Here is a 40,725-nt window from a genome sequence, read left to right as displayed (position 1 = left end):
TTTCCCATGACTGGATCCTCTCCCTTATTTTCATTGTAATTCCTTGTTGGGGAGGACTCCAGTTTAATTAGGGGGCCTAGAGGTTATTGCAGGTATTTCTGTGATCCACAGGGATTGGTTCAAATGAGTTCACCTTCTATGCCGACTGGCTCAGCGCTTATATGCTAAAAGCATAAAATGCGGGTGAAGGGGGCTGACGCAAGGCTGGCTGGCGGAAAAGACGTTTAAAACGTTTAAAATCCCAAGGCTGTATAAAACACATCGGGTTCTCAACAGCCTGGAAGTCCGCTAATCTAGCGGACTTCTTTTTTTTGCGAGAATTAGAGGTTCTACCCTCCCCGGTAGGTTCATAGATTGGAGTATAGAGATGTTCAGTGAACCATTCCGGCCTGGAGGAGGACTACAAAATGAAATTCAAGGCTTTGAACTTTGCAAAATGGAGACGAAATCTGATGCAGATGCTGGCGACGGGGCAGGCTTTTTTAATGCTGCTTGTCTTGTCGGTCGTATTTTTTATTCTGCTCGGCATGTTTGGAATCGCGGAAAAAAATCTGAATACCTCGCCGGTGTCTTCGATGAAAGGCCTGGCGGCTTCGCTGTCGAGCCGGTTTTTTATCGATATGGTGGGGATGGAGATGCCGCATACGGCTAAAGAAGACCAAACGCCTGCGGTTTCCGGCAAGCAGGTGGCCACCTTTATGATCCGGCTGCTCACCGATGTCAATCCGGCCGATCCGAAAAGCCTGGTGGCCCGAGAGGTGCCGGGACTTGGCGCGGATAGTCCGATACTGCTGCGGACGGGGTCCGGAAACGGAGCAACGGCGCAGGCGCCGGAGGATTACCGTCCCGATGAAGGACCGGACCACAGCGACCCGCAAACTCCGGATGACGGGGACTCAAGCGGGAATACTCAGCCGGATGGCGAACCGCAGGCGCCGGACGATGCTTCGCCCGGAACTGGGGCGGATAAGCCGGATCAACCCGAAAAGGATAATAACGAGCCTTCCGTTCAACCCGGCTATAAAAATATCGTGATGATTTATCATTCCCACCCTCAGGAATCTTTCAACCCCGTGCTTGGCAGCACTACGGACAACCCGAGCTCGCCGGACGAGAAAAAAAGCGTAGGCCTTGTCGGCGACGCTTTGGCCGGAGAACTGGAGAAAAAGGGCGTAGCCACGCTGCACACCTATGAGAATTATGCGTCCAAGGTTAGCAATTATAACTACAACTACTCATATAAATATTCTCGGGAGACGGTAAAAACGGCGATGGCGGAGAACGGCCAGCTTCAATATTTTATCGATATTCACCGGGATTCGCAGCGTCACGATAAAACCACAACCACGATCGGCGGCCTCTCCTACGCCCAAATCTATTTCATTATCGGACACGGCAATGAAAACTGGCAGAAAAACGAAGCTTTTGCCAACACGATTCATGAACGTCTGGAGCAATCCTATCCGGGTATTTCAAGAGGCATCTGGGGGAAAACCACGGCGCAGGGCAACGGAGAATACAATCAGTCCTTGTCGCCCAACAGCGTGCTCATCGAAATCGGCGGCATCGACAATACGCAGGAAGAGCTTGAACGCACCGCCAGAGTGCTGGCCGATATCATCGCGGACGAATATTGGGAAGGCCAGGATGCGAAGAAAGCGGGCTCGCTTTCAAAAGCGGATCCGAAGAGTAAGCAGCAAGCGAACAAAACGGGGTCTTCCGAAAAGAGCAAAAAGTCATGAGTAAATAAGGAAGGGTCGATTATCCATGGCAAAATCAATGAGAAGAACGCTGCTGTACGGGGGTTTGCTGGTCGCCGGCGTCACGCTGGGGATGCAAATGGCGGAGAGCGGAACGAAGGAGGTCTACGGCTCCGGGATGCAAGCCTCCCCATATGATAACGCCCAGTCGCAGCGTTACGGTTCAACCGAATGGCAAACTTCGAACGGAACGATGCCCGTGACGAACGGAAACGGCTATAACGGCGGGGGTTATGTCATGAACGGGAACGGCGGGTATACCGAAAACGGGTCGGTTCCTCAAACCTATACGGGGACTCCGGGGTGGAACGGGAGCAATCAGCAAGCGGCGGGGGGAGTCCTGCAAACGCCAGCCGATCTTTTGCTGCCGCCTCCGCAGCCGACCGCGGTGGATCGCTTTGCGGACAAGACGGCGCAGCTTCTTCAGCAGGCTTCCCAAAAGAGCATCCATTGGGTGGCCTCCTTGTTTGGTCCGAATTGACCCTTTTATAGAAGGAAACATTTCTTTTGCATGGGGTTCCGGTCTGGCGGATTGATGCCTTTCCCTGCAACTGCTATAATAAATTGATTGTACTTCGAGGATTTGTGGTGGGGGTAAGGATGACAGATATCAGGTCAAGACAAGAAAAGATTCGGAATTTCTGTATTATTGCACATATAGACCATGGCAAATCGACGCTGGCCGACCGGATTCTGGAGTATACGGGGGCGCTGACTTCCCGCGAAATGCAGGAGCAGGTGCTCGATCAGATGGATCTGGAACGCGAACGCGGCATTACGATCAAGCTCCAGGCCGTACGGCTTACCTACCATGCGGACGACGGCGAAGATTATGTGCTGAATTTGATCGATACCCCGGGACATGTCGACTTCACGTACGAAGTATCCCGCAGCCTTGCGGCTTGCGAAGGAGCTCTGCTTGTCGTGGACGCCGCTCAAGGGATCGAGGCCCAGACGTTGGCCAATGTTTATTTAGCATTGGAGAATAATCTGGAGATTTTGCCGGTTATCAATAAAATCGATTTGCCAAGCGCAGACCCCGAGCGGGTGAAGCAGGAGATCGAGGACGTGATCGGGCTGGACGCCAGCGAGGCGGTCCCCGCTTCGGCGAAGGCGGGCATCGGGATCAAGGAAATCCTGGAGCAGGTTGTCCAAAAGGTTCCGGCGCCGTCCGGAGATCCGGATCAGCCGCTTAAGGCGCTTATTTTCGACTCGCATTATGACCCGTATAAGGGTGTTGTCGTATACGTCCGCGTTATTGACGGGCATATCAAAGCGGGCTCCAAGATCAAAATGATGGCCACGGGCAAATCGTTTGAGGTCATTGAGGTTGGCGCGTTCAAGCCGCGTATGACTATTGTCGACGAGTTGAACGTCGGAGACGTAGGTTTTATCGTTGCCGGCATCAAAACCGTAGGAGATACCCGGGTCGGGGATACAGTGACGGACGAAAAGCATCCGACGGCCGAGCCGCTCCACGGCTACCGCAAAATCAACCCGATGGTTTACTGCGGCCTGTATCCGATCGAATCGTCGGAATACAACGATCTGCGGGAAGCGCTGGAAAAGCTGCAGCTGAACGACGCGTCGCTCAGCTTCGAACCGGAGACGTCCAGCGCGCTCGGCTTTGGATTCCGCTGCGGGTTCCTTGGACTGCTGCATATGGACGTCATTCAGGAGCGGATCGAACGGGAGTTCAATATTGAGCTGATTACGACGGCGCCAAGCGTTATCTATAACATCACGCTGACGAACGGCGAGAAGATTTCCATCGATAACCCTTCCAACTATCCGGAAGTGGGCAAAATCGAGTACGTAGAAGAACCGTACGTCAAAGCTTCGATCATCGTGCCCAATGATTATGTCGGCACGGTCATGGAGTTGTGCCAAAACAAACGCGGCGAATTCGTCAACATGGAGTACCTTGACACGACCCGCGTTACGATTACGTACCAGGTTCCGCTGGCGGAAATCGTGTACGACTTCTTCGATCAGCTGAAATCCGGCACAAAGGGATACGCCTCTTTCGATTACGAGCTGTCGGGGTACCGCCAGTCCAATCTCGTTAAGATGGATATTCTGTTGAACGGCGAGCAGGTGGACGCCCTTTCGTTCATCGTGCACCGGGAACGGGCTTACCAGCGCGGCCGGATCATTTGCGAGAAGCTGCGCGAGCTGATTCCGCGCCAGATGTTCGAGGTGCCGATTCAGGCTTCCGTCGGCACGAAGGTCATCGCGCGCGAGACCGTTAAGGCGATGCGCAAGAACGTCCTCGCCAAGTGCTACGGCGGCGATATTTCGCGGAAACGCAAGCTGCTGGAGAAGCAAAAGGAAGGCAAAAAGCGGATGAAACAGGTCGGCAGCGTTGAAGTGCCGCAGGAAGCGTTCATGGCGGTGCTGAAAATCGACGACAAGTAACTCCGGGCGATGCTAGGCCAAGAGTGGACCTTAAGTATTCATTTTTAGCAAGCGAATGAAAAAAACATGAAGGAAAGCCCGCGGGCTTTCCTTATTTAATAGGAGGCATGACCATGGACCAACAAATGAAGCGGCAAGGACAGGGAATGCCGGCCGTTATTTCGCAGCGGCAAGTTCCAAGCAAAGAAGCCGAGGCGAATCTATTGAAGCCAAAACACGCTCCAAGGGCGGTTTATATACACATTCCGTTTTGCTCGAACAAGTGCTACTATTGCGACTTCAATTCTTACGTGCTGAAGGATCAGCCGGTGATGGATTATTTGCGGGCGCTGGACCGGGAGATGGAATTGACGGTACGGCAGAACCCGCCGGAGGAAATCGGCACGATTTTCGTCGGGGGCGGAACCCCGACCGTATTGAACCCGCAGGAGATGGAGTTTTTCCTGGGTTCGGTGCGGAGGCATTTTCCTCGGTGGGCTCCGGATTTGGAGTTTACCATGGAAGCGAACCCAGGAACGACAGACCCGGAGAAGCTGGCCGTCATGAAGGCCGGCGGGGTCAACCGCGTCAGCTTTGGCGTGCAGGCTTTTCAGAACGAACTGCTCAGTGGGATCGGCCGGATTCATAACACCGACGATGTGTATCGCAGCTTGGAAAACGCCCGGGCCGCCGGGCTGAACAATCTTTCCATCGACTTGATGTTCGGTCTGCCGAACCAAACGGTTGAAATGCTCGATTACAGCATCTCGCGGGCGCTCGAGCTAGGGCTGCCCCATTATTCGATTTACAGCCTCAAGGTGGAGGAAAACACGCTGTTCCATACGATGTATCAGAAAAACCAGCTGCCGCTTCCGAGCGAAGAGGATGAGCTGCAAATGTACCTTCTGCTGATGCGGCGGATGAAGGAAGCGGGGTACAAACAATACGAAATCAGCAATTTTGCAAAACCGGGATACGAGAGCCGTCATAACATTACCTATTGGCGCAATGAAGATTATTACGGACTCGGCGCGGGAGCCCACGGATACGTGGCAAGACAGCGGCATGTGAACATCAAGGGAGTCAATCCATACAATGAAGCGGCGCAAAAAGGCTTCCCGCGAATGGACCGGTTCGAGGTATCCAGGGAGGAAGCCATGGAAGACTTCGCGATGGTGGGTCTCAGGGTGCTGGACGGCATCCGCTTAGCCGATTTCGCCGGCCAATTCGGCGCCGATTTCGATGAGGTTTTCGCCGGTCCCTTAAACAAAATGCTGAAGGCCGGACTGCTTGAAGCACACGATGATGGCGACGGATACCGCCTCAGCGAGAAAGGCGTGCTGTTCGGCAACGAGGTATTTGCCGAGTTTATCGGCGTATTGACCGATTAAGGCCTCCAATTCAACTGAAATAACGTGGTTCATTTGCTGGGAGACTGCCATGCTTGGGGCAACCATAAAAATAACGGCACAATATGGTCTTATTTTGCGGATTCCAGCGTGCCTCTGGTGAATAGGGGAACTTTTTGGCCTTATTTTCGAACAAACGGGGCAAAAGCGGCGATTTTCCGGTGATCCTAGAAAATAGCGTCCTTTATGTCCTCTATTTCACGTCAAACGAGGAATATCGCCCCAATAGGGGCATTTTGTTCCCTTATGTGAGCTTCTGAGGTTTAGATTACATTCTCTCTTGAACTTTTATACGCGATCATGTATATTTATTCATATTATTTCGGTTCGAGGGGGAAAGTTATATGCCAGCCGTTGCCGTGTGCAGACCAGCGAAACTTGAGGACGTCGAGCCTCTTTATTTAATGATAGATGATTATGCGCGCCGGGGAATTATGCTGCCTCGCTCCCGTTCCGTGCTTGAGCGGCAAATCGGGGATTTCGTGGTTGCGGAGGTGGACGGCAGGGTTGTAGGCTGCGGCTCGCTGTGCAGACTCGGCGACGAGCTGGTGGAAATCCGTTCGCTTGGCATCGCCGAAGGGCACAAAGGAATGGGGCTCGGCTCCAAGCTGGTGGAACAGCTGATCATGGAAGCCAAGAAGCTGTCGGTTCCGAAAGTGATGGCGCTGACCTACGAGGTATCATTTTTCCTGAAAAACGGGTTTGCGGTCGTGGAGAAAACTATTTTTCCGGAGAAGGTATGGACGGATTGCGTCAACTGCGCCAAGCAGCATTGCTGCGACGAAATCGCGGTTCTCAAGATACTGGACTGACTTGACAATGGTCTAGTCGGTTTGGTATTTTTGTATTAGTGATTAGCACTCAACTGTTGCGAGTGCTAACGAGCTGGATCAAATGACTATTCAGGAGGGATTTCCATGTTGACGGAGCGCCAGAGAATGATTTTGACCGCGATTGTAGATGATTATATTCGTTCGGCGGAGCCGGTGGGATCCCGAAGCATTTCCAAGCGTGGAGATGTGGGCTACAGCCCGGCGACGATCCGCAACGAGATGGCGGACCTTGAAGAGCTTGGCTTTCTGGAGCAGCCGCATACTTCGGCAGGCCGGATTCCATCCCACAAAGGCTACCGTTATTATGTGGACCATTTGTCCCCGCTGAATCTGCTGGCACCTGATGAAGTTACCACGTTAAAAGCCTTTTTTGCCGAAAAGCTGAATGCGACCGAGCAGGTAATCCAGCATGCCGGGACGATTTTATCGAATATGACGAATTATACTTCCATCCTGCTGGGACCGGAAGTTTTTCACACGTCTTTGCGGCATTTTCAGCTGCTTCCGCTCAACGAGACGACGGCTGTAGCCATCGTCGTGACCAACACCGGGCAAGTGGAGAACAAGACGGTATCCCTTCCTCCCGGGTTGTCCGTTTCGGAGATGGAGAAGGTCGTCAATTTGCTGAACCGCAAGTTGACCGGAGTTCCCATCTACAAGTTGAAATCGGCTCTTTACAATGAAATCGGCCAGGAACTGCAGCGTCATCTCGAGCACTTTGAGGATTTAATGAACATGCTGGACGACGCCCTGGACGGGAACACCACGGACGGACAACGCCTGTTCCTCAGCGGCGCGACCAATATGCTGACGCAGCCGGAGTTTAGGGACGTCGACAAAGTCAAAAGCATTTTGGACCTGCTGGAAGAGACACCGACATTGACCAAAATGATGTCTTCCGCCTCGGCGGGGACCGGCATTCAGGTGCGGATCGGCACCGAAAACGATCACGAGGCTTTTGCCAACTGCAGCCTGATTACCGCGACTTACGCCATTGACGGTCAACCCGTGGGAACGATCGGCCTGCTTGGGCCGACCCGGATGGAATACGCGCGGGCGATTCGGATTTTGGAGATCCTATCTAAGGATCTGAGCAAGTTTTTGTCGAGATTGCAATAAGCGAAGAGGAAACAGGGGCAGTCGCAAGTTAAGGAGGTGACATCTTGAAGGAACAACAGCCGAATCAAGACAACATCAATCACAGTGTAGAGGAAGAAGAAACGAAGATGAACGATCAAGCGGGCAAGGAATTCGCATCCGGCCAGGATGAACAGCTTCAAAACGCATCTTTGGAAGCGAACGAAGCGGAAGAGACGACCGGAGAGACCCATTCCGGAGATGAACTGACGAACGAACTAACGAAGCTGCGTGCGGAACTGGAAGAATCCCAGCAAAGGATGCTCCGCGCGCAAGCCGATTTTGATAATTTCCGCCGCCGTACGGTGAAGGAAAAAGAAGAGCTGGGCAAATATGCGTCAGCCAAACTGATTGCCGAATTGCTGCCGGTCTTCGATAATTTCTCGCGGGCGCTTCTAACGGCAAGCGAAAGTGCGGACAGTTCGTCCTACTCCAAAGGAGTAGAGATGATTTTCCGTCAATTTGAAGGCGTTTTGAAAGCGGAGGGCCTGACTCCGATGGAGGTTGTAGGCGAGCCGTTTAATCCGGAATTCCACCAGGCCATTATGCAGGTGGAGTCCGACGAATACGAAGAAGGCACGGTCGTGGAAGAAGTGCAAAAAGGGTATCTGCTCAAAGATAAAGTGCTTCGCCCGGCAATGGTCAAAGTAAGCGGCTAAACACATAGAAAACAAGCATCTAATTTAAGGAGGACATAACCTAATGAGTAAAGTAATCGGTATCGACCTTGGTACGACAAACTCTTGCGTAGCCGTCATGGAGGGCGGCGAAGCTGTTGTTATTCCGAATCCGGAGGGCGCGCGCACGACTCCTTCCGTAGTAGGCTTCAAGAAAGACGGCGAACGGATCGTCGGGGAAACCGCAAAACGCCAAGCCATCACGAACCCGGATCGCACGATCATTTCGATCAAGAGACATATGGGTACGAATCATAAGGAATCCATCGACGGCAAGGATTTTACGCCGCAAGAAATTTCCGCGATCATTCTGCAAAAGCTCAAAGCCGATGCCGAAGCTTACCTGGGCCAAACCGTAACCCAAGCGGTTATTACGGTTCCGGCGTACTTCAACGACAGCCAACGTCAAGCGACGAAAGACGCCGGTAAAATCGCCGGACTCGAAGTGCTGCGGATCGTCAATGAACCGACGGCGGCGGCGCTGGCTTACGGCTTGGAAAAAGCGGAAGATCAAACGATCCTCGTGTATGACCTTGGAGGCGGTACGTTTGACGTATCGATTCTCGAGCTGGGCGACGGTTTCTTCGAAGTAAAAGCGACCAGCGGGGACAACCATCTGGGCGGCGACGACTTCGACCAAAAGATCATTGACTACCTGGTAGCCGAATTCAAGAAAGACCAAGGCATCGACCTTAGCAAAGATAAAGCCGCCGTGCAGCGTTTGAAAGACGCGGCCGAAAAGGCGAAAAAAGAACTGTCCGGCGTGCTGACCACGACGATTTCCCTGCCGTTCATCACGGTGGTCGACGGCGTGCCTCAACACTTGGAAGTGAACCTGACCCGCGCCAAATTCGATGAATTGACCGTGGATCTCGTGGAGCGCACTTTGGGACCAACTCGCCGTGCTCTCAGCGACGCCGGCATGACCCCTGCGGATATCCACAAAATCGTTCTCGTGGGCGGTTCCACCCGGATTCCCGCGGTTCAGGAAGCGATCAAGAAATTGACCGGCAAAGAGCCTCACAAAGGCGTTAACCCTGACGAAGTCGTTGCGCTCGGCGCAGCCGTTCAAGCGGGCGTATTGACCGGGGACGTCAAAGACGTCGTACTGCTCGACGTGACTCCGCTCTCTCTCGGTATCGAAACCGCGGGCGGCGTGTTTACGAAAATGATCGAACGCAATACGACCATTCCGACCAGCAAATCGCAAGTTTTCTCGACTTATGCGGATAATCAGCCAAGCGTTGAAATCCACGTGCTTCAAGGGGAACGCGAAATGGCCGCCGGCAACAAAACACTGGGACGCTTTATGCTGGGCGACATTCCGCTGGCCCCTCGCGGCGTACCGCAAATCGAAGTCACTTTCGATATTGACGCGAACGGGATCGTTAACGTATCAGCTACCGATAAAGGCACAGGCAAGAGCCAAAAAATCACGATCACTTCTTCGAGCGGTCTGAGCGACGACGAAGTGGAACGTATGATGAAAGACGCCGAATTGCATGCCGAAGAAGACAAGAAACGCAAAGAGTTGGTTGAAGCGAAAAACAACGGCGACCAATTGGTCTACAGCGTCGACAAAACGCTGAAAGATTTGGGCGATAAAGTGGACGCTTCGGAAACCGCCAAAGCGAACGATGCCAAAGAAGCATTGAAGAAAGCGCTGGAAAGCGATAATCTGGATGAGATCAAAGCGGCATCCGAGAAATTGACCGAAATCGTACAGCAGCTTTCCGTGAAGCTTTATGAGCAAGCGCAACAAGCTGCTGGCGCGACAGACGGAGCTGAAGGCGCGGCTTCCGGCGGACCAAGCCGGGACAACGTGGTTGACGCCGACTACGAAGTCGTCGACGAAGACAAGAAGCAAGACTAAGCGGTCACGGATCGGCGAAGTCATGAATAGACTTTGGTGATACTTGGAAGGTCAAAGAGCGGAGGCTTTTTCCCGCCCTTTGACTTTCCTTTTGCCGGGTTAAGGGATGCTTCAAGACGCTATATAAGTTGAACTAAGTTAAAGAGTGGAGGCAGGGCAAGAGTGTGAAATGTTCTAAAGAAGCGAAGTGTTCGCCTTTGTGACCGAATTTCTACAATATCTGAATTGGCATAATCAAAGAAATTCGGGAACAACAGCGATCGTAGGAACATTTCACACGGCTGCCTTACCCGCTCGATATGTAGTTAAACTTATATAGATCAACAGTGATAACGGGGGTGGAAGGATGGCAGAGAAACGCGATTACTACGAAGTGCTGGGCGTGGGCAAAACCGCTTCCGACGACGAAATCAAAAAAGCTTATCGCCAACTGGCGCGGCAGTATCACCCGGACGTGAACAAAGCGGCGGACGCGGAAGATAAGTTCAAGGAAGTCAAAGAAGCCTACGACGTGCTTAGCGATGCAGGGAAACGTTCGCGTTACGACCAATACGGCCATGTCGATCCGAATCAGGGAATGGGCGGAGGATTTTCCGGCGGAGATTTCGGCGGCTTTGGCGATATATTCGATATGTTCTTCGGCGGCGGAGGCGGCAGACGCGATCCGAATGCGCCGGCGCGGGGGAACGACCTGCAGTACACCATGACGATTGAGTTTAAGGAAGCCGTATTCGGCAAGGAATCCGATATTACAATTCCGCGCACGGAAAGTTGCGATACCTGCTTCGGCACCGGCGCCAAGCCGGGAACGAAACCGCAGACCTGCTCGGTCTGTCACGGATCAGGGCAGCAGGAAGTGGTTCAGAACACGCCGTTCGGCCGCATGGTTAACCGGCGGGCTTGCAGCAATTGCGGCGGCAAAGGGCAAATCATCAAGGAAAAATGCCCAACCTGCTCCGGCAGCGGCCAAGTAAGAAAACAGCGCAAGATTCATGTCCGCGTGCCTGCGGGCGTTGATGACGGCGCTCAACTGCGCATGTCCGGCGAAGGCGAAGGCGGTTTGCGCGGAGGTCCTGCGGGCGATTTGTATATCGTGATCCGCGTCAAAGCCCATGACTTCTTCGATCGGGAAGGCGACGACATCTACTGCGAAGTGCCTCTGACCTTTGCTCAGGCCGCGCTGGGCGATGAGATCGAAATTCCGACGCTCACTGAAAAAGTGAAGCTTAAGGTACCGGCCGGCACGCAGACGGGGACCTATTTCCGTCTGAAAGGCAAGGGGGTTCCGCGTCTTCGCGGGGTGGGTCAAGGCGATCAGCACATCAAGGTGGTCGTTGTGACGCCAAGCAAGTTGAGCGAGGAGCAAAAAGACCTGATGCGCCAGTTTGCCTCGTTTGACGGCGAGCAAACGCATGAGCATGAGCAATCGTTTTTTGATCGGATGAAACGAGCGTTTCGCGGAGATTAGTCCATACTTCTCATAAAATTGAAAGCACCCCTTTGGCATTTCATAAGGGGTGCTTTTTTATATCCATAATGCGTTTATAATAAAAAATATTCCGGGAAATAGCGTTGCGGGAAACCCGGTAAACCAGCGTTTGTTCTTGATCGTTGAGATCAGCAAAATGTTAGCCGATTGTCCCGCTAAAATAATCAATAGCGCAATCCACCCTGGCGTTACCCCGCCTGATCTTAAACAAAACATGGTAATCGACGAATAATAGATTAAATCGCCCACGCCAATGATCGGCTGAAGTCCTCGCTTTCCGGGGACCGGTAAACAAATCGATAATCGTGTCAGCGTATTTGTCCGATTCACCAGTTTTGCGTTTAACGTATTTTTACCGGCCCCTGTGAAACTGAACAAATCCATGGCCGCAACTCCGATAATAAAGCCGATAAACACGTCTTTTGATCCATCCGCAAAGTAAGCTATGAAATATCCCATGACAACGGCCCACAATAAATTTGCCGCATTATGAGCATATAATACTGCTTTGCTAAGCGGCTTTTTCCATAAAACAAGGGTGACCGTCAAATCCGCAAGAAACGCAACAAGCATAATTACATAAGGAAGCCCGTAAGTCGGAAAAGGAGCAAGACACGAAATAAACGTGGTGCCTAACATAAATGAAAATTCCCACAGGTGCTTTGCGCCTTGTTGTTCAGTCACGTTAACCGATCTCCTCCTCAAGGGAAAGGTTTAAGGGGAGATCAGGCAATTCGCTGCTGATATCCACATCCGTAGTACGAACATGCTTGTCTACAACCTCAAAAACGACATTGTCAACCCATAACTTACCGGTGCCGCACAGGAGCATCCCTATATTAATGATCGCGCTGTTTTCGGGAACATCAAGCACAACGGAATAATGATTCCAGTCCGAATCGCCCTGGATGGGGCGGTTTTGCATATTATCAATTTTAATCATATTGGCCGAGGTACTGTCGATCCGCATCCATAGTCCTCCCCAATCAACCACATCCTTGGATTTGACAAAACCGGAAAAACGAATTCTTTTTCCAATATAATTTTTGGCCTTGAACTGCTGCATCACAGTGCCGTAATCGCCTGGCTCAAGCTCCACTCCGCTGCTTTGCAACACCAGAGATTTTGTCCCTTTAAAAAAGATTTCCCGGTCGAGATGGGCTTCGAAACCTTTTGGAGCGGTACCTGAAATCATCCTCCAGCCAGGAATCGGTTGGTTTTTATCCATTTCTTTTTCCTCCTTATAATGAATCAGGTTGCTCATGACTCTGCGATATTTACCGGGGGGAAGCGAATATTCTTTACGAAAAGCCCTGGTAAAAGCCTCCTGAGATTCAAACCGATAACGCAGGGCAATGTCCATAATGCTAAGCTCCGAAAACAGCAGAAACCTCGCAGCCTGCGATAATCGCCGGTTTTGAATATGTTCCCGCAAGCCTGTCCCCGTCTCTTGCTTGAATATGCGCAAAAAATGGTATTTGGAGAATCCTACCGACTTTGAAAGTTCGTCCAACGTGAGCTCCTCATCGCAAAGATGGCGTTCGATGTATGAAATTGCATGTTGAACATTTGGAGTGTAGTCCATGAGTTCAGCCTCCCCATAATAGCATAGCGGATCTTCGGAGATTTTTCTTGACTTGAATTGCGATGTTTTGGCAAAAACAACGAGGACGATCACCTTGGACGAACATGACGATTTCTGCATAAAGCGCGCTCCAAATCTGCATCCTACATGACAATGGACTGCAACCGTTGCAGCGTCATTTTTAGCTGGAAGGAAAGGCAGGAAATCAAAATGGGCGAAAAAAATATTTTGGCGTATTTCAAAAGTCCCGAGGATGCGGAAGGGGTTGCTCGAAGACTGAACGCTTTGCGGGCGCTTGACGTATCAATCGACCGGTTCAGCCGTTATCCCGGGGAAGGTTATGATCCGCTGAATGCGATAGGAGGCCAAGTATCCAGCTTGGCGGCGATCACGCAGGATGCCCAAATCACCAACGCTTCGGCCGGAATCCTGTCGGCCGCCGACCCGGCCGCCAGCGGCATGAGCCATGGCGGACAGGGCGGGCCGACGGGCCATGACGTTTTGTTGACCGCCGTGGTGGATGAAGGAATCCATCATCAGGCTTTGCGGATTGTGGAAGAAGCCGGCGGGTTAATGTAGGGAATGGCTGCCGGAGTTTTTCGGAATTCAACTTGAAAGGAGCCAAAAGAATAGCATGAGCCAACAGGATCAGGATCGCCGGACGAAGCGGATTCCGGCCAAAACCGCTTCAAAGGAGATCGCCCATAATCTGGATGTGGAATTTTCCGAAGAAGCTGCCGATCAGGAAGATTGGGAAGCCCTCGAGCGAAGCGAACGGGCGGACAAGCGCCAGCAGGGGCAATTGCGGTTATAACAAAAAGCGAAACAAGGCGGACAGCCCATTATTGTCGGGGGTGTCCGCCTTGTTTTGTCTCAGCTATCAATCTATAGTACAATAAGGCTTATGCATGACAGTCAAGGAGGAAATCATACGATGATTTGGAAAGAAATAACTATACATACAACGGAGGAAGCCGTGGAGATGGTGTCCAACTTTCTGCATGAAGCAGGGGCGGGCGGCGTCACCATCGAAGAACACTTCGATAACGATAAGCCTCGTGATACTTCACTTGGGCAATGGTTTGAAATTCCGCCTAACGATATTCCGGAAGGTGAAGCGAAGATCAGCGGTTATTTTCCCGAAGGCCTTGATAGCGATGAGATTCTGGCTCAGGTGAAGGAACGGATCGAAGAGCTTAGAGATTACGAGATCGATCCCGGGAATCCAACCTTTATGATTCGCGAAGTCAGCGAGGATGATTGGGCCAACAACTGGAAGCAGTATTTCAAACCGCTTAAGGTTTCCGAGCGTCTGACCATCAAACCGACCTGGGAAGAATATACGCCGGCTTCGGATGCGGAAAAAATTATCGAACTCGACCCAGGCATGGCTTTTGGCACCGGTACGCACCCTACGACTTCTTTGTGCCTGCGCACGCTGGAGAGCATTGTCCGCGAAGGAGACGAAGTCATTGACGTAGGAACCGGGTCGGGCATTTTGGCTATCGGGGCCTGCCGGCTTGGAGCGGCTCGCGTGCTGGCGCTTGATCTTGATCCGGTGGCCGTGTCCAGCGCTTCCGAAAATACTAGGCTGAATCATTTGGAGAATCGGATTCAAGTTGTGGAAAGCGACCTGTTGTCCGTTTTGAAACAAGAAGAAAAATCAGCGCTTAACGTAACGCTGCCTGTTCGGGTAGTGGTTGCCAATATTTTGGCGGAAATCATCTTACTGTTCATCGAAGATGTGTACCAGGCTCTGCAGCCGGGAGGTTATTATATCGCTTCGGGTATCTACAAAAATAAAGAAGAGGCCGTCGAGCAAGCGCTGCTTGCCGCGGGATTTGAGATTACAAAGACGGCACGGGAAGAAGATTGGATTGCTTTCGTGGCGAGAAAGAGGTAGCTGTTTATGGATTTTTTGAACCAAATTCTTCGTTTTCCTTTAGAAGTACTTCCGTTTTATCTGATATCGCTCGTGATCGCTTTTACGGTGCATGAGTTTTCGCACGCTTATTTCGCCAATAAATTCGGTGACCCAACGGCCAAGCTGCTTGGCCGGGTCACTTTGAATCCTGCGGTGCATTTTGATTTGTTCGGCAGCATTATGCTGCTGATCGCCGGATTCGGCTGGGCGAGACCTGTTCCCGTCAACCGGGACAATTTCGACAAGCCTCGTTTGATGGGGGTGATCGTTTCCGCCGCCGGGCCGCTCAGCAACCTGCTGCTTGGCGCAATCGGGACGTTGATCTACGTGGCGCTGTATAAATTCGGCGTTATGAATTCTATCTCAAACGATGTGCTTTACGACGCGATTCAGAAATTTTTCAGTTGGTTTACGTTAATGAACTTTTTCCTATTTCTATTTAACTTGGTCCCGCTTCCTCCGCTGGACGGTTATCGTATTTTGGAGGACGTCGTGCCCCGCCGCATGCTTGGCAAGCTGCAGGTGTTCGAACAATGGTCGGTGCTTATTTTTCTGCTCATTTTCGTTCTTCCGACCTTAAACCGTTACACCATTGATCCGCTTTATCAGGCGGCAAGCTCCATTTCTTCCGCTTTCGTCGATTTTTTTCAATTGATTTTTGGAATGTGATGTGCCAAGTTGCACTGGAAACCATGATTTAAAAGTTGTATGATGTATTTTGTTAATTTTAGAGGTAGTTCAAATAGTCAACTTTAGATCACGAGGCAACTCGAGAAGCGGATACGACATCGAATCTTGAATTCCGCCGGGCCAAGCTTATGCTTCCGAAGCCGTTTTCTCCGAAAAGGTTTAGCTCTGCTACTCATGCCCTAGCTTCATCCAACTGAAGCGTTTTGAAAAAACGCACATCGAAAGCATACGCTTTGGTGCTCTAAACCTGACTTTTTGAATTTGCACTTTTAGGGCAAGGATTGATGAACATGCAGCGTTATTTTGTGGAGCCCGCATTGTTTGGAGAGCGGACGGTGACGATCAGCGGGGAGGATGCCCGCCATATCGGCCGGGTAATGCGCTCGAAGCCGGGCGATAAGCTTATAGTCAGCGACGGCGTTTCGCGTGAAGCCCTCGCGGAAATTACAACAATCAAGCCCCAGGAAGTTACTGTGACTATTATAGAAGCGTTAGGCTCGTCCGGAGAGCCGTGGTTGCAGGTAACGGTCGCCCAAAGTCTGCCGAAAGGCGACAAGATGGAGACCGTTATTCAAAAGTGCACGGAAATTGGAGCGGCCTCTTTTCTGCCTTTTTTGTCGGAGCGCACCATTGTGCAGTATGACCCAAAAAAGGAAGAGAAGCGGTTGGCCCGCTGGAACAAAATTGCCAAAGAGGCGGCAGAGCAGGCTCACCGCAGCAAAATTCCCGTTGTCGAATCACCCGTGAAATGGGACGGGCTTTTGTCCGCTTTGTCCTCTTTTGATCTGGTATGCTTATGTTACGAGAAGGAGCACGGCCAGCAGCTGCGGGACGTGCTTAAACCTTTTACCGAGAAGCTTGAGCCCGGGCAAGCCTGCAAGATTGCCGTCATCGTCGGTCCCGAAGGCGGATTCACCGAGGAAGAAGTGAGCGAAGCCGAAGCCGCAGGAGCGTCATCCGTCGGTTTGGGCCGGCGTATCCTGCGAACCGAGACGGCCGCTATGGCCGCCCTGACATGCATCATGTATGAATCCGGAGAAATGGGGGGAATTTGAGCTATGCCATCTGTCGCCTTTTACACCTTGGGCTGCAAAGTCAATTTTTACGATACCGAAGCCATTTGGCAGCTATTTAAAAACGAAGGCTACAAACAGGTCGATTTCGAGCAGACCGCCGACGTATATTTAATCAACACTTGCACGGTGACGAACACGGGGGACAAAAAAAGCCGGCAAATTATCCGCCGGGCGGTGCGCCGCAATCCGGACGCCATCATCGCGGTAACGGGCTGCTATGCCCAAACCTCGCCGGCCGAAATTTTGGATATTCCCGGCGTGGACCTCGTTATCGGGACACAGGACCGCGAGAAAATCATTCCGTACGTCAAGCAGATTCAAGAGCAGCGCCAGCCGATCAATGCCGTGCGGAACATCATGAAAACCCGGGAATTCGAGGAGCTTGACGTTCCGAACTTTGCCGACCATACCCGCGCTTTTCTCAAAATCCAGGAGGGCTGCAACAATTTCTGTACCTTCTGCATCATTCCCTGGTCGCGGGGACTATCCCGCAGCCGCGATCCGCAAAGCGTCGTCAATCAGGCGCGTCAGCTTGTGGCCGCCGGGTACAACGAAATCGTGTTGACCGGCATTCACACCGGAGGTTATGGAGACGACCTCGAAAACTACCGGTTGTCGGACCTGCTCTGGGAACTGGATAAAATCGAAGGACTTGGCCGTATTCGCATCAGCTCGATCGAAGCGAGCCAAATCGACGAGCGCATGCTCGAGGTGCTGAAGGGATCCTCGAAAATGTGCCGCCATTTCCATATTCCGCTCCAGGCCGGCAGCAATGAAGTGCTGAAACGGATGAGACGGAAGTACACAATCGAAGAATTCGAGCATAAAATCAAAATGATCCGCGATTTTATGCCGGACGTCGCCATCACGACGGATATCATCGTCGGCTTCCCGGGGGAAACCGACGAGTTGTTCCGAGAAGGCTATGAAGCGATCAAACGCATCGGCTTCTCGGAAATGCACGTCTTCCCTTATTCCAAGCGGACCGGCACGCCGGCCGCACGGATGGAAGAACAAATCGACGAAGACATCAAACATGCCCGCGTCCACGAGCTCATCGAATTATCCGAATCGATGCAGCTCGCCTACGCCGAGAAATTCGTCGGTCAAGTCCTGGATATCATCCCCGAGCGGGATGAAAAAGGCACTTCCGGCGACGGTTACGTCACCGGATTCGCCGACAACTACCTGCAAGTCCGTTTCGAAGGTTCTCAGGACCTGACCGGCAAATTATGCCGCGTCAAACTGACGAAAGCCGACGTCAACACCAGCGGAGGCCATCTGGTCCACGTCTTGGACGAAGCTGCGCAAGCGCTGGCTTAAATACCTCGCCCCTTTTTCGGGGACAACAAGGATTTCACCCCATGGCGGGGCTGAAATCCTTGTTGCTACATTAGGAGAATTTCCAGCAAAATTCCATGCCGCAGAGTGCCGCGTTCGTAAGTCAGCGCATTCCCGAAGGGAACAGCGTCAAGGGGAGCGCTCCAGTCCCTCCCACGTTATCAAGAGGTTTTAGTCAGGTAACCAGGGAGCCAAAAAAGTAAGACGTACCCGAAGGGAGAAAAGCGCGCCATGAGCCAAACAAAGCGCATTCCCGAAGGGAACAGCGTCAAGGGAGCGCCTCAGTCCCTCCCGCGTTATCAAAAAGTTCTAGTCAGGTAACCAGGGAGCCAAAAAAGTAAGACGTGCCCGAAGGGAGAAAAGCGTGCCATGAGCCAAACGAAGAGCACATTCCCGAAGGGAACAGCGTCAAGGGAGCGTTTCAGTCCCTCCCACGTTATCAAAAGGTTTTAGTCAGGTAACCAGGGAGCCAAAAAAGTAAGACGTGCCCGAAGGGAGAAAAGCGCGCCATGAGCCAAACGAAGCGCATTCCCGAAGGGAACAGCGCCTAGGGAGCGCCTCAGTCCGCCGCACGTTATCAAAGGTTTTAGTCAGGTAACCAGGGAGCCAAAAAAGTAAGACGTACCCGAAGGGAGAAAAGCGCGCCATGAGCCAAACGAAGCGCATTCCCGAAGGGAACAGCGCCTAGGGAGCGCCTCAGTCCGCCGCACGTTATCAAAGGTTTTAGTCAGGTAACCAGGGAGCCAAAAAAGTAAGACGTACCCGAAGGGAGAAAAGCGCGCCATGAGCCAAACGAAGCGCATTCCCGAAGGGAACAGCGCCGAGGGAGCGCCTCAGTCCCTCTCACGTTATCAAAAGGTTTTAGTTAGGGAACCAGGGAGCCAAAACAGTAAGCCATGCCCGAAGGGAGAAAAGCGCGCCATGAGCCAAACGAAGCGCATTCCCGAAGGGAACAGCGCCTAGGGAGCGCCTCAGTCCCTCTCACGTTATCAAAAGGTTTTAGTCAGGTAACCAGGGAGTAAAAAAAGTAAGACGTGCCCGAAGGGAGAAAAGCGCGCCATGAGCCAAACGAAGCGCATTCCCGAAGGGAACAGCGCCTAGGGAGCGCCTCAGTCCGCCGCACGTTATCAAAGGTTTTAGTCAGGTAACCAGGGAGCCAAAAAAGTAAGACGTACCCGAAGGGAGAAAAGCGCGCCATGAGCCAAACGAAGCGCATTCCCGAAGGGAACAGCGCCTAGGGAGCGCCTCAGTCCGCCGTACGTTAGTCCAGTTTGCGGGTATCCAAAGGGCTGCAAGCCCTTGGGGCCCTCCCTTACGGTAAGGGAGGGTTTGGGAGGGTTGAGATTAAGGAGGAGAACATCAAACACATGCCAATAGAATTTTCCGCAGGAGGCGTGGTTTACCGCCATCACGAAGGCCAACTGCAGATCCAGCTGATTACGGACCGCTACGGCAAAATTTCCTTTCCAAAAGGGAAAAGAGAAAACGGGGAGACGATTGAAGAAACAGCACTTCGCGAAATTAAAGAGGAAACCGGAGTCACCGGCCGAATTGATAAACGAATCGATATTATCGCATATACTTACCAGCATCCCAAGCACGGCAGTGTAGATAAGGAAGTCCACTATTATCTCGTGCAGTATAAGGGCGGGGAACTGCTTCCGCAGCTTGAGGAAATTCGCGGCGTAGCGTGGTATGAACCCAAGGAAGCTTGGAAGCTCCAGCAGGATTCGGGTTACGATAATAACGACTTTATTTTGGAAAAAGCGTTGAAGCTGCTCGGCCTGGAATTTTAGATCCTCGCACAAAATTCAAGCGGCCGACTGGTCAAGCCGGGACCAAACCGGAAGATAACAGAAGGGCAGGGCCAGCAAAGAGCTTGCAATATTGAAAAAGGTCTGCGTGTGCGCGATCTGCGCCGAAGGGTCGGCGGTCAGCCAGGCTGCGCCCGCTTCAAGCAGCGGCGTGAGCGGAAGAAACAGCATGGCTCCCAGCACATTCAGTGCAATATGCGACAAGGCAACGAACCTGCCGGGCCGGGTACCGCCGATGGAGGCGATCACGGCGGTGACGCAGGTGCCTACGTTGGAGCCGATGACCATGGCGATGCCGAATTCGACCGGAAGCGCGCCGGTACCGGCGAGGCCCATCGTCATCGCGATCACGGCGGCACTGCTGTGGATAATGGCGGTCAGGACGGCTCCGGCTACAGCACCCCATATTAGGCTGTCGGCGGCGTGAGCAAGCAGCCAGTCGATCACGCCGCGCGCCTTCAGTTCCGGGCCGATGGACTGCATCCAGCGGATGGCGATCATGATCAGACTGAACCCGGTCATGGCTAAAGCTCCGAACTGAAGGGAATAGATCCAGGGGCGCTTTCGGGTGACATAAGACGGGAGCATTTCTTCGGCCATCACTGCCGCAGCCCAGAGCAGCAGGGAGCCGATTAGCAAAGGGACGCCAAGCGAAGCGATATTGAGCGCGATAAGCTCGGTGGTCAGGCAAGTGCCGATATTTCCGCCGAGGATAATGCCAAGCGTCCGTGCATAGGTTAACAGGCCTGCGTTGACGAGGCCGATCGTCATTACTGTCATAGCGGTGCTGCTCTGCAAAATCGCGGTGATTACGGTGCTGGACAGAAGCCCTGTCCACGGCGTACGCGTCGACGCGTGAACCAGCTTGATCAGCTTCGGACCGGCCCAGGCTTGCAGGGCCGCTTCCATCAGCTTCATGCCGAACAGAAAGAGGGCCAGTCCGAAAGTAACGGGAAAAAGGATATCGTTAAACACACATGCGCCCTCCTTTACCGATCGTCAAGTTCATGTACAAGTTACATATATGACTCGGCCACAGCTTCCATACCAGTTCTCATGCGATCGTAAAATGAACTGAACCAATCTTCTGACCAGGAGTGAGAAACTTAAAATGGCAATTGCGATATTGCATAAAAGCCGCAAGAAACGGCTGGAACAAGCGCATCCTTGGATTTTCCGGGGTGAAATCGAAAGCGTGGAGGGCGATCCGGAGGCCGGAGGCCTAATCGACATCGTGGATCACCGCCGCAAATATCTGGCGACGGGATACTATAATCCGGCCTCGCAAATTACGATTCGGGTCGTCTCTTACACGCCGATAGCAGAGATGGACAAGACGTTTTTTGTAAGACGATTCGAAGAGTGCCTGAAGCATCGCGAGCGTTTCGTGAAGGAAGAAGCCTACCGCTTTGTCTACGGGGAAGCCGACTTTCTACCCGGACTAATTGTGGACCGTTTCGGCGAGGTGCTCGTCGTCCAGTTGCTTACGCTGGGGATGAATCGCTGCCGGGAAGCCATCGTGGAGGCACTTGTCGCCGTGCTGCAGCCCACTGGCATTTATGAGCGCAGCGACGTGTCTATCCGGGAAATGGAAGGGCTTGAGCAAACCAAAGGTCCTCTTTACGGCAATCCGCCCCGCTATGTCGTTATCTCGGAGAACGGCCTGAAGATCGAGGTAGATATCGAGCAGGGGCAAAAAACGGGTTATTTCTTCGATCAGCGCGAGAACCGCGCTTCGATCCGCCCCTTAATGACGGGATGGGGGGAGCGCAGCGGCATTGAACTGCGCGAGCTGCCTGCCGAGGACGGCAGGACTCGCTTTGCTCCCGTAAACCGGAACGGCAAAGAAGTCACCTTTCCTTACTGGGACGGGGCTTCGGTGCTGGAATGCTTCTCCCATACGGGCAGCTTTACGCTGCACGCCTGCAAATACGGCGCCAAAAAGGTCACGTGTCTCGATATCTCCGAACATGCCATCGAAAGCGCCAAACGGAACATGGAGCTGAACGGCTTTGAAGATCGCGTGGAGTTCGTCGTCGCGGATGCCTTCGCATACCTGCGCAGCCAGGTGAAGGGATTGGACGAGCGTGCCAGCCGGGCAGCCGGAGACGGCAAAACGGACACCTCGGTGCCGATGACGGCCGGAGGCGGGCGAACCTGGGATGTCGTCATTCTCGACCCGCCGGCGTTTGCCAAAACGAAAAGCGCGGTTAAAGGCGCCTGCCGGGGCTATAAGGACATTAACCTGCATGGGATGAAGCTGGTGAATGAGGGCGGTTATCTGGTAACGGCCAGTTGCTCGTACCACATGCGCCCCGAGCTTTTTTTACAAAACATCCAGGAGGCTGCCGAAGATGCGGGCAAGGTGCTGCGGCTCGTTGAATGGCGGGCGGCAGGCAAAGACCATCCGCAAATTCTCGGTTTCGACGAAGGCCATTATTTGAAATTCGCTATATTTGAAGTGCGGAGCAAAGCGCTGATTTAGAAAGGATTCTTGAATATGAGCCGGGAAAAATTGATTTCCATCGTGGAAAAAAGCGAAATGCTGATGTCGGCTTTTAAGAAGGCCGGACAGCTTGAATTGAACAACTACTACATCGGCGCGGGCTGCATCGTGCAAACCGTATGGAACGATCTGACCGGACGCCCGCCGGGCTATGGAATCTCCGACGTGGATATCGTTTACTTTGACGATCGCGATTTATCGTATGAAGCGGAGGACGCCGTTATCCGGAGAAGCAAACCTCTTTTTTCGCCGCTGCCCGTAGAGGTCGATCTGAAAAATCAGGCGAGGGTCCATCTCTGGTACAAAGAGAAATTCGGGAAAGCTATCGAGCCGTACCGGTCGGTGGAGGAAGCGATCAATACTTGGCCGACGACAGCCACTTCCTTAGGCTTGAGACTTGAGCCCGATTACCGTTGGACCTTGTATGCGCCTTTTGGATTGGAAGACTTGTTCCGATTGACGGTTCGGGCCAATAAACGCCAGATTACCGAGGACATTTACTTGGGCAAAGCCCGAAAATGGCTGGCTAAATGGCCTGAACTCCTCGTTGTCGATTGGGAGCAAAGCTGATAATACCTGCGAAGGAATCTGCCGTAAAGTCAAACGCGGTTTTGTCCGATAATACCAATGGATCTTATCCCAATTTATACAACGATCGGATGCAAACGGGACAACCTTCTTTGCCAATGAGGACATCAAGCTTCCTCATTGGCCCACAAAACCGATTTGGTGGAAATCAGCGATGAGGCCCGTCAAATAGCGGCAGACTATTCGAATGATGGCGTGAATGTGAATATTCCTAACAGGCCGGAAGGCGCGCCAAATCCGGGTTGACATTTTGGTCAATTTCGCTAAAAAGATGGTGGATCATCCGGAATGGTTGGATCAATACACAGTCTTGTTTCACGAATCACCGTGATGCAAGACTGTTTTGTTTTCGGGCGGAATCGCAAGTGTCCATATGATATACTGAATTAACGGCTAGCAGAAGGTTCCTGAAATATTTGAGCATGGCGGGGTTGAAAAACGCAGAAGCATCTCAGAAGAATAAATAAGGGAACAAAAGGGCGCTACTGGGGCGATTCCCCTCGTTTTGCGTGAAATAGAGGACAGGAAGGGCGTTATTTTCTCGAAACGCCGGAAAATGGCCGTTTTTTGCACCGTTTGTCCCAAAATAAGGCCCATCCATTCCCCTATTGAGGAGAAACACGCTGGAATCAAGAAAGTAAGACCATAATGTTCCGCTATTTAATGGGGTGCCCTCAGCAAAGGAGGTACCACCTGCAGATGGACCGCGTTATTTCCGGATCGATCGACTAGTTCGGTGGAGACGGTCAAGGTCTTGGAACTTATCGGCTTGAAACGCAGATTTCCCGTTAGGAGGCATATTCATGTCGCTTCAATTTATCATCGGCCGTTCCGGAAGCGGAAAAAGCAGCCTGATTTTAGACTGCGTCACTTCTCGGCTGCGGGAAAATCCCGCCGGGTCACCGCTGATTATCATCGCACCAGAACAAGGAACGTTCCAGATCGAACGGGCGATTGTAGGCGCGCCGGGACTATTGGGGACCGTACGAACCCAGGTGCTCGGTTTCCGCCGACTGGCGCTGCGCGTCATGCAGGAGACAGGAGGCTCCGCGCTGGTACCGATCAACGAGGACGGCAAAAAGATGCTGCTCTATAAAATCATGCGCCGGCACCGGGACGGACTCAAGCTGTTTGGCCGCGGAGGAGAGCAACTGGGTCTCATCGACCAGATCAATGCGCTGTATACCGAAATGAAGAAATATAACGTTGATTTCTCCAATTTGGGAGAGCATCGGCGGCTGCTGGAATCGGCGGTGGGGGAATCCCCGCTTTTACGGGATAAATTTCATGATTTGAGCCTGTTGTTCGCTGAATTTGATGCCGAATTGGCTGAATTTTATATCGATAATGAAGATCATGTCATCAAACTTGCGGAGGGCGCTGCGGAATCCGCCTATTTGAAAGACGCGGAAATTTGGATTGACGGCTTCCATTCGTTTACGCCCCAGGAATATCGGGCGATTGGCGCGATACTGAAAACCGCATCCGCCGTGACGGTTGCTCTCACCTTGGATCGCCCTTACGACGACGGAGTGCCGCCTCATGACTTGAACCTATTCTATACCCCGGCGGTTACATACATGAAGCTGAAGGAATTGGCCGAAGCGGAGGGCGTAGAGGTGAAACCGGCGGAACTGCTGGCGGATCGGCCTTTTCCGCGGTTCCGCGAGAGCTTGACGCTTTCTTTTCTGGAGAAGGCCTATGAACACCGGGAATCCTGGAAAGAATCTCAATTGCCGGAGGACTTGGCGCAGTCGCTGTCCTTGAACCGGGCGGGAAGCCGCCGCGACGAGGTTGAAGGCGCTGCCCGGGAGATGATTCGCCTGGCCAGGGAGGACGGCGCTCGTTGGCGTGATATGGCTTTGTTCGTCCGGAGTCTCGGAGACTACGATCATCTGATCGCTTCGATTTTTGAAGAATATCAAATCCCTTATTTTATGGACCGGAAGAGCAGCATGCTTCACCATCCGCTGATCGAGTTTTTGCGTTCCGCGCTGGACGTCGTGCAGAATTATTGGAAATACGAGGATATTTTCCGCTGCGTCAAAAGCGATTTCCTGCTCCCGATGGACGGAAGCTTGACGCGCGAGAACATGGATGTTTTGGAGAACTATGTGCTGGCCAGCGGGATTCAAGGCTATCGCTGGTATGACGGCCGTCCTTGGAAAAGCGCGCCAAACCTGTCGCTGGAGCAAAATGAAGGGACGGAGGCTCCCCAAGAGAAGGAGGCGCTGCGGCTCCTCGAGCGCTGTCGCGAGGCCGTGGCGACGCCTTTATTCGCTTTTGAGAAGCGGCTGAAGAAAGCGAAAAACGCGGCGGAAATGTGCGCAGCCGTGTATCAACTGCTGGAGGAGGTCCAGGCGCCGCAGCGTCTTGACGCGCTGGCACACCGGGTCCTCCGGGAAGGCCAGCCGCAGCGGGCGATGGAGCACCGCCAGCTGTGGGGAGCCGTGCTCGACCTGCTCGATCAGATCGTGGAGATGATGGGCGAAGAAGAGCTTGACAGCGAGCTGTTTGCGGGCGTACTGCAAACCGGACTTAAAGCTCTGACGCTCTCCATGGTGCCCCCGTCGCTCGATCAGGTGCTGATCGGAACGACGGACCGAACCCGCACCGGTGGAGTAAACCACTTGTTCCTGCTTGGGATCAATGAAGGAATCATGCCGGCCGGACTCAAAGAAGAGGGCTTGCTGAGCGATCAGGAGCGGGAACGTCTAAAAGATCTTGGACTGGAGCTGGCGCCCGGAACGGCCCGCAAGCTGCTTGACGAGCGGTTCCTCATATATGGAGCGTTGACCGGGGCCAGCCGAAAGCTGTGGCTCAGTTATCCGCTCGCGACGGAAGAAGGAGAAGCGCTGCTGCCTTCCGAGGTGATCCGCCATGTTAAAAGACGGATTTTTCCCGGCTTGGAGGAAGGCTATCTTGGCCATGCCCCGCAATCGTCCGGGGAAGCGGACAAACAGCTGGCGTTCATCTCGAGGCCGGCCCCGACCTTGTCGACGCTGATCGGGCAACTGCGCGGCTGGAAAGCGGGCGATCCGGTATCGCCCGTCTGGTGGCATGCGCTGGAGTGGTACGGGAAACAACGGGAGTGGGAAGGCATCACGAACCGGCTGCTCGAATCATTGGATTATCGCAACCGGGTTCAAGGGCTCACTCCGGCCACAAGCCGCAAGCTGTACGGGAAACGTCTGCGAACCAGCGTGTCGCGAATGGAGAAATTTTCGGCATGTCCTTTCTCGCATTTTGCCTCGCACGGGTTGAGGCTGAAAGAGCGTCAGCTATACCGTTTAAAAGCGCCGGATATCGGTCAGTTGTTTCACGCGGCCTTAAGCTCCATGGCGATGACGTTCAAGGAGCAGAATCGGAGCTGGGGAAGCTTGTCGCCGGAGGAATGCCTCCGGGAGGCCGATGCCGCGGTGGACAAGCTCGCGCCGAAGCTGCAGGGCGAAATCCTGCTCAGCTCGAAGCGGTACGGATATATTTCGCGCAAGCTGAAAAATATCGTTGGCCGCGCTTCGCTGATTTTAGGCGAGCAGTCCCGCAGAGGCAGCTTCGAGCCGGTGGGTCTGGAGCTGGATTTTGGCCCGGGACAAGCGCTGCCTCCGCTTACGTTCGAATTGCCGAACGGTTGCGTGATGGAAATCGTCGGCCGGATCGACCGGGTCGACATGGCCGAAGGCGAGCAGGGCCTGCTGCTAAGGGTAATCGACTACAAATCGAGCCAAACCGATCTCAAACTGCACGAGGTGTATTACGGCCTTTCGCTGCAGATGCTCACGTATCTTGATGTTCTGCTATCGTCGGCCGAGGTATGGCTGGGCCGTCCCGCGCTGCCGGCAGGCACGCTGTATTTTCATGTGCATAATCCGCTGCTTCAGAGCAGCAACGGAATGAGCGGCGAGCAGGCGGAACTGGAGCTGCTCAAGCGTTTCAAGATGAAAGGGCTGCTGCTCGCCGACCGCGAGGTGATTGCCAAAATGGACGGCCTGTTGGAGAAAGGCTATTCCGATATTTTACCCGTCGCGCTGAAGGCGGACGGCGGGTTCTACAGCAACGCGTCCGTGGCGACGCCGGAGCAGTGGCGTACACTCCTCGGATCGGTTCGCCATGCGGTAGCGGAGATTGGCACCCGCATCACGGACGGCGACGTGCGCATCGCTCCGTATCGGCTAGGCACGGAGACGGCTTGTGCCTTCTGCGCGTACAAGCCGGTATGCCGATTTGAAGAACAGCTTCCGGGCAGCGCTTATCAGTTGCTTGGCAAGCCGGGCAAAGAGCAGGTCTGGGAGCTGCTAAAAGACCAAGAAGACAAGGAGGCAGGGCGATCATGACAACGGCGATACCGAAACCCGCCGGAAGCTTCTGGAGCGACGATCAGTGGCGGGCGATTTCCCTGTCCGGCGGCGATATGCTGGTCGCGGCCGCGGCCGGGTCCGGGAAAACGGCCGTCCTGGTCGAGCGGATCATCCGCAAGCTGACCGACCCGGACCAGCCGCTCAGCGTCGACCGGCTGCTGGTCGCAACGTTTACGAAAGCGGCGGCATCCGAGATGCGCCAAAGAATCACGGAGGCGCTGGAAAAGGAGTTGGCCCAAGATCCGGGCAACGAATATTTGAACCGCCAGCTGGCTATGCTCGGCAGGGCATCGATAACGACGCTGCACTCTTTTTGCATGGAAGTCATCCAGCGCTATTACACGCTGATTCCGCTTGATCCGGGTTTCCGGATCGCTTCGCAAAGCGAAACCGCGCTGCTGCGCCAGGAGGTGCTGGAGGAGCTGTTCGAAGAAAAATACGCCTCGGAGCAGCCCGATAGCCATTTTTTGAAGCTGGTCGATTGGTTTGGGGGCGAACGGAGCGACGATGCCGTCTTTGCGCTGGTGCTGCGTTTATATGATTTTTCCCGCAGCCACCCTTGGCCGGATGCTTGGCTGCGTCAGGCGGCCGCCGTTTTTCGGGCGCCTGATGCGGCATCGCTCGAAAATACGGCCTGGGTCAAAAGCATTCTCGCCGATACGGCGCTAACGCTAGCAGGCGCGGCTGATCTGCTTCGCCAGGCTCAGACGATCGCTTTATCTCCCGGCGGGCCTCAGCCTTATGGGGATTCGCTGTCGGAGGATTTGGCCCAGATTGAACGATTACGGACGGCGGTTGCATCGGGGCCATGGCTCTGCCTGTTTGACGCCTTTCAAACGGCGGCTTTCGGCAAGCTGAAGCCGGTCAAGAAGGATCAGACCGATCCGCTGCTCCAAGAGCGGGTCAAGGCGCTGCGCGAGGAAGCCAAGAAGACGGTTTCCGATTTGAAATCGCAGCTGTTCGGGCGATCCGCGGACGTTTTTCTGGAGGAGATGCATCAAGCCGCGCCGCTTTTGGAAGAGCTGGCTTCGCTGATCATCGCGTTTGGGGAGCGTTACCGTCAGGAGAAAGTGGCGAAGGGCTGGCTCGACTTTTCCGATATGGAGCATTACTGCCTGCAAATTTTGCGTAATCCGGACTCGGAGCCGGGGATGCTTCAGCCGTCCGATGCCGCGATTGAGTACCGGCTGCAGTTCGATGAGGTGATGCTGGACGAGTATCAGGATACGAATACTGTCCAGGAGAGCATTGTAAAGCTGATTTCGCGCAGCAGCCCGGGCAACCGCTTTATGGTCGGCGACGTGAAACAGAGTATCTACCGCTTTCGTCTGGCCGACCCGGGATTATTCCTGGAGAAATATAAAACCTACGGGGAAGATTTTGACGGACAAGGCCTTCGCATCGACCTGGCCCGCAATTTCCGCAGCCGCCGCGAAGTCGTTAACGCGGTGAATTTGCTGTTCCGGCAAATCATGAACGAAAGCGTAGCGGAGATAACCTATGATTCCCGCGCGGAACTGGTTTACGGGGAAGGCTTCCCCGTAAACGATACGGATGATTACCGGCCTGAACTGCTGCTGATCGACCGAAGCTCCGGCGAGACGGAGGCGGAAGCGGCGGATGCGGAAGGGGCCGGAAATGATTCGGAAGCCGCCGCCGAAGAGGAGGAAGCCATCGTACTTGAAACCGTACGGCTGGAAGCCCGCTCTATCGCCGCGCGAATCCGCGAGATGCTGGGTGAGGACGGCAAACCGCTGCGCATTTACGATAAACAGCTGAAAGCGGTACGACCGGCGGAATACCGGGACATCGTCATTTTGCTGCGCTCGACGTTAACCTGGGCTCCCGCCATGATCGAGGAATTGCGGCTTGAGGGAATCCCGGCATACGGCGAGCTGAGCCAGGGGTATTTTCAGGCCTCAGAGGTCGAAACGATGATGTCCCTGCTGCAGATCATCGATAACCCGCTGCAGGATATTCCGCTTGCGGCGGTGCTGCGCTCCCCGCTTTACGGGTTTACGGAAGAAGACCTGGCCGAAATTCGTCTGGCCGCTTCGGGCGGACGTTTCTACGACGCTGCCTTGGTTCTTGCTTCATGGGAAAGGGCTATGGATAGAGAAACGGCCGAGGAGAAGAACTTTCCGCTCATCGCCAAGATGAACGCCTTTCTGCGGCAGTTGGACGTCTGGCGCTCTATGGCCAGGGAGGGCGACTTAGTCAGCCTGATCCGGGACATTTACCGGGAGACGGGTTATCTGGATTGGGTGGGAGGCCTTCCCGGAGGCGCCCAGCGTCAGGCGAATTTGACGGCTTTGCTAGATCGGGCTAGACAATACGAAGTTTCCGCCGCTTCGCCGGGGCTGTTCCGTTTTTTGCGGCAAGTGACGCGCCTGCGGGAAAACGGCGGCGATCTTGGCGCCGCGCGATCCTCCGGTGAGCAGGGCGATGCGGTCCGGATCATGACCATTCACAGCAGCAAAGGGCTCGAGTTTCCGGTTGTTTTTGTGGCCGGTCTCTCTAAAATGTTCAACCGCCAGGATTTGAATGTTCCGTTTCTGATGCATAAAGAGATGGGCTTTGGGCCCAAATTCGTTGATTTGAACACGCGCGTCAGTTACCCGACCCTGCCGAATCTTGCCATCCGGAGGCGGGCGCAAATGGAGTTGCTTGCCGAGGAAATGCGCGTGCTGTACGTGGCCTTAACCCGTCCGAAGGATAAGCTCGTGCTGGTGTCGGCGGTGAAAAACCTGTCGCGTTCGGTGGAGGCGTGGGGAAAAGCGCTGGAGACCGGAAGCGAACAACTGCCCGATTACCTGCTTGCCCGCGGTCGCTGCTACCTCGATTGGATCGGACCTGCGCTTATACGTCACCGTTCGGCGACCGAGCTGCGCCGATATGCCGGACTGCCGGAAGCTTCGCCGGCGGTGCTGGCGGACAGCGCTTCCGACTGGCGCATCGCCTGGGTGTCCTCGCGTGAAATCGCGCAGCCGACACCGGCGCCTGCCGCTGACGAAGCGGCGGCGACAGGCGGGGCCACGGCCGATTCAGGGGCAGGCTTGCAAGCGTTGCTGTCCCACGGGACGGCGTTTGCGCAGCTTCAGGGCGACCATGACCCTGCTGTCGCCGAGGCGGTGGATTCACGGCTGGCTTGGCGGTATCCGCATGAAGCGGCGAGCCAGGTTTCCGCCAAAACCTCGGTGACCGAGATGAAGGCGCTGCTGATGATGCAAGAGCAGCCGGCCGAGGATCTGTTCGCCAGAGAGGAACTGAGGCGCGAACGGGAACAGGCGGAGGACCGGACGGAGTTTAAGCTGCATTTGCGCCGTCCGCGGTTCATGGAGCAGCGAAAACTGACTCCTACCGAACGGGGGACGGCTTATCATACAGTCATGCAGCATTTGCCTCTGGATTTGGGATCGGATGAGGAGATCGTCAAGACTACGCTTGCGCGCCTTGTAACGCGGAAAATCATGACGGAAGAACAGGCGGGGGAAATGGATACGGTGCGCATTGCCGGCTTCCTGGCTTCTCCTTTAGGCGAACTGCTGCGCCGGGCCGATTGGATCAGACGCGAAATGCCGTTCAGCTACGGCTTGCCTGCCGCCATGGCGGGTCCTCAAATTGCCGATCATGAATTCGCCCGGAAATTGGAAGGCGAAACGGTGCTGATCCAAGGGATCGTCGACTGCCTGTTTTCGGTTGACGGCCGGGTGCATTTACTGGATTATAAAAGCGACCGGGTGCTTGAGCACCAGGGCGGCCTTGAGGCATTGGCCCGAAATTACCGCTTCCAGCTGGAGCTTTACGCCGAAGCCGTCCGGCATATTATGGGGGTCTCGGTTGATCAAAAGTGGCTGTACTTCTTCGATAGCGGGGAAGCCGTCAGCCTTTAGACCTTGACCACAAAGGAGCGCTTATGAAAATACGCGTATTGATAGCGGACGACAATTCATTTATCCGGGAAGGCATGCGGATCATACTGAACAGCTTTGAGGAGTTCGAAGTGCTGGCGACGGTCGGGGACGGACTCGAAGCGGTGGATTTTTGCAAAACGAACGAGGTGGATGTCGCTTTGCTGGATGTGCGGATGCCGAACATGAACGGTGTTGAGGCAACACGGCGGCTTGCGGCGGAAACCCGGGTCAAGCCGCTTATTTTGACGACGTTTGACGATGACGAGTACATCATGGATGCGCTGCGTTTTGGCGCTAAAGGATATTTGCTCAAAAACAACGATCCGGAGCGGATCCGCGATGCCATCAAAAGCGTGTACTACGGACATAATGTGCTGCAGGACGTTGTACTCGATAAATTAAAGTCCACTTTGGGCGAGTCCCGCAGCCAAGCGGAGGCCTGCCCTCAGGCGGCTCCTGAATCGGGGGCCGAATCTCCGCCGATTGACCTCAGCCTGTTTACCGAGCGCGAGCTCGACGTGATGTCCCGAATCGCCAAAGGATTGTCCAACAAGGAAATCGCCAAGGAATTGTTCATTTCCGAAGGAACGGTCGCCAACTACATCACTTCGATTTTGAACAAAACGGCGCTGGAGCACCGGACGCAAATCGCGATTTACTATCTGACGGGGAGGACCCGCTAAAGCCATGGAGCTGTGGAATATCGGCAATAAGCTGTTTCTGCTGTTTTTCGTGATCGCGACCGCTTATTTCACCACTTCCGAACCGTCCCCGTGGCTTGTTCTCTATTTTTTGATCTATCTGGCGCTCAATTTTTCGACCCTTTTGATCAAAAGTCGCCGTTACAGACGGGGCGCGATGATGCTTGGAATACTTTTTCTGCTGTACTGCTGGATCTATGTCCAGCCGGAATTCATCCTGCTCCTTCCGCTCAGCGGGTATGAGTTGTCTTCCGGTTATCCGGGACGGTATAACGGTTACGCGACGTTTCTCGGTTTGCTTCTGCCGCTTTGGTTCATGGACCAAACGCTCCTGGTGCTGTACGTTTTTCTGACCGTGATGAGCTTCTTTAACTTCAGATTGGCCAGGAAGTTTTACGAGAAAATGAATTTGCAGGAGGAGAGAATCGACAAGCTGCGCGCCGATCAGGAAAAGCTGCGACAAGAGCTGAACGATAATCGGGAATTTATTCGGGCCTCGGAATATACGTACAAGCTGGAGGAGCGGAACCGGCTGTCCCAGGAAATTCACGACGGTGTAGGTCACTCCATGACCGGGGCGCTGATTCAGATGGAAGCGGCCAAACGGCTGCTGCACGCCGATCCGGCTCAGGCCGAGACGCTGCTGCAAAATGCGATCGGAATCTCCAAGGAAGCGATCGAGCAAATCCGTCAAACGCTGAAAAATATGAAGCCTCCCGTCCAGCAGCTTGGCATTCATCGGCTGCGTACGATGGTTGATGCCTTCGGCAGCCAATCGGGACTGGCAACTACGCTGGTACATGGCGGAGATTTGGAGAAAATCACGCCGCTGCATTGGAAAATCATTCACGACAACGTGACCGAAGCCCTGACCAATACGGCTAAATACGCCGCGGCTACAGCCGTTCACGTCGAAATCAGGGTGCTGGGCAAGCTGGTTAAGGCCGTGGTTTCGGACAACGGGCGCGGCCAAAGCAAGGTTGTAAAAGGGCTTGGGCTGCTCGGTATGGAGGAGCGGGCCGCGGCGGCAGGCGGCACGGTAATCGCCGACGGCACCCAGGGCTTCAGCGTAACCACGCTTATTCCGTTCGGAGTTGACTAATATAAGTTCAAATATAGAAAGCATATGGCAAGAGTGTGAAGTGTTCTGGCAGAAACGGCAGTGGTCGCTTTTGTGATCGGATTTCAACTCTATCTGAATTTATTAAATCAAGAAATCCGAGAACAACAGCGATCGAAAGAACATTTCACACGGCTGCCTTTTTCGCGCAATATGGAATCAACTATAGAAATGAATAAAAACATGAATATTCTCATGGATGAAGGATGAACTTATGCACTGACATAAGGGCATCCTTTTTTTCTACAATAGCTACATGAAAGAAACGGAAACGGAGAGATGAAGATGAACGTATTGGAAATTCGCGGTCTGACGAAAAAGTTCGGCGACTTCATCGCGGTAGACAACATGTCGCTGGCGGTGCGGGAAGGCGAAATCTTCGGTTTTCTCGGCTCCAATGGAGCGGGAAAAAGCACGACGATCAATCTGGTTGCTTCGCTGCTTAGAGCCACAACCGGCGAAATTCGCATTCTTGATAAAGATATTTCGAAGCACGCACATTTCGCCAAAATGAATCTTGGTATCGTACCGCAGGATTTGGCGATTTATCAGGATATGACCGCCTACGAAAACGTGAAATTTTTTGCCGGGCTGTACGGACTTCGCGGGACGGAACTTAAAGACAGAACCGAGGAAGCACTGAAATTCGTGGGGCTTGAAGACAAGGGGAAAAGCTTCCCCAAAAACTTCTCCGGCGGCATGAAGCGGAGACTGAACATCGCCTGCGCGATCGCGCATCGACCCAAGCTGATTATTATGGATGAACCTACGGTGGGGATCGACCCTCAATCGAGAAATTACATTTTGACCTCCGTACGCAAGCTGAATGAAATGGGCTGTACGATTATCTACACCAGCCATTATATGGAGGAAGTCGAAGAGATTTGCTCGCGCATCGCCATCGTTGATCATGGGAAAATCATTGCCGACGGCACCAAGGAGCAGCTGATCGCAACAATTACCGACGTGAAGGACATTCGTATTGAGCTGAAAAAAGGCGATGAAAGCCTGATTGCTTTGCTGAAAAGCATCCCCGGGGTGAGAAAAGCCGCTTTTGAAGAAAACGTGATACACATTCACAGCGACATGACGATCGATAATTTAAGCCATATGTTAAAAGCGCTGATCGATTCCGGGGCGGTAATACGGTCGGTCGAAGAGCAGGAACCGAATCTGGAGACGGTGTTTCTGACCCTTACGGGCCGAAATTTGCGGGATTAGGGGGGAAAACGATGAATACGCTAGCCATAGCGATCAAAGAGATAAAAAACGACCTTCGGGACCGATGGACGCTTATGTTTATGCTCGCTTTTCCCATCGTGCTGATTCTGATTCTGGGCATCGCGTTAACGAACGCTTTCGACAGCACGGTCCAGGTCGGGGACATCCGAGTCGCTGTCAAGGATACCGACGGAAACGCCGCCTTATCGCAAGCCTTTGAGTCGTTTGGCAAAGAAACGGGGAAGTCGGGCATTACCTTTGTTCCGCTTTCAAGCGGGCTGAACGGCCGGACGGAAGTCGAGGAGAGCCGTTACGACGATTACGTCGAACTCACGAAGGATGGCATTTCTCTGTTTGCCGGCAGCCGCAATGCCATCGAGAGCAATATTGTCCAGGGGATGCTGAGCGCCTTCGCGGATAAGTACAATGTTTCCTATACGCTTGCCAAATTTGCGCCCGACAAAGCCGGGCTGGCTTTTTCAAGCGGAGGAGCCCGCGATTATATCAAGGAGACCTCCATCGTAAAAGACCGGCAGCCGGGAGCCATTGATTACTATGCGCTTGCGATGACCGCCATGATCGCCTTGTGGAGCGCCATTTCATCCAGCAGGCTGATTTCCGGGGAAGTTAAAAGAGGAACGGCGCCGAGATTGGTCGCCGCACCGATCGGCAAAGGCGAAATATTTGCCGGCAAAGTGCTCGGAAATATCGTTATCAATATGCTTTGCGTTCTTTTGGTCATCTTGTGCAGCAAATATGTGTTTAAGGCGTATTGGGGAGCGCACATGCCGGCTGTTCTGCTGGTGCTCTTGTCCGAAGTTGTGATGGCGGTGAGCTTGGGCCTTGCGATCAGCTATCTGCTGAAGGATACGGCTACCCGCGGCGTCATCATGATTATTACGCAGTTAGCCGCTTTTTTCGGCGGCGCCTATTTCCCGATGGGAGCGGACGAAGACTTGGGAACGGTGGGGCATATCGCCGCTTTGTCCCCCGTCCGCTGGGCCAACGTAGCCTTGACGAAAATCGTTTACGGCGGACAAATTTCGGCAATGTGGCCGGTAATCGGTTTAAATATCGCGCTTGCGGTAGGAATGCTGGCCGTGGCTGCTTTAATCATGCGGCGCAAGGAGGGACTTTGATATGATGAAGGATATTTGGTGGCTGGTCGCAACAACGCTGCGCACCACGTTCAGGAAGCGCGGCAATCTGATCATTTACCTGGGGTTGCCGTTAGCGGGGATCCTGCTCTCTACGATGATGTATTCGGGCTCTGGGTCAAACGGCCTTCGGGTTGGCGTCGTCAATAGTGACGGCGCGGAGCCGATTGCCGCGGATACGGTTTCCTTCCTGCAGCAGCTGGATAACATCAAGATTGTAAAATTGCCGGAAAACGAGCTGAAAGAGCGGCTGGCCGCGGGAGAGCTCGACAGTGGTCTTGTGCTTGGCGCGGGATATTCGGAGAGCGTGCTCGCGGGGAAGCCGGATCATATCGGAATCCAGTCGGTAAAAGGTGCACAGGTTACGGCTTATGTGAAATCGATGCTGTATAATTATATCGACAACGTTTCGGCGCTCAGCAAAGCTGCCGACGGGGACGTTTCAAAATTCCAGCGGCTGTATCAGGATTACAAGAATCCTGAGATTCGGTTGACGACGGAATCCGTCAACGATGCATCGATTACGAAGGATATGAGCTACCAATCCGTCGGATTCCTGATCATGTTCATGATGATGTCAGCCGGCAACCTCTCCGAACTGATTCTAAAAAACAGGGAGGACCGCACTTTTTTCAGAATCATCTCGTCGCCGATCAGTTCCCGGACTTACGTGATCTCCAATATTATTGTGAATTTTATTGTGATGCTGATTCAGATCGCGGTTACCCTATTTTTCCTGCGAGTCGTATTCAAGCTGGACCCTGGCGTACCGATGCTGGTGATGGGGGAGATGCTCGCTTTGTTTGCCCTGGTGTCGGTCAGCATCTCGCTCGTCATCGTGGCCTTTTCGAGAAATAGCGGGGTATCCGGAGCCATGCAAAACCTGATTTTGACGCCGACCTGCCTGCTGGCCGGATGTTTCTTCCCGATCTCTATCATGCCTGCCGCGGCACAGCGTATCGCCGACTTTTTGCCGCAGCACTGGGTGCTTCAATCGATCGAAAAACTGCAGCAGGGCGAAAGCCTCAGCGCAATCTGGTTTAACCTTTCCGTACTGCTTGCCTTTGCCGTCGTATTCTTCCTCATCGCGGCTTATAAGTTTGGAAGAAACAACGATACGAGGAATTTTGTGTAAATGGGCTGAATTCGGCCCATAACGTGATGTAGATCACAGATACAGTTTCAACCCCTTGTTATACTACAGTTGCCGACATCATATTAGCAAGCACCCCGACGGACGTATTGGTGACAGAGAAGACATTGCATTTTCGGTCCAATACGTCCGTGCGATCAGCGGACTCATTTTTGAGAAAGCAGGGTGCTTCTTTTTTTTGCCTTTTTTCGGTATGATTGAGTTACATTAGAGCTTGTTCCATAGATAGCTCCAATATCCGAGGAGGTTATTTCGAATGGAAGATTGTTTGTTTTGCAAAATTGCGGAGGGTTCGATTCCGTCAAATAAAGTCTATGAGGACGACCGGTTTCTGGTGTTCCATGATATTCAGCCCGCTGCGCCGACGCATGTGCTGATCATTCCCAAAAAACATATTTCGTCAATGAATGATGCAGGCGACGAGGATTTTGCCCTGATTGGCGAAATGCACCGAATCGCGCAGGAAACCGCCAGAAAGCTGGGGGTCGCTGAGAGCGGATATCGCCTGATCAACAACTGCGGCCCCGATAGCGGCCAAGCGGTCCATCATATCCATTATCACCTGCTTGGCGGCACAAAGCTTGGCGCGTTGGCGGGAATTTCCGATTCGTACGCCTAATATAGGCATTCGCTTGATATTTTGGAAGATAAAAAGCCGGGCATCAGGTTGACACCTTATTTCATCTTCCCCTATAATGAAATTTGATGAACCGTGTTGTGCTCTTGGACGGTCTGGTCGGAGGGAGGGAAAACTGGTGTCTGAAACTAAAGTTCGCAAAAACGAGACAATTGATGCTGCACTTCGTCGCTTTAAACGTTCCATCGCTAAAGATGGGGTATTGGCTGAGGTGAAGAAACGTAAGCATTATGAAAAGCCAAGCGTAAAGCGCAAGAAAAAGTCCGAGGCTGCTCGTAAGAGAAAGTTTTAGGAGGATTTTGTTCACATGAATCTTAGCGAGCGATTGAACGAAGATATGAAGCAAGCGATGAAGAGTCAAGACAAGTTCAAGCTCTCCACCATTCGAATGGTTCGTGCTACGATGAAAAATCTTGAAATAGATTTGAAAAGACCTTTGAACGATAATGAAGTGCTTGATATCCTAAGTCGTGAAATCAAACAGCGCAAAGATGCCCTCCAAGAATTTGAAAAAGCGGGTCGAGATGATCTTGCCTCACAAGTTAAAGCGGAAGCGGAGATCCTTGCTGAGTACCTTCCCGAACAGCTAAGCGAAGAAGAAATTAAAGTCATTGTACAGCAGACCATCCAGGAAACCGGTGCTTCTTCGAAAGCCGAAATCGGGAAAGTGATGAGTGCGCTGATGCCCAAGGTCAAAGGCCGGGCGGACGGCAAGCTTGTAAACCAGACGGTTCAACAACTTTTGCAATAGCTAAACACAGCGAACACCTTCTACCATGTAGAGGGTGTTTTTTCATTTTCCCGAAAGAGTCAGGGATAATGTCCAAATGGCAAAATCTTCTAACCGCCGCGTCTCTCAAATTCGGTACCCTGCCCATTAACCTTTCCCTTCGCAACAGTGCATAAAAAACAGTACTAGTACAGTTTTACTCCAAGCGGTATTTGCCCCCTCTCCCTTTCTCATAAATCGGAAATCCCCCGCATAATTTGTACAGTAGAGGAAGGAGGATTGCCTCATATGAGCCGCTTTGTCCGCAAAATACGCAAATGGACGGTTGGTGCCCTCGATCTGCCGAGTGACCTTGTATACGATTTGCCCAGGCTCACCTTGATTGGAGGTAAGCAGCTATACATAGAAAATCACCGGGGAGTGATCCACTTCTCTCCCGAGGAGCTTCATCTTGAGCTAAGCCAAGGCCGGCTTGAGGTGGAAGGAAGCAATCTTGTCATTAAGACGATTATGCCGGAAGAAGTCATTGTGGAAGGACAAATATCCGGAATCAAATATCGAGGAACGGAGGAATAATCCATGAAATCACCGGCACTATCTTTTTTTCGCGGCGTAGTTACGATTGCGGTTCGCGGCAAGTCGGTTGAACGGCTGATCAACGAGTTATCCAGGCATGGGATTGAAATATGGAATGTCAGAGCTTTGCCGGATGAACAGATGGAACTCAACGTGCAGGTCGCGGATTTTTTTAAGCTGCGCCCGCTTTTGAAGGGGACAGGCTGCCGGATGAGGATAAAAAAACGCTCCGGCTTCCCTTTCATTCTCGCCCGTTTGTGGCGGAGAAAAGGCTTTATCGCCGGCTTCGTTTTGTTTCTTGCTCTTATTTTCTGCCTGTCTTCCCTGGTCTGGGACGTTGAAGTGAAAGGCAATCAGAAAATCGCTTCCGATGATGTTTTAAAGGCGGCGCGACAGGAAGGGATCTATCCGTTTCAGTGGATTTTTCGGCTCCCCGCGCAGGACAAGCTCTCCATGGATTTGACCCGCATGCTGCCGGGGACGTCCTGGGTGGGGGTGACCCGCTCCGGCACGCGGATTACGATACAAGTGGTGGAGGCTACCGATCCCCAAAAACAGGAGCTGCTTAGTCCACGGCATCTGGTCAGCAAGACCGATGCGGTGGTTACCCATATTTATGCGGAAAAAGGCCAGCCGGTGGTGGATCGGAATGATCGGGTCAAAAAAGGCCAAATTCTTATTTCCGGCATTCAGGGCGGCAAGGGCGTCGTATCCAGAGGCGTGGTAAAAGGTATCGTCTGGCATGAGTACAACATCGTGGTGCCTTTAATCCAGAAACAGCAGGTTTACACGGGAAACCGTAAGCAAAAAGGCTATCTCTATTTCGGAAATACGGCGATTCAGATATCCGGATACGGCAAGCTGCCGTATGCCAAAGCCGAAACGCTAACCGAGCTCGATCCGCTTACCTGGCGGGGTTATAAGCTGCCCATCGGCTGGATGACCGAAAACGTGCTGGAGAAGACGCAGCTTGAATGGAAACGGACTCCGGAACAGGCTGAAAACGATGGCATCGAGCGGGCGAAGCGGGATATTTTGGCCAAGAACGGTGCAGACAGCGTGATTTTGAATCAAAAAATTTTGCATGAGAAGACGGACAATGGTAAAGTTTATATGAAAGTGCATTTTGAAGTAGAGCAGAACATAGCGGAAGAACTTCCGATAGTACATTGATCAAGGAGAATGAGGCTATTTGTCAGAACAACTGGTGAGCATCAAAATACCGCTGGCCAACGCGGGAGAGGGACTGGCTTTGTTCGGCCCTCGAGATGTATTTTTGAAATTGATCGAAGAGAATCTGAATGCAGGGATTGTTCTGAGGGAGTCCGAGATATCGATCCGGGGCGAACACCGCGAGGCGGAGAAGGTAGGGCAGTTGTTCGAAGTGCTGCTCCAATTAATCCGGAACGGGTATATTCTAACCGAAAGAGATGTGCTGTATGCCATCGATCTGGCCAAGGAATTCCGGGCCGATCAGCTGCTTGATCTATATAAAGGCGAAATTGCGGTGACTTACCGCGGCAAGCCGATCCGGGTAAAAACGATCGGACAAAAGCATTACGTAACGACGATTAAGAAACGGGACATTGTTTTCGGCATCGGTCCAGCTGGGACGGGCAAAACCTATCTGGCGGTCGTTTTGGCCATAACGGCGCTGAAGGAAGGTTCCGTTAAGCGCATTATTTTGACCCGTCCGGCGGTCGAAGCCGGAGAAAGCTTGGGGTTCCTGCCGGGGGACCTGCAGGAGAAGGTTGACCCTTATTTGCGCCCGTTATACGATGCTTTATATGACGTCATGGGTCCCGAACAGACCGCGAAAGCGCTGGAACGGGGCTTGATTGAAATCGCTCCGCTCGCTTATATGCGCGGCCGGACTTTGGACGATTCGTTCATTATTTTGGACGAAGCGCAAAACACAACGCCGGAACAAATGAAAATGTTCTTGACCCGGCTTGGTTTTGGCTCGAAAATGGTCATTACCGGAGATGTTACGCAGATTGACCTGCCCAAAGGCAAAAAGTCCGGGCTGATCGAAGCGAAAAGTATCCTTGAAAAGATC

Annotated in this window: 34 protein-coding genes (1 of these 34 running past the window's edge); 31 read left to right on the top strand and 3 right to left on the bottom strand. The window is 53.1% G+C overall.

Annotated elements, in window-relative coordinates:
- The first annotated feature begins 407 nt into the window (after positions 1–407).
- The 9 genes from ACI48K_RS05355 (at position 408) to dnaJ (ending at position 11,554) form a co-directional block, all read left to right on the top strand.
- Complete coding sequence (locus ACI48K_RS05355; RefSeq protein ID WP_475026513.1) at positions 408–1,742, top strand: stage II sporulation protein P; 1,335 nt, start codon at positions 408–410, stop codon at positions 1,740–1,742.
- Positions 1,743–1,767: 25 nt separating this feature from the next.
- Positions 1,768–2,241: a hypothetical protein gene (locus ACI48K_RS05350; RefSeq protein WP_475026512.1), complete on the top strand. Its 474-nt coding sequence runs from the start codon at positions 1,768–1,770 to the stop codon at positions 2,239–2,241.
- Positions 2,242–2,360: 119 nt separating this feature from the next.
- Positions 2,361–4,178: a translation elongation factor 4 gene (lepA, locus tag ACI48K_RS05345; protein ID WP_475026510.1), complete on the top strand. Its 1,818-nt coding sequence runs from the start codon at positions 2,361–2,363 to the stop codon at positions 4,176–4,178.
- Positions 4,179–4,291: 113 nt separating this feature from the next.
- Positions 4,292–5,548, top strand: a complete 1,257-nt coding sequence (gene hemW / locus ACI48K_RS05340; RefSeq protein ID WP_475026509.1) for a radical SAM family heme chaperone HemW — start codon at positions 4,292–4,294, stop codon at positions 5,546–5,548.
- 362 nt (positions 5,549–5,910) lie between these two features.
- Positions 5,911–6,378 (top strand): N-acetyltransferase, encoded by a 468-nt coding sequence (locus tag ACI48K_RS05335; RefSeq protein WP_475026508.1) that lies wholly within the window; start codon positions 5,911–5,913, stop codon positions 6,376–6,378.
- Between the two features lie 105 nt (positions 6,379–6,483).
- Entirely contained in the window at positions 6,484–7,518 is a 1,035-nt protein-coding gene (hrcA, locus tag ACI48K_RS05330; RefSeq protein ID WP_475026507.1) for a heat-inducible transcriptional repressor HrcA, read from the top strand.
- Positions 7,519–7,562: 44 nt separating this feature from the next.
- Positions 7,563–8,195: a nucleotide exchange factor GrpE gene (gene grpE / locus ACI48K_RS05325; protein ID WP_475026506.1), complete on the top strand. Its 633-nt coding sequence runs from the start codon at positions 7,563–7,565 to the stop codon at positions 8,193–8,195.
- Between the two features lie 43 nt (positions 8,196–8,238).
- Positions 8,239–10,086, top strand: a complete 1,848-nt coding sequence (gene dnaK / locus ACI48K_RS05320) for a molecular chaperone DnaK (protein ID WP_475026505.1) — start codon at positions 8,239–8,241, stop codon at positions 10,084–10,086.
- Positions 10,087–10,432: 346 nt separating this feature from the next.
- On the top strand, positions 10,433–11,554 hold the full coding sequence (gene dnaJ, locus ACI48K_RS05315; protein WP_475026504.1) for a molecular chaperone DnaJ: 1,122 nt from the start codon (positions 10,433–10,435) through the stop codon (positions 11,552–11,554).
- 57 nt (positions 11,555–11,611) lie between these two features.
- Here the strand turns inward: dnaJ and ACI48K_RS05310 are convergent, their stop codons facing one another.
- The gene (locus ACI48K_RS05310) at positions 11,612–12,259 is read right to left on the bottom strand and encodes a hypothetical protein (protein WP_475026503.1); all 648 of its coding nucleotides are present in this window, start codon (positions 12,257–12,259) and stop codon (positions 11,612–11,614) included.
- Between the two features lies 1 nt (position 12,260).
- Entirely contained in the window at positions 12,261–13,160 is a 900-nt protein-coding gene (locus ACI48K_RS05305) for a helix-turn-helix transcriptional regulator (RefSeq protein ID WP_475026502.1), read from the bottom strand.
- Between the two features lie 210 nt (positions 13,161–13,370).
- Here ACI48K_RS05305 and ACI48K_RS05300 point away from each other — a divergent pair, with 210 nt between their 5' ends.
- The 7 genes from ACI48K_RS05300 (at position 13,371) to ACI48K_RS05270 (ending at position 19,987) form a co-directional block, all read left to right on the top strand.
- Positions 13,371–13,739: a hypothetical protein gene (locus tag ACI48K_RS05300; RefSeq protein ID WP_475026501.1), complete on the top strand. Its 369-nt coding sequence runs from the start codon at positions 13,371–13,373 to the stop codon at positions 13,737–13,739.
- A gap of 55 nt (positions 13,740–13,794) precedes the next feature.
- Positions 13,795–13,974: a YfhD family protein gene (locus ACI48K_RS05295; RefSeq protein ID WP_475026500.1), complete on the top strand. Its 180-nt coding sequence runs from the start codon at positions 13,795–13,797 to the stop codon at positions 13,972–13,974.
- 120 nt (positions 13,975–14,094) lie between these two features.
- Positions 14,095–15,063 (top strand): 50S ribosomal protein L11 methyltransferase, encoded by a 969-nt coding sequence (gene prmA, locus ACI48K_RS05290; protein WP_475026499.1) that lies wholly within the window; start codon positions 14,095–14,097, stop codon positions 15,061–15,063.
- A 6-nt stretch (positions 15,064–15,069) separates the two neighbouring features.
- Entirely contained in the window at positions 15,070–15,753 is a 684-nt protein-coding gene (locus tag ACI48K_RS05285) for a site-2 protease family protein (RefSeq protein ID WP_475026498.1), read from the top strand.
- Between the two features lie 311 nt (positions 15,754–16,064).
- Positions 16,065–16,829 (top strand): 16S rRNA (uracil(1498)-N(3))-methyltransferase, encoded by a 765-nt coding sequence (locus ACI48K_RS05280; RefSeq protein ID WP_475026497.1) that lies wholly within the window; start codon positions 16,065–16,067, stop codon positions 16,827–16,829.
- A gap of 3 nt (positions 16,830–16,832) precedes the next feature.
- Complete coding sequence (gene mtaB, locus ACI48K_RS05275; protein ID WP_475026496.1) at positions 16,833–18,173, top strand: tRNA (N(6)-L-threonylcarbamoyladenosine(37)-C(2))-methylthiotransferase MtaB; 1,341 nt, start codon at positions 16,833–16,835, stop codon at positions 18,171–18,173.
- A gap of 1,385 nt (positions 18,174–19,558) precedes the next feature.
- Positions 19,559–19,987, top strand: coding sequence for an NUDIX hydrolase (locus ACI48K_RS05270; RefSeq protein WP_475026495.1), 429 nt, complete (start codon positions 19,559–19,561; stop codon positions 19,985–19,987).
- Positions 19,988–20,002: 15 nt separating this feature from the next.
- Here the strand turns inward: ACI48K_RS05270 and ACI48K_RS05265 are convergent, their stop codons facing one another.
- Positions 20,003–20,980: a Na/Pi cotransporter family protein gene (locus ACI48K_RS05265; protein ID WP_475026494.1), complete on the bottom strand. Its 978-nt coding sequence runs from the start codon at positions 20,978–20,980 to the stop codon at positions 20,003–20,005.
- 136 nt (positions 20,981–21,116) lie between these two features.
- Here ACI48K_RS05265 and ACI48K_RS05260 point away from each other — a divergent pair, with 136 nt between their 5' ends.
- The 15 genes from ACI48K_RS05260 to ACI48K_RS05190 form a co-directional block, all read left to right on the top strand.
- Complete coding sequence (locus ACI48K_RS05260; RefSeq protein ID WP_475026493.1) at positions 21,117–22,490, top strand: class I SAM-dependent rRNA methyltransferase; 1,374 nt, start codon at positions 21,117–21,119, stop codon at positions 22,488–22,490.
- Positions 22,491–22,505: 15 nt separating this feature from the next.
- Positions 22,506–23,081, top strand: a complete 576-nt coding sequence (locus ACI48K_RS05255) for a nucleotidyltransferase family protein (protein ID WP_475026492.1) — start codon at positions 22,506–22,508, stop codon at positions 23,079–23,081.
- Positions 23,082–23,902: 821 nt separating this feature from the next.
- Positions 23,903–27,433 carry a helicase-exonuclease AddAB subunit AddB gene (addB, locus tag ACI48K_RS05250; protein WP_475026491.1) on the top strand — a complete coding sequence of 1,177 codons (3,531 nt, stop codon included), beginning with the start codon at positions 23,903–23,905 and terminating at the stop codon, positions 27,431–27,433.
- Positions 27,430–31,350: a helicase-exonuclease AddAB subunit AddA gene (gene addA / locus ACI48K_RS05245; RefSeq protein WP_475026490.1), complete on the top strand. Its 3,921-nt coding sequence runs from the start codon at positions 27,430–27,432 to the stop codon at positions 31,348–31,350. The genes addB and addA overlap by 4 nt, the downstream gene beginning before the upstream one ends.
- Before the next feature lie 23 nt (positions 31,351–31,373).
- Positions 31,374–32,054, top strand: coding sequence for a response regulator transcription factor (locus ACI48K_RS05240; RefSeq protein WP_475026489.1), 681 nt, complete (start codon positions 31,374–31,376; stop codon positions 32,052–32,054).
- Between the two features lie 4 nt (positions 32,055–32,058).
- On the top strand, positions 32,059–33,174 hold the full coding sequence (locus ACI48K_RS05235) for a sensor histidine kinase (RefSeq protein ID WP_475026488.1): 1,116 nt from the start codon (positions 32,059–32,061) through the stop codon (positions 33,172–33,174).
- 303 nt (positions 33,175–33,477) lie between these two features.
- Positions 33,478–34,413: an ABC transporter ATP-binding protein gene (locus ACI48K_RS05230; protein WP_475026487.1), complete on the top strand. Its 936-nt coding sequence runs from the start codon at positions 33,478–33,480 to the stop codon at positions 34,411–34,413.
- Between the two features lie 11 nt (positions 34,414–34,424).
- Complete coding sequence (locus ACI48K_RS05225; protein ID WP_475026486.1) at positions 34,425–35,552, top strand: ABC transporter permease; 1,128 nt, start codon at positions 34,425–34,427, stop codon at positions 35,550–35,552.
- 1 nt (position 35,553) lies between these two features.
- Positions 35,554–36,705: an ABC transporter permease gene (locus ACI48K_RS05220; protein WP_475026485.1), complete on the top strand. Its 1,152-nt coding sequence runs from the start codon at positions 35,554–35,556 to the stop codon at positions 36,703–36,705.
- 274 nt (positions 36,706–36,979) lie between these two features.
- Complete coding sequence (locus ACI48K_RS05215; protein ID WP_475026484.1) at positions 36,980–37,342, top strand: histidine triad nucleotide-binding protein; 363 nt, start codon at positions 36,980–36,982, stop codon at positions 37,340–37,342.
- A gap of 136 nt (positions 37,343–37,478) precedes the next feature.
- On the top strand, positions 37,479–37,652 hold the full coding sequence (gene rpsU / locus ACI48K_RS05210; RefSeq protein WP_005547957.1) for a 30S ribosomal protein S21: 174 nt from the start codon (positions 37,479–37,481) through the stop codon (positions 37,650–37,652).
- A 15-nt stretch (positions 37,653–37,667) separates the two neighbouring features.
- Entirely contained in the window at positions 37,668–38,111 is a 444-nt protein-coding gene (locus ACI48K_RS05205; RefSeq protein WP_475026483.1) for a GatB/YqeY domain-containing protein, read from the top strand.
- A gap of 267 nt (positions 38,112–38,378) precedes the next feature.
- Positions 38,379–38,666: a sporulation protein YqfC gene (gene yqfC / locus ACI48K_RS05200; protein ID WP_475026482.1), complete on the top strand. Its 288-nt coding sequence runs from the start codon at positions 38,379–38,381 to the stop codon at positions 38,664–38,666.
- Between the two features lie 3 nt (positions 38,667–38,669).
- Entirely contained in the window at positions 38,670–39,839 is a 1,170-nt protein-coding gene (gene yqfD, locus ACI48K_RS05195) for a sporulation protein YqfD (protein WP_475026481.1), read from the top strand.
- Between the two features lie 19 nt (positions 39,840–39,858).
- A protein-coding gene (locus tag ACI48K_RS05190; protein WP_475026480.1) for a PhoH family protein crosses the window boundary here: on the top strand, positions 39,859–40,725 show its 5' portion. 105 nt of this gene lie beyond the right edge of the window; 867 of the gene's 972 nt are visible here — the first part of the coding sequence; its start codon is at positions 39,859–39,861; its stop codon lies beyond the right edge, outside the window.

The organism is Paenibacillus terrisolis (genome assembly GCF_056171975.1).
Note: the sequence above shows the minus strand (reverse complement) of the source record. Positions and strands in the feature narration are given on the sequence as shown.

Excerpts from the sequence above, each read along its gene's own strand:
- ACI48K_RS05355 (WP_475026513.1), top strand. The coding sequence starts at position 408 with ATGAAATTCAAGGCTTTGAACTTTGCAAAATGGAGACGAAATCTGATG.
- ACI48K_RS05350 (WP_475026512.1), top strand. The coding sequence starts at position 1,768 with ATGGCAAAATCAATGAGAAGAACGCTGCTGTACGGGGGTTTGCTGGTC.
- lepA (WP_475026510.1), top strand. The coding sequence starts at position 2,361 with ATGACAGATATCAGGTCAAGACAAGAAAAGATTCGGAATTTCTGTATT.
- hemW (WP_475026509.1), top strand. The coding sequence starts at position 4,292 with ATGGACCAACAAATGAAGCGGCAAGGACAGGGAATGCCGGCCGTTATT.
- ACI48K_RS05335 (WP_475026508.1), top strand. The coding sequence starts at position 5,911 with ATGCCAGCCGTTGCCGTGTGCAGACCAGCGAAACTTGAGGACGTCGAG.
- hrcA (WP_475026507.1), top strand. The coding sequence starts at position 6,484 with ATGTTGACGGAGCGCCAGAGAATGATTTTGACCGCGATTGTAGATGAT.
- dnaK (WP_475026505.1), top strand. The coding sequence starts at position 8,239 with ATGAGTAAAGTAATCGGTATCGACCTTGGTACGACAAACTCTTGCGTA.
- dnaJ (WP_475026504.1), top strand. The coding sequence starts at position 10,433 with ATGGCAGAGAAACGCGATTACTACGAAGTGCTGGGCGTGGGCAAAACC.
- ACI48K_RS05305 (WP_475026502.1), bottom strand. The coding sequence starts at position 13,160 with ATGGACTACACTCCAAATGTTCAACATGCAATTTCATACATCGAACGC.
- ACI48K_RS05300 (WP_475026501.1), top strand. The coding sequence starts at position 13,371 with ATGGGCGAAAAAAATATTTTGGCGTATTTCAAAAGTCCCGAGGATGCG.
- ACI48K_RS05295 (WP_475026500.1), top strand. The coding sequence starts at position 13,795 with ATGAGCCAACAGGATCAGGATCGCCGGACGAAGCGGATTCCGGCCAAA.
- prmA (WP_475026499.1), top strand. The coding sequence starts at position 14,095 with ATGATTTGGAAAGAAATAACTATACATACAACGGAGGAAGCCGTGGAG.
- ACI48K_RS05285 (WP_475026498.1), top strand. The coding sequence starts at position 15,070 with ATGGATTTTTTGAACCAAATTCTTCGTTTTCCTTTAGAAGTACTTCCG.
- ACI48K_RS05280 (WP_475026497.1), top strand. The coding sequence starts at position 16,065 with ATGCAGCGTTATTTTGTGGAGCCCGCATTGTTTGGAGAGCGGACGGTG.
- mtaB (WP_475026496.1), top strand. The coding sequence starts at position 16,833 with ATGCCATCTGTCGCCTTTTACACCTTGGGCTGCAAAGTCAATTTTTAC.
- ACI48K_RS05270 (WP_475026495.1), top strand. The coding sequence starts at position 19,559 with ATGCCAATAGAATTTTCCGCAGGAGGCGTGGTTTACCGCCATCACGAA.
- ACI48K_RS05260 (WP_475026493.1), top strand. The coding sequence starts at position 21,117 with ATGGCAATTGCGATATTGCATAAAAGCCGCAAGAAACGGCTGGAACAA.
- ACI48K_RS05255 (WP_475026492.1), top strand. The coding sequence starts at position 22,506 with ATGAGCCGGGAAAAATTGATTTCCATCGTGGAAAAAAGCGAAATGCTG.
- addB (WP_475026491.1), top strand. The coding sequence starts at position 23,903 with ATGTCGCTTCAATTTATCATCGGCCGTTCCGGAAGCGGAAAAAGCAGC.
- addA (WP_475026490.1), top strand. The coding sequence starts at position 27,430 with ATGACAACGGCGATACCGAAACCCGCCGGAAGCTTCTGGAGCGACGAT.
- ACI48K_RS05240 (WP_475026489.1), top strand. The coding sequence starts at position 31,374 with ATGAAAATACGCGTATTGATAGCGGACGACAATTCATTTATCCGGGAA.
- ACI48K_RS05235 (WP_475026488.1), top strand. The coding sequence starts at position 32,059 with ATGGAGCTGTGGAATATCGGCAATAAGCTGTTTCTGCTGTTTTTCGTG.
- ACI48K_RS05230 (WP_475026487.1), top strand. The coding sequence starts at position 33,478 with ATGAACGTATTGGAAATTCGCGGTCTGACGAAAAAGTTCGGCGACTTC.
- ACI48K_RS05225 (WP_475026486.1), top strand. The coding sequence starts at position 34,425 with ATGAATACGCTAGCCATAGCGATCAAAGAGATAAAAAACGACCTTCGG.
- ACI48K_RS05220 (WP_475026485.1), top strand. The coding sequence starts at position 35,554 with ATGATGAAGGATATTTGGTGGCTGGTCGCAACAACGCTGCGCACCACG.
- ACI48K_RS05215 (WP_475026484.1), top strand. The coding sequence starts at position 36,980 with ATGGAAGATTGTTTGTTTTGCAAAATTGCGGAGGGTTCGATTCCGTCA.
- ACI48K_RS05205 (WP_475026483.1), top strand. The coding sequence starts at position 37,668 with ATGAATCTTAGCGAGCGATTGAACGAAGATATGAAGCAAGCGATGAAG.
- yqfC (WP_475026482.1), top strand. The coding sequence starts at position 38,379 with ATGAGCCGCTTTGTCCGCAAAATACGCAAATGGACGGTTGGTGCCCTC.
- yqfD (WP_475026481.1), top strand. The coding sequence starts at position 38,670 with ATGAAATCACCGGCACTATCTTTTTTTCGCGGCGTAGTTACGATTGCG.